General features: G+C 56.9%; 57 protein-coding genes, 4 tRNA genes and 1 pseudogene (1 of these 62 only partly in view). 25 read left to right on the top strand and 37 right to left on the bottom strand.

Annotated elements, in window-relative coordinates; translation table 11 throughout:
- The 3 genes from B2A78_RS08450 to B2A78_RS08440 form a co-directional block, all read right to left on the bottom strand.
- Nucleotides 1–654 carry the beginning of a bifunctional protein-serine/threonine kinase/phosphatase gene (locus B2A78_RS08450; RefSeq protein WP_077729544.1) on the bottom strand. The gene continues 1,068 nt to the left of window position 1, outside the view, so the window shows 654 of its 1,722 coding nt (coding positions 1–654); the start codon lies at nt 652–654; its stop codon lies beyond the left edge, outside the window.
- Nucleotides 655–696: 42 nt separating this feature from the next.
- Complete coding sequence (locus B2A78_RS08445) at nt 697–1,971, bottom strand: MFS transporter (protein ID WP_077729640.1); 1,275 nt, start codon at nt 1,969–1,971, stop codon at nt 697–699.
- Between the two features lie 613 nt (nt 1,972–2,584).
- Nucleotides 2,585–3,535 carry a hypothetical protein gene (locus tag B2A78_RS08440; RefSeq protein ID WP_143735110.1) on the bottom strand — a complete coding sequence of 317 codons (951 nt, stop codon included), beginning with the start codon at nt 3,533–3,535 and terminating at the stop codon, nt 2,585–2,587.
- Between the two features lie 627 nt (nt 3,536–4,162).
- On the opposite strand from B2A78_RS08440, the gene B2A78_RS08425 reads away from it, so the two are divergent.
- Both B2A78_RS08425 and B2A78_RS26005 read left to right on the top strand, forming a co-directional pair.
- Complete coding sequence (locus B2A78_RS08425) at nt 4,163–4,981, top strand: alpha/beta hydrolase (protein ID WP_077729540.1); 819 nt, start codon at nt 4,163–4,165, stop codon at nt 4,979–4,981.
- Nucleotides 4,982–5,294: 313 nt separating this feature from the next.
- On the top strand, nt 5,295–5,465 hold the full coding sequence (locus tag B2A78_RS26005; protein WP_156881205.1) for a hypothetical protein: 171 nt from the start codon (nt 5,295–5,297) through the stop codon (nt 5,463–5,465).
- 89 nt (nt 5,466–5,554) lie between these two features.
- On the opposite strand, the gene cynS is transcribed toward B2A78_RS26005, so the two are convergent.
- The 11 genes from cynS to B2A78_RS08370 all read right to left on the bottom strand — a co-directional run bounded on the left by cynS (nt 5,555) and on the right by B2A78_RS08370 (nt 20,415).
- A complete protein-coding gene (gene cynS / locus B2A78_RS08415; RefSeq protein ID WP_205780710.1) occupies nt 5,555–6,046 on the bottom strand; it encodes a cyanase in 492 nt (163 codons plus the stop codon).
- A gap of 1 nt (nt 6,047) precedes the next feature.
- A complete protein-coding gene (locus tag B2A78_RS08410; RefSeq protein WP_077729538.1) occupies nt 6,048–7,787 on the bottom strand; it encodes a bifunctional protein-serine/threonine kinase/phosphatase in 1,740 nt (579 codons plus the stop codon).
- 590 nt (nt 7,788–8,377) lie between these two features.
- Nucleotides 8,378–9,217 (bottom strand): formate/nitrite transporter family protein, encoded by an 840-nt coding sequence (locus tag B2A78_RS08405; protein ID WP_077729537.1) that lies wholly within the window; start codon nt 9,215–9,217, stop codon nt 8,378–8,380.
- A 647-nt stretch (nt 9,218–9,864) separates the two neighbouring features.
- Nucleotides 9,865–11,595, bottom strand: coding sequence for an ABC transporter ATP-binding protein (locus B2A78_RS08400; RefSeq protein WP_077729536.1), 1,731 nt, complete (start codon nt 11,593–11,595; stop codon nt 9,865–9,867).
- 10 nt (nt 11,596–11,605) lie between these two features.
- Entirely contained in the window at nt 11,606–12,598 is a 993-nt protein-coding gene (locus tag B2A78_RS08395) for an ABC transporter permease (RefSeq protein ID WP_077729535.1), read from the bottom strand.
- A 296-nt stretch (nt 12,599–12,894) separates the two neighbouring features.
- A complete protein-coding gene (locus tag B2A78_RS08390) occupies nt 12,895–14,217 on the bottom strand; it encodes a CmpA/NrtA family ABC transporter substrate-binding protein (protein WP_240502456.1) in 1,323 nt (440 codons plus the stop codon).
- A gap of 473 nt (nt 14,218–14,690) precedes the next feature.
- Nucleotides 14,691–15,035, bottom strand: a complete 345-nt coding sequence (locus B2A78_RS26560; protein WP_240502450.1) for a GMC oxidoreductase — start codon at nt 15,033–15,035, stop codon at nt 14,691–14,693.
- A gap of 14 nt (nt 15,036–15,049) precedes the next feature.
- Nucleotides 15,050–15,385 (bottom strand): hypothetical protein, encoded by a 336-nt coding sequence (locus B2A78_RS26555; protein WP_240502449.1) that lies wholly within the window; start codon nt 15,383–15,385, stop codon nt 15,050–15,052.
- A gap of 419 nt (nt 15,386–15,804) precedes the next feature.
- A complete protein-coding gene (locus B2A78_RS08380; RefSeq protein ID WP_077729533.1) occupies nt 15,805–17,703 on the bottom strand; it encodes an ATP-binding cassette domain-containing protein in 1,899 nt (632 codons plus the stop codon).
- 101 nt (nt 17,704–17,804) lie between these two features.
- Nucleotides 17,805–18,899, bottom strand: coding sequence for a hypothetical protein (locus B2A78_RS08375; protein ID WP_077729532.1), 1,095 nt, complete (start codon nt 18,897–18,899; stop codon nt 17,805–17,807).
- A gap of 226 nt (nt 18,900–19,125) precedes the next feature.
- Nucleotides 19,126–20,415, bottom strand: a complete 1,290-nt coding sequence (locus B2A78_RS08370; RefSeq protein ID WP_077729531.1) for a citrate synthase — start codon at nt 20,413–20,415, stop codon at nt 19,126–19,128.
- A 217-nt stretch (nt 20,416–20,632) separates the two neighbouring features.
- Here B2A78_RS08370 and truA point away from each other — a divergent pair, with 217 nt between their 5' ends.
- From truA to B2A78_RS08315, 11 genes and pseudogenes are all read left to right on the top strand, one after another.
- Nucleotides 20,633–21,448 (top strand): tRNA pseudouridine(38-40) synthase TruA, encoded by an 816-nt coding sequence (gene truA, locus B2A78_RS08365; protein ID WP_077729530.1) that lies wholly within the window; start codon nt 20,633–20,635, stop codon nt 21,446–21,448.
- Complete coding sequence (locus tag B2A78_RS08360; RefSeq protein ID WP_077729529.1) at nt 21,445–22,104, top strand: phosphoribosylanthranilate isomerase; 660 nt, start codon at nt 21,445–21,447, stop codon at nt 22,102–22,104. The genes truA and B2A78_RS08360 overlap by 4 nt, the downstream gene beginning before the upstream one ends.
- A complete protein-coding gene (gene trpB / locus B2A78_RS08355; RefSeq protein WP_077729528.1) occupies nt 22,079–23,299 on the top strand; it encodes a tryptophan synthase subunit beta in 1,221 nt (406 codons plus the stop codon). Before B2A78_RS08360 ends, trpB begins: the two co-directional genes overlap by 26 nt.
- Nucleotides 23,296–24,105: a tryptophan synthase subunit alpha gene (gene trpA / locus B2A78_RS08350; protein ID WP_077729527.1), complete on the top strand. Its 810-nt coding sequence runs from the start codon at nt 23,296–23,298 to the stop codon at nt 24,103–24,105. The genes trpB and trpA overlap by 4 nt, the downstream gene beginning before the upstream one ends.
- 8 nt (nt 24,106–24,113) lie before the next feature.
- Nucleotides 24,114–24,959 (top strand): annotated as a pseudogene (gene accD, locus B2A78_RS08345) (acetyl-CoA carboxylase, carboxyltransferase subunit beta); the annotation flags it as partial.
- 129 nt (nt 24,960–25,088) lie between these two features.
- Nucleotides 25,089–26,351 (top strand): bifunctional tetrahydrofolate synthase/dihydrofolate synthase, encoded by a 1,263-nt coding sequence (gene folC, locus B2A78_RS08340; RefSeq protein WP_077729525.1) that lies wholly within the window; start codon nt 25,089–25,091, stop codon nt 26,349–26,351.
- A 13-nt stretch (nt 26,352–26,364) separates the two neighbouring features.
- The gene (locus B2A78_RS08335; RefSeq protein ID WP_077729524.1) at nt 26,365–27,459 is read left to right on the top strand and encodes an SPOR domain-containing protein; all 1,095 of its coding nucleotides are present in this window, start codon (nt 26,365–26,367) and stop codon (nt 27,457–27,459) included.
- Nucleotides 27,460–27,537: 78 nt separating this feature from the next.
- Nucleotides 27,538–28,038, top strand: coding sequence for a CvpA family protein (locus B2A78_RS08330; RefSeq protein ID WP_077729523.1), 501 nt, complete (start codon nt 27,538–27,540; stop codon nt 28,036–28,038).
- Nucleotides 28,039–28,064: 26 nt separating this feature from the next.
- On the top strand, nt 28,065–29,573 hold the full coding sequence (gene purF / locus B2A78_RS08325) for an amidophosphoribosyltransferase (RefSeq protein ID WP_077729522.1): 1,509 nt from the start codon (nt 28,065–28,067) through the stop codon (nt 29,571–29,573).
- Between the two features lie 31 nt (nt 29,574–29,604).
- The gene (locus B2A78_RS08320; RefSeq protein WP_077729521.1) at nt 29,605–30,789 is read left to right on the top strand and encodes an O-succinylhomoserine sulfhydrylase; all 1,185 of its coding nucleotides are present in this window, start codon (nt 29,605–29,607) and stop codon (nt 30,787–30,789) included.
- 62 nt (nt 30,790–30,851) lie between these two features.
- Complete coding sequence (locus B2A78_RS08315; protein WP_077729520.1) at nt 30,852–32,186, top strand: UDP-glucose/GDP-mannose dehydrogenase family protein; 1,335 nt, start codon at nt 30,852–30,854, stop codon at nt 32,184–32,186.
- 42 nt (nt 32,187–32,228) lie between these two features.
- On the opposite strand, the gene B2A78_RS08310 is transcribed toward B2A78_RS08315, so the two are convergent.
- Complete coding sequence (locus B2A78_RS08310; protein WP_077729637.1) at nt 32,229–33,155, bottom strand: histone deacetylase family protein; 927 nt, start codon at nt 33,153–33,155, stop codon at nt 32,229–32,231.
- Nucleotides 33,156–33,386: 231 nt separating this feature from the next.
- On the opposite strand from B2A78_RS08310, the gene acnB reads away from it, so the two are divergent.
- Nucleotides 33,387–35,963: a bifunctional aconitate hydratase 2/2-methylisocitrate dehydratase gene (gene acnB / locus B2A78_RS08305; RefSeq protein ID WP_077729519.1), complete on the top strand. Its 2,577-nt coding sequence runs from the start codon at nt 33,387–33,389 to the stop codon at nt 35,961–35,963.
- A gap of 92 nt (nt 35,964–36,055) precedes the next feature.
- Nucleotides 36,056–36,880 carry a ferritin-like domain-containing protein gene (locus B2A78_RS08300; protein ID WP_077729518.1) on the top strand — a complete coding sequence of 275 codons (825 nt, stop codon included), beginning with the start codon at nt 36,056–36,058 and terminating at the stop codon, nt 36,878–36,880.
- A 30-nt stretch (nt 36,881–36,910) separates the two neighbouring features.
- Here the strand turns inward: B2A78_RS08300 and ispG are convergent, their stop codons facing one another.
- Entirely contained in the window at nt 36,911–38,149 is a 1,239-nt protein-coding gene (ispG, locus tag B2A78_RS08295) for a flavodoxin-dependent (E)-4-hydroxy-3-methylbut-2-enyl-diphosphate synthase (protein WP_077729517.1), read from the bottom strand.
- 187 nt (nt 38,150–38,336) lie between these two features.
- Between ispG and B2A78_RS08290 the strand changes: the two genes are divergently transcribed.
- Entirely contained in the window at nt 38,337–39,065 is a 729-nt protein-coding gene (locus tag B2A78_RS08290; protein WP_077729516.1) for a metallophosphoesterase, read from the top strand.
- A gap of 62 nt (nt 39,066–39,127) precedes the next feature.
- Here B2A78_RS08290 and B2A78_RS08285 read toward each other — a convergent pair whose 3' ends face one another.
- Complete coding sequence (locus tag B2A78_RS08285; RefSeq protein ID WP_077729515.1) at nt 39,128–39,985, bottom strand: NADP-dependent methylenetetrahydromethanopterin/methylenetetrahydrofolate dehydrogenase; 858 nt, start codon at nt 39,983–39,985, stop codon at nt 39,128–39,130.
- A 175-nt stretch (nt 39,986–40,160) separates the two neighbouring features.
- Here B2A78_RS08285 and fchA point away from each other — a divergent pair, with 175 nt between their 5' ends.
- From fchA to B2A78_RS08255, 6 genes are all read left to right on the top strand, one after another.
- Entirely contained in the window at nt 40,161–40,784 is a 624-nt protein-coding gene (fchA, locus tag B2A78_RS08280) for a methenyltetrahydrofolate cyclohydrolase (protein ID WP_077729636.1), read from the top strand.
- A 124-nt stretch (nt 40,785–40,908) separates the two neighbouring features.
- Nucleotides 40,909–40,985 (top strand) — tRNA-Pro (locus tag B2A78_RS08275).
- A gap of 1 nt (nt 40,986) precedes the next feature.
- Nucleotides 40,987–41,063: transfer RNA gene (locus tag B2A78_RS08270), tRNA-Arg, on the top strand.
- A gap of 21 nt (nt 41,064–41,084) precedes the next feature.
- A tRNA-His gene (locus tag B2A78_RS08265) sits at nt 41,085–41,160 on the top strand.
- Between the two features lie 27 nt (nt 41,161–41,187).
- Nucleotides 41,188–41,263: transfer RNA gene (locus tag B2A78_RS08260), tRNA-Lys, on the top strand.
- Between the two features lie 243 nt (nt 41,264–41,506).
- Entirely contained in the window at nt 41,507–42,316 is an 810-nt protein-coding gene (locus B2A78_RS08255) for a hypothetical protein (protein ID WP_077729514.1), read from the top strand.
- Between the two features lie 102 nt (nt 42,317–42,418).
- Here the strand turns inward: B2A78_RS08255 and B2A78_RS08250 are convergent, their stop codons facing one another.
- The 5 genes from B2A78_RS08250 to B2A78_RS08230 all read right to left on the bottom strand — a co-directional run bounded on the left by B2A78_RS08250 (nt 42,419) and on the right by B2A78_RS08230 (nt 44,219).
- Complete coding sequence (locus tag B2A78_RS08250; protein WP_077729513.1) at nt 42,419–43,021, bottom strand: hypothetical protein; 603 nt, start codon at nt 43,019–43,021, stop codon at nt 42,419–42,421.
- A gap of 61 nt (nt 43,022–43,082) precedes the next feature.
- Nucleotides 43,083–43,520, bottom strand: a complete 438-nt coding sequence (locus B2A78_RS08245) for a hypothetical protein (RefSeq protein ID WP_205780709.1) — start codon at nt 43,518–43,520, stop codon at nt 43,083–43,085.
- A complete protein-coding gene (locus tag B2A78_RS08240) occupies nt 43,490–43,702 on the bottom strand; it encodes a hypothetical protein (RefSeq protein WP_077729512.1) in 213 nt (70 codons plus the stop codon). Before B2A78_RS08240 ends, B2A78_RS08245 begins: the two co-directional genes overlap by 31 nt.
- Nucleotides 43,703–43,712: 10 nt before the next feature.
- On the bottom strand, nt 43,713–43,964 hold the full coding sequence (locus B2A78_RS08235) for a hypothetical protein (protein WP_077729511.1): 252 nt from the start codon (nt 43,962–43,964) through the stop codon (nt 43,713–43,715).
- A 12-nt stretch (nt 43,965–43,976) separates the two neighbouring features.
- Complete coding sequence (locus B2A78_RS08230; protein WP_077729510.1) at nt 43,977–44,219, bottom strand: hypothetical protein; 243 nt, start codon at nt 44,217–44,219, stop codon at nt 43,977–43,979.
- Nucleotides 44,220–44,349: 130 nt separating this feature from the next.
- Between B2A78_RS08230 and B2A78_RS08225 the strand changes: the two genes are divergently transcribed.
- The gene (locus B2A78_RS08225; protein WP_036268985.1) at nt 44,350–44,541 is read left to right on the top strand and encodes a DUF1778 domain-containing protein; all 192 of its coding nucleotides are present in this window, start codon (nt 44,350–44,352) and stop codon (nt 44,539–44,541) included.
- A complete protein-coding gene (locus B2A78_RS08220; RefSeq protein ID WP_077729509.1) occupies nt 44,538–45,242 on the top strand; it encodes a hypothetical protein in 705 nt (234 codons plus the stop codon). The genes B2A78_RS08225 and B2A78_RS08220 overlap by 4 nt, the downstream gene beginning before the upstream one ends.
- Here the strand turns inward: B2A78_RS08220 and B2A78_RS08215 are convergent.
- The 15 genes from B2A78_RS08215 to B2A78_RS26865 all read right to left on the bottom strand — a co-directional run bounded on the left by B2A78_RS08215 (nt 45,225) and on the right by B2A78_RS26865 (nt 55,337).
- Nucleotides 45,225–45,740 (bottom strand): hypothetical protein, encoded by a 516-nt coding sequence (locus tag B2A78_RS08215; RefSeq protein WP_077729508.1) that lies wholly within the window; start codon nt 45,738–45,740, stop codon nt 45,225–45,227. The two genes, B2A78_RS08220 and B2A78_RS08215, sit on opposite strands and share 18 nt — an antisense overlap.
- Nucleotides 45,730–46,005 carry a hypothetical protein gene (locus B2A78_RS08210; protein ID WP_077729507.1) on the bottom strand — a complete coding sequence of 92 codons (276 nt, stop codon included), beginning with the start codon at nt 46,003–46,005 and terminating at the stop codon, nt 45,730–45,732. Before B2A78_RS08210 ends, B2A78_RS08215 begins: the two co-directional genes overlap by 11 nt.
- A 26-nt stretch (nt 46,006–46,031) precedes the next feature.
- Nucleotides 46,032–46,988: a hypothetical protein gene (locus B2A78_RS08205; protein ID WP_077729506.1), complete on the bottom strand. Its 957-nt coding sequence runs from the start codon at nt 46,986–46,988 to the stop codon at nt 46,032–46,034.
- Between the two features lie 40 nt (nt 46,989–47,028).
- A complete protein-coding gene (locus B2A78_RS08200) occupies nt 47,029–48,006 on the bottom strand; it encodes a phage capsid protein (RefSeq protein WP_143735109.1) in 978 nt (325 codons plus the stop codon).
- 22 nt (nt 48,007–48,028) lie between these two features.
- Nucleotides 48,029–48,418, bottom strand: coding sequence for a single-stranded DNA-binding protein (locus tag B2A78_RS08195; protein WP_077729504.1), 390 nt, complete (start codon nt 48,416–48,418; stop codon nt 48,029–48,031).
- A gap of 156 nt (nt 48,419–48,574) precedes the next feature.
- Nucleotides 48,575–49,183, bottom strand: coding sequence for a hypothetical protein (locus B2A78_RS08190; protein ID WP_077729503.1), 609 nt, complete (start codon nt 49,181–49,183; stop codon nt 48,575–48,577).
- The gene (locus B2A78_RS08185; protein ID WP_077729502.1) at nt 49,180–50,388 is read right to left on the bottom strand and encodes an AAA family ATPase; all 1,209 of its coding nucleotides are present in this window, start codon (nt 50,386–50,388) and stop codon (nt 49,180–49,182) included. The genes B2A78_RS08190 and B2A78_RS08185 overlap by 4 nt, the downstream gene beginning before the upstream one ends.
- Complete coding sequence (locus B2A78_RS08180; protein WP_077729501.1) at nt 50,373–50,936, bottom strand: hypothetical protein; 564 nt, start codon at nt 50,934–50,936, stop codon at nt 50,373–50,375. Before B2A78_RS08180 ends, B2A78_RS08185 begins: the two co-directional genes overlap by 16 nt.
- A gap of 14 nt (nt 50,937–50,950) precedes the next feature.
- Nucleotides 50,951–51,259: a helix-turn-helix domain-containing protein gene (locus B2A78_RS26000; protein WP_077729500.1), complete on the bottom strand. Its 309-nt coding sequence runs from the start codon at nt 51,257–51,259 to the stop codon at nt 50,951–50,953.
- An 88-nt stretch (nt 51,260–51,347) separates the two neighbouring features.
- Nucleotides 51,348–52,112 carry a DUF6499 domain-containing protein gene (locus B2A78_RS08170; protein WP_077729499.1) on the bottom strand — a complete coding sequence of 255 codons (765 nt, stop codon included), beginning with the start codon at nt 52,110–52,112 and terminating at the stop codon, nt 51,348–51,350.
- Nucleotides 52,113–52,298: 186 nt separating this feature from the next.
- Nucleotides 52,299–52,700: a PIN domain-containing protein gene (locus B2A78_RS08165; protein WP_077729498.1), complete on the bottom strand. Its 402-nt coding sequence runs from the start codon at nt 52,698–52,700 to the stop codon at nt 52,299–52,301.
- Nucleotides 52,678–52,896 (bottom strand): DUF2281 domain-containing protein, encoded by a 219-nt coding sequence (locus tag B2A78_RS08160; RefSeq protein ID WP_026610782.1) that lies wholly within the window; start codon nt 52,894–52,896, stop codon nt 52,678–52,680. Before B2A78_RS08160 ends, B2A78_RS08165 begins: the two co-directional genes overlap by 23 nt.
- Nucleotides 52,893–54,128 carry a tyrosine-type recombinase/integrase gene (locus B2A78_RS08155; RefSeq protein ID WP_077729497.1) on the bottom strand — a complete coding sequence of 412 codons (1,236 nt, stop codon included), beginning with the start codon at nt 54,126–54,128 and terminating at the stop codon, nt 52,893–52,895. The genes B2A78_RS08160 and B2A78_RS08155 overlap by 4 nt, the downstream gene beginning before the upstream one ends.
- Before the next feature lie 542 nt (nt 54,129–54,670).
- On the bottom strand, nt 54,671–54,868 hold the full coding sequence (locus tag B2A78_RS26550; RefSeq protein WP_240502448.1) for a hypothetical protein: 198 nt from the start codon (nt 54,866–54,868) through the stop codon (nt 54,671–54,673).
- Between the two features lie 289 nt (nt 54,869–55,157).
- Complete coding sequence (locus B2A78_RS26865) at nt 55,158–55,337, bottom strand: four-helix bundle copper-binding protein (protein WP_276205387.1); 180 nt, start codon at nt 55,335–55,337, stop codon at nt 55,158–55,160.
- A gap of 487 nt (nt 55,338–55,824) precedes the next feature.
- Between B2A78_RS26865 and B2A78_RS08145 the strand changes: the two genes are divergently transcribed.
- Nucleotides 55,825–56,241: a DUF4383 domain-containing protein gene (locus tag B2A78_RS08145; RefSeq protein ID WP_077729495.1), complete on the top strand. Its 417-nt coding sequence runs from the start codon at nt 55,825–55,827 to the stop codon at nt 56,239–56,241.
- The last annotated feature ends 87 nt before the right edge of the window (nt 56,242–56,328 follow it).

Below are 56,328 nucleotides of genomic sequence, written 5' to 3'. Positions count from 1 at the left end.
TTCGACCAGAGCGTCCGCACTGCTTTGGGGCGCGGCCCTTTCCAGCAGGATGCGCGCGATCTCGGCTTGTTTAAGTCCGCCGTGTAGGCCGTCGCTGCACAGCAGGAAACGGTCGTGGATTTCGAGCGTGTGCACGGCGTAGTCGGTCCGGAGCAGGGGCTCCAGGCCCACGGCCCGGTACAGGATATGGTCCAGTTCGGGGCCGTTCAAAGTGTGATCCTTCGTCAGCAGCTCCAGCCGCTCGCCGCGCAGGCGGTAGATGCGCGAGTCGCCGACGTGTATTAGATGTGCGCGGCGGCCGCGAAGAATCAAGGCACTGAAGGTGGTAGCCATGTGGGCGAGATTCGGGTCACGCTTGCCCATCGCGTGTATCCAGCGATTGGCGGCATCCAGGCTTCGATCCAGCAACTGCTCCACCGCCAAGGTTTCGGCCAGGCTGTAATAGGCTTCCATGAAGCTGTGCATGCACAACTCCGCGGCTACCCGCCCTCCCTTGGCCCCGCCCATGCCGTCCGCCACCGCCGCGACGACGCCGCGACAGGCCAGTTCCTGCTGCGACGGTTGTGCGATACCGGCGTAGTCCTGGTTGTCTTCGCGCCGCCCTTGGCGGGAAGCGAAGGCGGCGCTCAAGGCGAGTTGTCCGTTCGCAGTCACTGACACACCCCGGTGTGTTCCCTTATCCCCATTCCGCCATGCTCAGACCCGCGCACCGGATACCGCGCCCCAGGTCGTGCGCCAGCGTTTCTTGACCATGATCAGGCCGACGAGCCCCAGGAGCGGCAGCCCCGCGAACACGCTGAAACCCAGCGCGAAGCCGTGTTGCACATTCCAGGACCAGCCCAGGGTCTTGGCCAGGAAGAATCCGCCCACACCTCCGGCGCAGCCGACGAGTCCGGTAATCACGCCGATTTCCCTGCGGAAACGCAGCGGCACCAACTGGAATACCGATCCGTTGCCCATCCCCAGGGCCAGCGTGCCGACGAAAAAAATGCCGACGGCAGACCATGCGAGCGCCGGCAGTTCGAACAGACCCCAGCCGGCCACTTTCGCGTCGCTCGCCGATTGCGGCGCCGGCCCCTCCGGCAAGAACGAAATCGCGAGATAGCTCAGGGAAACGATTACGAACAGAACTTGCAGGGCACGGATGCCGCCTACCCGATCGGCCAAAAGCCCTCCCACCGGCCGGAACATCGAGCCGGCGAATACCACAAGGGCAACCATCATGCCCGCGGCTATTCCGGAGACGTGATACCAGTTGGTGAAATAAAGAGGCAGGGCATTGCCGAGCCCCACGAAGCCCCCAAAGGTAATGGAATAAAAGAACATGAACCACCAGGTGTCGGGGTCCTTCATGACCGCGGCGTAGTTGGCCAGGGTGACCGGCGTGCGTTTGTCGGGGGCATCCTTGACGAGAACGGCGTAGATGACGAGCACCAGCACCAGAGGAATGAGCAGGAAACCGAACACCGCCTGCCAGCCGAAACGTTCCGCCAGCCAAGGGACGATCATGGAATCCAGGACTACCCCCATATTGCCGGCTCCCGCGATACCCATCACCACGCCCTGGTATTGGGGCGGATACCAGCGGCTGGCCTGGGGCAAGGCCACGGCGAAGCTGGCTCCGGCTATACCTAAGAGCAATCCCAGCAACTCCACTTCCAGCTTGGAATGCAGGCCGAACACGAATACATAGGTGAGCCCGAGGATCACCAGCAATTGGGCCAGAACGCCGGTCAGCTTGGGTCCCAGATGGTCGGCCATCGAACCCAGAACGATGCGGAATATTGCGCCGGACAGGATGGGAATCGCGACAATGGTGAACTTCTCCGCCACCGGTAGCCCCAGATCCTTGGTGATGTACAGGGACAAGGGCCCGAGCATCACCCAGACCATGAAGGAGACGTCGAAATAAAGAAAGGCGGACAACAGGGTTGGCCAGTGGCCGGCACGCTTGAATTCTTTGAAGTCCATCGACAAATCTTCTCGAAAAATCCTAGAGCCGCTCTCCGGTGAATCCGGAGCAAAAAAAAAGCGCCCGGCGAACATCGATGCACGATGATCGCAAGACGCCTTTGCCATGTTCCTGAACGCCACCGTTGGCGCAGGTACATTCTATTGATTGATGTAAGCAGCTCGCGTGCCAAACAGCGCGGAAGCACGTCGGCTAGGCATTTCGGCGGTCGGTTGGGCAGTGCAGAAGGCCTTCCCGCAGCTATTTGCACCATTGTTGCGCCTACGGTGCACCGAGTTGAAGCGCAGGTACGGATCGCGGGCGCTTAACGGTGGTAAGACGGCACCCGTATTCCGGTGAGTCTATATAAAGTAATGGATAGAGCAGGTGGAGCCGGTTGGATGCCGAACCGGGACTGGCCGGGCATAAACCGCATCGTTCGCGAGTGATGCGGTTTTTTCGTCAGTTTGAGACGTGGATTAGCTGGGTTTTCGCTATCGCTGCAACCCAGCCTACGGTCCCGTCGGGCGCAACGCTGAAATTGCTGGAAGGCCCGGAACAGCGCGACTTGAAGGTTTCGGTGGTGTTTCCGCGTCCGGCACCACCGAGGTACGGCCGGGGTGAACCGGCCGTTCAATCGACGCCGCGGGACACGGCAAGGGTCTGCCAGCGGTGCCTCGCGAATACGACGACGGCGAGCGTCACTCCCAGTGTTTCGAAGGATTCCTCCGCCAGAAGTACGATCTGCCCCGGCGTGGAGTTAAACCATGCTTCTCCCAGGCGTGCTGCGCCGTTCGCCTCGACGATCTCGAAGCCCAGCGCGCCTGTCGCGAATACGAGCCCGGCCAATACCAGTTGCCACAGGGCGCGGGGGCCGACCGCTCGACGTGCCGCGACAAGAAACCAGGCGCTCATGACCAGCAGCAACGGCAGGAAAACCAGTGGCCAGAAATACGTCCTGACCGGGCCGACGCTCAGGGTGTTCTCGCCGTCGCCGATCAGTGTGCTGCCTTTCAGCAAGACGCCGACCGCCTCGTGGAACGAAAGCAACTCATCGAACCCGAGGTAGGTACATACCAGCGCGGACGCGAACCAGAAAATCGCGCGGTCGAGGCGGTAGCACTGGAACGAAAGCCACGCGGCAAACCAGAGCTGTAAGCTTGCAAAAATGGCCGGAATTCGGAACTCGCCGCCCATCCAGAACGCGGCACGCAGCCATCTGAGCTGGTCCGCTCCCTTGTCTCGGGTAAGCCAAAACCCGAGACCGAGCAGGAGCTGAACCAGGACCAGGGCGGTACCCAATGCACGCGCTCGCTGAGTTGGGGTTGCGCCCTCGTACCAGGCCGGAAGGTTCGGCGAGAAGAGGTTCAAGGCAAGTGCAGTTCCGGCAAGCAACCAGGCCAGCGCTTCGAATGTCCAGAAATAGAAGCGCTGAGGCCATGCCGCCAGCAGCATAATCGTCCCGGCCTCCCGCTGGGGCAACAGGCTCGGCAGTTGCAGCAGGTGAAGAACCACGCCGGCGGTTATCGACAACAGGAACATGAGCTGCAACCTGTGGTGCGGATATTCGATACGAGTACTCATCTTGCGGATGGCGGGCACGATTTCCGGACAACGAATGGGTGTTTCTTATATCCCGGGGAGGAACGAGTTGCAACCTTCCCCGGAGACGGGCAGGTTTGCCTTATTTAACTTGCGGAATGGCAAGATCACTGGAGATGGAAAAACGCGTAGGGCTCGGGACGCAGCCCGCTCGCTTCGGCCTGGTGGTCGGCTCGTCATCCTCGATATCAAGGACCCGTCTCGCTGACGGATCAAGCCGTCTGGAGCATCCTCTATGAACGCCATCAGCAGAAACCGCGGGAAACGATGGAAAAGCACTTTAAGCGCGGGTTGTTAGCCGAATGGAGAAAAGCAATACGGCGTAACCTACTCACTTTGAATACCTAATAAACAGACGGAGCGCTACGGAGAATGGATAGCTTTACGATAAGGAAAAGTATTTTTATCGAAGCAAGGCCGGAGACGATATTCGATGCGCTCACGCGGTATGATGAAATCGTCAAATACTTTCCCCTCAAAAAGGTAACGTCCGATTGCAAAGCGGGTGGCGAGATATTGTTTGACGGCGAGATTAAAGGAAAAGAAATACACCGAGCATCGCCCGTGACGCTTTGTTGCAGGGCGAAGTCGCGGACATAGGAGGTCGGCATGGCAGCCGCAAATGTCAACGGTGTGCGGCTTTTCTATGAACTCCAAGGCAGCGGGGAGGCTCCCCTCGCATTGGTTCACGGCTCATGGGATTCTCATCACGACTGGGACCTGCTCGTTCCCCGTTTGGTCGACTCTTTTCGAGTTCTCACCTACGATCGCCGTGGCCACAGCGAGAGTACGTGTCCACCGGGACAAGGCAGTGTGCGCGAGGACGTGGCCGACCTTGCTGCGTTGATACAGGACCTGGGACTCGCGCCGGCATGGGTAGCGGGAAACTCGTTCGGCGCATCGATTGCGCTCCGGCTGGCCGGTGAGCGGCACGACCTCCTTCGCGGCCTCATCATTCACGAGCGGCCCCTCTTCGCGCTGCTCGCCGACGACTCCGCCGTTGCGCCGATGCTGGAGCAGGTTCGGCAACGAGTTGGGGGCGTGGTCGAACGGATCGCCTCGGGCGATCATGCCGGCGCCGCCGAACAGTTCGTCGAGACTGTTGTGCTCGGCCCGGGGTCCTGGGCTCAACTGCCGCCGGAGTACAAGAAGATCATGATGGATAATGCTCCGACCTTCCTCGACGAGGCGAAAGATCCCGAACAGCTGGTTTTCGAGCTGGAGTGGATCAAGGAGTTTACGCGTCCGGCTCTCCTCACGCTGGGCGACCAGAGCCCACCCATCTTCGGACCAGTAGTCGGCAAGCTTGCAGAGGCGATGCCTCGCGCGGAGGTCCTGAAATTTCCGGGAGCAGGGCACATCCCGCACGCCACCCACCCGGACGTGTACGCTAAGGCTATTATCGAGTTCGTCCGTATGCACTCGTGATCGTCCAACGGCGGAAGTTACCGTTGCACTGCGTCTAAGCAACGTGTTCTTCGCAGACCGGGAGCCGATTTTCCTTCCATGACAGGAATTTTTGAAAATCAAGGGGAAGCGCGAACAGCGGCGTTCATAGCTTCCTCGGACAAAGGCGTCCTTGGCCGGTTTCGTACGGAACCGGCATGGGCGCTTTTTTTTTCGGCTTCGGAAGAGAAATGTCGGCACTACCCGAATACAAATTCGACCGTGAGGATTCGGCTGCACCCACCGCACCGTGGTGCTCGGCGGCTTGCTGCTGGGTATCGAGGCGGCCCGCGCCATGCACCGTTCCAACATCGGGGCGTTCCTGGCCGAGCATCGCGACTGCGTGATGCCACGCCAGCTCCATATCGCCGCCCAGACTGTGTCTGATTGGGGCTCAACCTCCGCCAACGATTTGGAGCGGGGCGAGCCGGCGCCGGAGTTCGAATTCGACCGGGCGGTGAGCTAGTAGCGGCTCTCACTCGAGCCCGCTCTTTCGCCCGATCCGCCGGTTGCCGACTCGTCTCATAGAGCCCGGCAAAGCAATCCTTTACCGATTTACCAGGATTTGTAAGGCAAAAATTTACCGTTCATGGTGATGACGACGCGATCGCCGGCTGGGTTTTCTTCTTTGCCGACCGTCATGCTGAAATCTATCGCGCTCATGATACCGTCTCCGAATTTTTCATGAATGATTTCTTTCAAGGTTTCTCCGTAAACGCCGACGATTTCATAAAGCCGATAAATAAGCGGGTCTTGGGGTATTTCGAAGGGCCATTGTTTGTGAGGAAACATTTCCAAGGCGGCTCGAACTTCAATAGGCAGCTCCAAAATGGCGCAGAGCTTTTCGGCAATGTCGTGTTTCATGCTGTTCATGCCAAGACAAGCCGAGGCCAGCCAAACCTCATTGACGCCAATCTGTTCGGCAATGGCTGTCCAAGTGAGTTGTTTTTTTACTTTTGCAGTAATAATGCGGTCCGTCATTTGTTCTTTGGTCAGCAGAGAATCGGCTTTGCAAGATGACGGTGTCTGTGTCGATTTTGTTTTCATTTTAGATACCCCTATTTGTTAACTTAAACAATAAGGCAACAACAGTAATTGCCAGAATGAAGGAAACGCTTTTCCAGAAAACTACTGGATTACGTTCGATGAGCGGTGGACGGGTCTTATTCAGAAACGCTTGGTTCGGGTGGCGTAGATCATAGATAAACTCGGATAATTCCCCATAACGCTGATACGGGTTCGGATGTACTGCCTTCCTGAGCACATCATCGATCCAGGCAGGGATTTCCCGATCGTCATCGAGTACAGAGTGATAGGCTAATTTCTTTTGTGCGGCTCTGGTTCTGGCCTTGGAGACTTCGGCGCCATAAGGCAGTTTACCCGACAGCATTTGATAAGCTATAACGCCCAGCGAAAACATATCGGAATATGTTGTCCCGCTTTCGCCAAGAAAATATTCCGGCGCGGTATATTGGGCAGTACCTAGCAGATGACTTCGCTCGATTGCCGTTGTGATCTCCATCAGGCCGGCAACTTTCGTCGAACCGAAATCGATGATCTTCACCGTGCCGGTACGGTCGATCATGATATTGTCCGGTCTCAGGTCCTGATGCAGCATTTCCAGCCTGTGAAAAGCGCGTAATCCTTTGGCAATTTGTTCAACGATGCCGCGCACGGTTTCCAGGTCCGGTCTCGGATTGTCGATCATCCACTGCGTTAATGTCTGACCGTCAATGAATTCGGTGACGATATAGAGATAGTTGCGTTTCCGCGTCTGTGCGCAAGGCTTCAGTACATACGCACTATTGATGCGCCGAGCGATCCATTCTTCCATCAAGAATCTTTCCAAATAAGCCGGGTCGCCCCGAAGATCGATCGATGGCGTTTTGATGATGACCGGTGTGCCGGTTTCGTTATCAACCGCCAGATAAACATGGCTGCGACTGCTGGCATGCACCTCCCGGACGATCTTGTAGCCATCAAAAACCATTCTGGCTTCCAAAATCGGGGGGAACGGCAGTTCGGTTAACTGTTGATAGAGTTCATCCGGATTCTGCTTAGGCAAGTTTTCGATTTTAACGACCTGAGCCGTGAGATTATCCGGACTGCCTTGTTGGTATGCCGCGTCCACGATCGCTTTCGCAGCGGTATCGAGATCGTCTTCATGCTCTCTGATGGCATTGATGATGAACCGAGGACTGGCATATTCATAAACGCCGTCTGTCGCGAATAAGAAAATATCGCCTTCTTCCACTGGCAATACTCGATAATCAATTTCGAGCTGAGGATTAACGCCTAAAGCCCGACCAAGATAGCTTTTATCCTGCGATACCCAAAATCGATGATCGTTGGTCAATTGCTCCAAGGCATCATCATGCAATCTATAGATGCGCGTATCGCCCACGTGAAAAATATGTGCGGTGGTTGACTTGATCACCATGCCGCTAAAGGTGCACACATAACCTCTGTCTTTATCGTAACGATACTGGCTTTGCTGTGTCTGTGAATGTAACCAGGAGTTGGTCGCGATCAAAACCCGCTGTGCTGACTTCCTGACAGACCAAGCGTCCGAAGTGCAGAAATAATCCTCGAGAAAACTCCTAACAGCGGCTTCGCTGGCAATCTGGCTCACATCGCTGCTGCTGATCCCGTCGGCCAGCGCAATCGCAATTCCTTTCGAGCTCAACTGGGGCTCTTTCGGTATGCAAACACCGTGAAAATCCTGATTGGTTTCCTTACGGCCTTTGTCGGAGTATTGTCCTACGGAGATTCTTAATTGACTGGACATTTTTGTTTTTATAGATCCGACCTGGTAAAGCTTTTAAGCCGCCCGCCTTGAGCTTGTCGAAAGACTACAAAGCTTCGGCAAGCCCAGCACAAACGGCCTAATACTTCATGGGGACCGGATCAAGAACGAGATTGAGGGAGCTTCAACCGTGTAGACAGCTGAAGCTCTTTCATCTTATTGCATATTATTTGGAGCCGATCCCAGTAGGCTGGTCGCACGTCAGGCGATGATGCTGCAGGCCAAGTAGAGCATGGCAAGATCGTTATCGCCCGTTGTTCCCAATGGATCAAATTACGGCTGAACAGATTATTAATCAGGCCCGTAAATACCCTCCTGGTATTTCGGGCCGCCGCCCAGGCCCGGTACACGCCCGGCCTGGGCTCACGCGGCTTGTCGCCGCGCCGGGGCATCCCTGCCCCGGATTAACCCGGCCAATATTTATAGGCCGGGTTAATAAGCCGGCTATGGGCGCGCCTCCCGACCCACCGTTCCGCTCCCACAACTCATCCGGAATTCCCGCCAGCCATCATCCCTTATTACCAGCCTAACTGATTCCTCTTCACCAACTTTTTGGCATGAGAGGTCACTCGTCAGGCTGCTCTTCCCACCGAGACACGTTCCTTACTGACCCGTTTTGGCGCCGTTCTTACATGTGTGGAATACAAAGTCAGTCCGGTGAACGCGAGCCCGCCAACCAGATTTCCCACAACGGTCGGAATCTCATTCCAGATAAGGTAATCCATGATCGAAAACTTTCCGCCCATGATCAGACCTGACGGAAACAAAAACATATTGACGATCGAATGCTCGAAGGTCATTGCAAAGAAGAGCATGATCGGCATCCACATGGCGATCACCTTACCGCTCACCGACGTGGAAATCATCGCGCCGACAACGCCGGTAGAGACCATCCAGTTGCAAAGCATGCCTCTGATAAAGAGCGTCAGCATGCCTGCCGCTCCATACTTTGCATAACCTAGCGTACGCGCTTCCCCGATACCGGCAATTTTTTGACCTACTTCATTGGGTTCTGTCGAGAAACCGAAGGTGAAAACGATCGACATCATCACCGCCACGGTAAACGCCCCCATGAAATTGCCGATAAAGACCAACGCCCAGTTCCGTAAGATACCGCCAATTGTCACCCCCGGGCGTTTATCGAGCCATGCAAGCGGCGTCAAAACAAATACCCCGGTCAGTAGATCGAAGCCCAACAAATACAGCATGGAAAAACCGACGGGGAACAACATGGCGCCAATGAGCGGAGAGCCCGTCTGTACGGTCATCGCAACCGCAAACACCGCAGCCAATGCCAGGATGGCGCCGGCCATATACGCTCTGATCACCGTATCCCTGGTTGACATGAATACTTTCGATTCACCTGCATCCACCATCTTGGTGACAAATTCTGACGGGACTAAATAAGACATAATTTTCTCCTTTAGCTCGATTATTGGTATCGGTCATGCAATGAAGAACCAGTGAGGCAAAAAAAAAGCGCCATAACCCTAAAGGGGTTAAAGCGCCGTTGCTTAATAAACCTCAGCTCGATATAAGCGTATTTTGTGCCAAGTTTCGTTAATCTTGATAAGTTATTGATAACTAATGGCAATTACGTAGTTTTGTGCGGCTTTGAATGGAATAAAAGATATTGCTTGAACTAACATGGTGCACAGCGGAACAGGGGTGCATACGGGGTCTGCTCTCAGGAATTTTGCCTGACCATCCTCGACAGCCTTGTTTTTTCGAGGCTCACTGCTTGAACGCGGGTGCATATAGGGTCTGTTCCACATGCCAACATGCCCTGGAGCCGAATGGGAGCTTGCGGCTGCTGGCCTCGGTTATATAAGGAGGTGGCCTACGCGGCAGCCGGCGGGGTAGGGAAGGGAAAGGGAAGCGGCTCGCTGATCCGCCGCTTTCCTTTTGCGCGGGTCCTCAACCTCCGGCTTTTCCGTTCCCATCCATCTGGGAACGAGCCAAAAGGCCATTCGGCAACGATATCGCGTTGCGCTCCGTGCGGACTACTCACCGCCCTCGCAGCGTCCGGCGTGGCGGTCCCTCACCGTGGCCCATTTCATCAACTGTGATCGCACTCCGCCAGGAAGGTGAGCAACTGCTCGCGCAATTCGTAGTAGTTCGGGTGTTCGAGCAGCATGGTGCGGGTACGGGGGCGGGGCAGGTCGATCTCGAGGATCTTGCCGACTTTCGCGTTCGGCCCGTTGGTCATCATCACCACGCGGTCGGCGAGCAGAATGGCCTCGTCCACGTCGTGAGTCACCATGATGGCGGTCAGTTTGGTCCGGGTCCACACCTCCATCAGTACTTCCTGCAAGTCCCATCGGGTGAGGGAATCGAGCATCCCGAACGGCTCGTCCAGCAGCAGCAGCTTGGGGGATAGCGCGAATGCCCGGGCGATGCCCACCCGCTGTTTCATGCCGTTGGACAGCTCGCTGGCTTTCTTGTCCCTGGCGTCGGTCAGGCCGACCCGGCTGAGATAGTGCTCGACGATGGCTATGCGCTCTTTCTTACTGGCGTGGGGATAGACCTGTTCCACCCCCAGACAGACGTTCTCGTACGCCGTGAGCCAGGGCACCAGGCTGGGCGCCTGGAATACGATGCCGCGGTCCGGGCCGGCGGTGACCACTTCCCGGCCGTCGAGGACGATGCCGCCCTCGCTGATGTCGTTGAGACCCGCCACCATGGACAGCACCGTCGATTTGCCGCAGCCGGAGTGGCCGATGATGGAAATGAATTCGCCCTTGCGGATTTTGAGATCGAAGCCGTCGACGACCTTGATGGGACCCTTGCGGCTCGGATAGATCTTGGAGACGCGGGAGAATTCCACGTAGCGCTCCAAACCGGCTTTTGCCGGAACCGGCTTGATGTCGGGAGCCTGGTGTTCGCGTGCGGTGTTGGGAAGGACCGTCGGCAAGCTGATGATGTTGTCGGAAGTCGCAACTTCCCGCTCATGGCTGATTTGCATGAGATATTGAGTTACCTCGCGCCGGATGCGCTTGAACTCCGGGGAATGGTTGATGGCCTGGCGGTCGCGCGGACGGGGCAGGGCGACCCTGAATTCCGGTCCCAGGGTTGCGTTCGGGCCGGGCTTCAGCGGAATGATGCGGTCCGCCATGATGATGCCCTCGTCCACGTCGTTGGTGATGAGCACGACGGTCTTCTTTTCCTGGCGCCAGATGCGGATGATTTCGTCCTGGAGCTTGGAACGAGTCAACGCATCCAGAGCGCTCAGGGGTTCGTCGAGCAGCAGGATGTCGGGCGAAGCCGCCAGCGCGCGCGCCACCGAAACCCGCTGTCTCATGCCGCCGGAAAGTTCGGCGGGACGCTTGTCCATGGCGGGGGTGAGATTCACCATGGCAATGTATTTCTCGACCCGCGCTGCTCTCTCCGCCTTGGGCGCATCCTTGAACACCTGGTCGACCGCCAGCGCCACGTTCTGGCGCACGGTCATCCAGGGCATCAGCGAATAGTTCTGGAACACGACGCCCCGGTCGGGTCCCGGACCTTCGATCGGCCTGCCGTTGCACAGCAGTTCGCCGGCGTCGGCCTCGATGAGACCCGCCATGAGGGAGATGAGGGTGGTCTTGCCACTGCCGGAGAAACCGACGATGGCGACGAACTCTCCCTCCTCGATACGGAGGTTGATGTCGTTCAGCACCTCGGTCCGGCGGGCGCCGGTGCCGTAGCCCTTGCCGACGCCTTTGAGTTCCAGCGCTACGTTCCGCGGCGCCTGCTCCTCGGGCGGCTGGTTGTCGAAATCGTCGGTGTAGATGCGTTGTAGGCTTAACATATTGGACTCCTTAGCTTGAACGCTCGCCGAAGCTGACCAGTTGCTGCAAGGTCTGCATGATGCGGTCCAGCAGAAAGCCGACGAAGCCGATGGTGAATACGGCCACCATGATGCGCCCTAGCGACTGCGAACTGCCGTTCTGGAATTCGTCCCACACGAATTTTCCGAGGCCGGGGTTCTGGGCCAGCATCTCCGCCGCGATCAGCACCATCCAGCCCACACCCAGGGACAGGCGGAGCCCCGTGAAGATGAGCTTGAGCGAGGACGGAATGACGATCTTCATCACCTTGGTGCGGGTGGAAAGCCGCAGCACCTTGGACACGTTGATGAGGTCCTTGTCGATGGAGGCAACCCCGACGGCCGTATTGATCAGGGTCGGCCAGAGCGAGCACAGGGTCACGGTGATAGCCGAGATGATGAAGGATTTCTCGAACATGGGCGTGCCGCTCGTCACGTATACCGCACTCACCACCAGGGTGACGATGGGCAGCCAGGCCAGAGGCGACACCGGCCGAAAGATCTGGATCAGCGGATTGATCGCGTTCTGGAAGGATTTGCTCAGGCCGCACAGGATTCCCAGCGGCACGGCGACCAAGGTCGCCATGGTGAATCCGGCGAACACCGTGTAAAGACTGGTAAAGATCTGGTCCAGGTAGGTCGGCTTGCCGGTGTACGGCAGCGGGGTGAATTCCTTGCCCGGATTTTCCGCCAAGAACCGCTCCTTGCGCTTTTCCTGACGTTCGTAGAACGCGGCCTCGCGTTCCCGTTCCGCGATGTGTTCCTGGTACAGGTTCTGGGTTTGTTCCCACACCGCCGCGGGACCCGGCAGTTCCCCGAGCGAGGTTTTGACTCCGGCGGCTCCCACGTGCCAGAGCACCAGAAAGAGGGCGATGCCGAATAGGGGCGGCCAGTTGCTGTGGAAGATGGCCGCCAGTTTCGAATCCCCGTTGGCGTTGGCCTGTGTCAGAGTGCCCAATCGTTGCAATAATGTTTGTGCCGTCATGTTGATCCTCCCTGTCGGAGAGCCCGCGCAGCGCAAGGGCCTTCGACGTGACTGAATGAAGATGGTTTCGCTGGTTACCCAAAGCGTTTTCCGGTTTGGCGTAGCTCCCGAAGTAGGTCGGCAATCCATTCCCAATCGCAAACGGTCGCTTTAGTCGCGACCCTTCCGACACACGCCGTCGGCAAGGGATTGCCGACCTACGCATTTCCGACGCTCGGCAAACCGCGGTGAAAAGGCCCTGGAAACGGCAGCGGGCTTTTCTCGTGCATCGAAGCGGTCAACTGCCGTTTCCAGGGTTACGGCTTTTCGTTGCCCTTGAGGCCGATCTTGAACTGCTTCAGGTAATCGTTGGGTTTACGCCCGTCGTAGACGATGCCGTCGATGAAACCTTTTTGCGGGCCCTTGAATCCGGTCTCCTTGTCGAAATCGGGAAAGTCCTGAGCGCTAAGCTTGCCTTCGGCAATCAACTCTTTGGCCGCGGCGGCGTAAATGTCCGGACGATAGACTTTCTTCGCCGTCTCCATGTACCAGGAATCGGGCTTGGCCTCGGGAATCTGGCCCCAGCGGCGCATCTGGGTGAGGTACCAGATGGCATCGGAGTAGTAGGGGTAGGTGGCGTGATAACGGAAGAACACGTTGAAATCGGGTGCCTCGCGCTTGTCGCCCTTTTCGTATTCGAAGGTGCCGGTCATGCTGTTGGCGATCACCGCTTCGTCCGCACCCACGTAGTTCGGTTTCGAGATGATTTTCACAGCCTCGGCGCGGTTCTTGTTGTTCTCTGCATCCAGCCAGTACCCGGCGCGGATCAGCGCCTTCACCACGCGGATATGGGTGTTGGGATTGGCGTCCGCCCAGGCTTTGGTGACGCCGAACACCTTCTCCGGATTGTTCACCTGGACCTCGTAGTCGGTGGCCACCGGCACGCCGATCCCCTTGAACACGGCCTGCTGGTTCCAGGGCTCGCCCACGCAATAGCCGTCGATGGTGCCCGCTTCCATGGTGGCCGGCATCTGCGGCGGCGGCGTCACCGATATCAGCACATCGGCCTTGAGCGTGCCGCTGATGTCGCCCTTGGTGGGCGCGTAATAGCCCGGATTCATGCCGCCTGCCGCCAGCCAGTAACGCAATTCATAATTGTGGGTGGATACCGGGAACACCACGCCCATGTTGAAGGGCTTGCCCTTTTTCTTGTAACCGTCGACGACCGTCTTGAGGTATTTGGGGTCGATGGGATGCACCGGCTTGCCGTCCTTCATCGGCAGCTTCTTCTTCAATTCCTCCCAAACGGCGTTGGAAACGGTGATGCCGTTGCCGTTGAGGTCCATGCTGAAGGCGGTGATGACGTCGGCCTGGGTGCCGAAGCCGATCGTTGCTCCTATGGGTTGCCCGGCCAGCATGTGGGCGCCGTCCAATTCGCCCGAGATCACCCGATCGAGCAGCACTTTCCAGTTGGCCTGGGCTTCGAGCGTGACGGACAGCCCCTCGTCCTCGAAATAGCCGTTCTCGTAGGCGATCGCCAGCGGCACCATATCGGTCAGCTTGATGAAGCCGAACTTGAGCGAAACTTTTTCCGGTGGCCCCACCTCCGCTTGCGCCTCGTGGGGACCCGCCGCCATCATCGCGCAAAGCGCAACCGCCATGGCCATGCCGGCCGCCTGCTGCATAAACCCGCGTCTACCGACGCCGGCCCTTTGGCCCCCCTCTCCTCGTACAGCCTTTTTGTCTCCCATTTTTGTGCTCCAGTGTTTATCGTCGGGCAAAAAAAAGCGCCTGGCTGCCATCATCGATGGCAGCGAGACGCCGTTGTCGATTTTTCGCGCGCCGCCTTTGGCGCGCAGCTTGTTCAATGAATCATGGAAGCAGAAGGTATGCCAGGCGCCGGAAAGTCACGGAGCTATGGATATTCGAGCCTTTGCGATCAGCTTATTGGCAGAACTCGTCGACCTTCCGTGCACCAATGCAGGGATGCCGCACGAATATGAAACACGCAATGCATCCGGAAGGGCTGCGCGCGTAGGCGAGGACCGGAAATTCGTAGGTCGGCAACGGATTGCCGACCTACTTCGGGCTCTACGCCAAACCGGAAAACGCTCTAGCCGTTCCGAAGCAGATCCGCTGCCTTCTCGGCGATCATGATCGTCGGCGCATTGGTGTTGCCGCTCACGATGGTCGGCATGATCGAAGCATCGACCGCCCGCAGTCCCTCGATTGCGTGCACCTTCAAGCGGGAATCGACGACCGCCATGGCGTCGTGGCCCATCTTGCAGGTGCCGGCCGGGTGCCAGGTGGTGGAGGCCGTACGCCTCACGAAGGATTCGAGATCCGCGTCGCTTCGGAGATGTGCTCCCGGTGCCACCTCCTTGCCCCGAATGTCATCGAAGGCTTTCGCGTAGAGAATCTCGAGGTTCCAGCATATGCCGGCGACGGCGCAGCGCACATCGTCGGAATGGCTCAGGTAGTTGGGGTCGATGACCGGCCGGTCGAGCGGATCGCCGAGGCCAGCGTGACCTCTCCGCGGCTCAGGGGCCGATTGATGTAGGCGGTGAACGTGATGCCGTGCCGGTTGGTGGCTCCCGCTTCGGGATAATCGGGCGGCAGGGTCATCAGGAAGAACAGCTGTAGTCCGGGAATCGTCTCTTCCGGACGGCTTTTGACGAAGGCCCTCGCCTCGAGGAAATTCGAAACCAGCGCGCCGCTTCGGTTCGCTTCGTATTCCCGCAGCGCTGCGGCCTTTTGCTCCTCTGGAAGTGGGGCGAAGGTAAGCGGTTGCCTGATCTCGCAGCGCACCCTCGTGTGGAGATGGTCCTGGAGATTCTTGCCGACACCCGGAAGATCATGGCGAATGCCGATGCCAACCGCTGAAGTTCCCGCGCCGGCAGCGCATGCCCCAATGCGCCTAGAGCACAGGCGGATGGGGTAGGGATGGCGACCCTGAGCCGCAGGTCCTCGCAGACCGCCTGTATACCATGATCCATCGAAGCTCTGTCGGGATCGCCGGTGAACATGGTCTCGGCTTGCAGCATGCGGGTGATGCGGTAGTTGCCGTCGATACGCTCGGGCGCGTCGCCCCAGAAGACGGCGGTATAGCCCAGACCGCAATAGGCGGCGGCCGCCGCCGTCGCGGTCGTCGCGAAGTCCGATCAGCGAGCACGCTCTGTTTCGGGAGCATTGGGACCACTACGGAAAATGAGCCTGTGGGCGCCGGCTCAAGTGCTCAGCTGTTCCCGCAAGGCCTCCAGTTCTTCCCAGCGCATATACGCCGCCTCCACCGTCTGCTGCAATTCCGCCAGCCGGGCCTGGGTTCCGGTAATGGTGTCTTTCGTCTGCTGATAGAACTCGGGGCGGGAGATCGCTTCATTCAATGAGGCTATTTCGGTTTCGAGCGCCTCGATCTGCTGGGGCAAAGCCTCGAGTTCGCGCTGTTCCTTGAAGCTCAACTTTCTCAGCTTTTCCTTGACCGGCTTGGGCGGAATCGGTTTTTCAACGGCCGGCTTTGCCGGGGCGGGCTGAGGTGCCGGGCGTTGCCGCACCCAGTCGTCGTAGCCGCCCACGTAATCGTTGACAATGCCGTCGCCTTCGAACGCCAGCACGCTGGTGACGAGGTTGTTCAGGAACGCCCGGTCGTGGCTCACCAGCAATACGGTGCCGTCGTAATCGGTCAACAGTTCTTCCAGCAGTTCCAGCGTGTCCGCGTCCAGATCGTTGGTGGGTTCGTCGAGCACCAGGAGATTCGCGGGCTGAGTGAACAGCCGCGCGAGCAGGAGGCGGTTGCGCTCGCCCCCCGAAAGCGACTTCACCGGCTGACGTGCCCGTTCGGGAGTGAAGAGGAAATCCTTGAGGTAGCCGATGGCGTGAACGTTGCGCCCGTTGACGCTCACCCGGTCGCTGCCTTGGGCGACATTGTCGATCACCGATTTTTCTTCCTCGAGCTGTGCCCGGTACTGGTCGAAATAGGCGATTTGCAGGTTGGTTCCAAGACGGATGCGGCCCGACGTCGGTTGCAGTTCGCCCAGCATCAGGCGAAGCAGGGTGGTCTTGCCGCAGCCGTTGGGCCCGATGATGCCGACCTTGTCGCCCCGCAGGATCGTGGTGGAAAAATCGCGCACGATCGGTTGACCGCCGTAATCGAAGCGAACGTTCTCGGCTTCCACCACCAGTCGTCCGGACTTTTCCGCCTGCTGCAGCAGCATGCTGACCTGGCCGGTACGGCCCCGCCGTTCCGCGCGTTCCTGGCGCATGTCGAGCAGACGCCGTACCCGGCCCATGTTGCGGGTGCGGCGCGCCTTGATGCCTTCGCGAATCCAGGCTTCTTCCTGCGCGAGCCTTTTATCGAATTCCGATTGAGCCTTGGCTTCGGCGTTCAGTTGTTCTTCCTTGCGCTTCAGATAGGTGGCGTAATCGCCGGGCCAGTCGAACAGCTTGCCCCGGTCGAGCTCGATAATCCGGGTTGCCAGCCTTTGCAGGAACATCCGGTCGTGGGTGATGAAGATCAAAGTTCCCGGCCAACCGAGCAGAAATTCCTCCAGCCAAAGAATCGCCGCGAGATCGAGGTGGTTGGTGGGCTCGTCGAGCAATAATACGTCGGGCTCTGAGACTAGGGCTCGGGCGAGCAGCACCCGGCGTTTCAGGCCGCCCGACAGAGACTCGACATCGGTATCCACCGGCAGGTCGAGCTTAGACAGCAAGGATTCGACTTTCCGGTGGAGATCCCAGCCGCCGATGGCATCGATCGCGTGCTGGCATTGCTCCAATTCCGCCAAGGCCGTCGAGTCGGAATGGCTCGCAACGCGATGGGATACGTCATGAAACCGGCGGATCAACTCGCCCGTATCGCCCAACCCGCCTGCAACGACGTCGAACACGCTGCCGGTGGCGTCCAGCGGGACTTCCTGATCGAGCCGGGCGATGCGCAAGCCCTCTTGATCGATGATTTCCCCTTCATCCGGAATCAAATCGCCTGTCAAAAGTTTGAGCAACGTGGATTTCCCCGCTCCATTGCGCCCGACGAGGCACACCCGCTCGCCTTTTTCCAGGGAAAAGCCGATTCCGTCCAGCAGAGGCTGACCGAAGCTGACGTGTATATTGCGGAAGGTGATTAAAGCCATCGGAGTGTGGGACAGGAAAAAACGGGAATTTTACGCGCAGAAGTAGTTTGTCGCACCGAATCCGGAGCAATCGAGACCGCTGGACGATCGTTGCGGGGCACTCAGGGAGCGCAGCGTTCGGTCGGAGCGACAATGCGCAGATATCGTTGGGGTCGCCGCTCTTCGAACAGCGTCACCCGGTTCACGACATCCTCGGCACTGGTCTTGCCGATGGGGCCGGCTACGCTCCGCCCGGTCGCGGTAGCGAGCAAGTGTACATAGGTTTGATGAGGGCCGGAGGCAAGCTTCGAGTGTACCAAGGCACCGCCGACATCCCAGGGAGATTCTCTCTCCGGTACGCTGCTGCCCGGATTGCACATGCCGAGCACGATCAAGCCGTTCGGCTTGACGAGAGAACGCAAACTTTGGACGAAGTTTCGAAACCGCTCCGGGCTAAGCTCTTCGAATGAGCGCAAAACGAAGAGCGGAACTCTGCATATGGATTCGCAGGCTGCGCGCTTGAGATCCCGATCGGTATCGTTCGGAATGGAGGCCAGCATCGCGGCCGAACATTGGCGCTGCAGGCAAGCGGTATCCAAGGGTTGGAGTCTGCGCTCTTTGCTTATCAGAATATTTCTGATTTCCGTAGAATCTTTTCGGGAAAGTTCTTTCCAACGGCCGTCCATGAAGCTGCTGAATTCCCGATTCTGGCGGATGTCATAGGTAACGGTGAAAATCTCCGCAACTCCGGGCTGCGCCTCGACGATCCGGGTCGCTTTAGCGTGATCTCCCTCGATGGTGAGCGCGTTCTGAATGATATGACCGTTCAGAATCGGTCCGTCATATCCGCCGTGTCCGATAAGAATCACTCGGTCGAAAGGCGCCGAGCGCTGCGCCAACATATCGGCCTTGCGGTAGTAGTCCTCCCATTTGCGGACATCCCGCAACCAAGTGACTTGTGCGGAGAAGCTGGTTCGATAAAAAGCCTCGATTTCCGCCGCCGGGCGTTCTGGCCAGCGTTCGTTTTCCGCGGAATCCGGATCTTTTCTTAAGAGGGGAATAAGCAATACCCGAGTCGGCGAACGAACGGGAGTCGATGCGGCCGCTGGGGCCGATTCAGGTTTGCACAGGCTTTCTTCGGCGGCTGACGCGGAAAGAAAGGACAGGACGAGAAAGTGGGAAGCAAGCCAGGCAATGACGTGCGATTTTCGATTCAAGACGGCGATACGATAACCCTTGTATCAAATTTGACTCAATAAACAGCATCGGGTTGCCCCAAGGCGATCGAAAGAAGCCGGAAGTCCGAAGCGGTAAACGTCAGCGGCCGCTTTGCCGGTGGGCGATGCGTTCGGAAGCGGTCAATGGCGGGCAAGCGCCGATGCTACGCGCCCGGTTCGGATGTCCCCGTCGGACCGGGAGCAAAGCATAATTCGAAGACGGATTCTACCTGTCGTTCATGGGTTTATAGGCCCGTTGCCTTTCGCCGATGTATATCTGGCGGGGCCGCGCGATTCTCATGCCGGGTTCCTCGATCATTTCCTTCCAGTGAGCAATCCAGCCAGGCAGTCTTCCCAAAGCGAACATTACGGTAAACATGTTCGTCGGAATCCGCATGGCACGGTAGAGGATTCCCGAATAGAAATCGACATTGGGGTAAAGCTTGCGCTCGATGAAGTAGGGATCGGTGAGCGCCACTTCCTCTAGACCCTTGGCGATTTCGAGAATCGGGTCGTGAATGCCCAGCTTTCCGAGTACTTCGTCGCAGTGCTTTTTGATGATCTGCGCCCTGGGGTCGTAATTCTTGTAGATTCGGTGTCCGAACCCCATCAGTCGAAATGGATCGTTTTTATCCTTGGCCTTGTCGATGAATTTCTTGTAGTTTCCGCCGTCGGCCGCGATCGCCTCCAGCATTTCGATCACAGCCTGGTTGGCGCCGCCGTGCAGCGGACCCCACAAGGCGCAGATGCCGGCCGAAATGGATGCAAAAAGGTTGGCCTTGGAAGATCCCACCATGCGAACGGTCGAGGTGGAGCAATTCTGCTCGTGGTCGGCATGCAGGATGAACAATACGTCCAGCGCCTTGCGCGTCACCTCGTCCGGCTCGTACAGTTTGACCGGCGTCGTGAACATCATGTGCAGGAAGTTGGAGAGGTAGTCCAGTTCCGGACGGCTGTAGACAAAAGCTTCACCCACCGATCGCTTGTAGGCGAAGGCGGCCAGCACGCGCACTTTGGACAGGAGCCGGGTAATGGTTTGGTCCCGCTCGTGCGGCGACTGATCCGGTTTCAACAGTTCCGGATGATAAACCGAGAGGGAACACACCATTGCCGAAAGAATGGCCATGGGATGGGCATGGCCGGGGTACGAGGTGAAGAAGCTCTTCATGTCCTCGTGAATCAGCGAGTGGAAAAGGACCTTGTCCTTGAATTTCGTAAATTGCTCGGCGTTCGGCAACTCGCCGTAAATGAGCAAATAGCAGACTTCCATGAACGTCGACTTCTCGCAGAGCTCGGCAATGTCGATCCCGCGGTAGCGGAGAATTCCTTTGTCGCCGTCGATGTAGGTGATGGCGGATGTGCAGGAGCCTGTATTGGCGTAACCGGGATCGACGGTGATGTAACCGGTCGATGCCTGGAGCCGGGTAATATCCAGCCCTTTTTCGTTCTCCGTACCGGTGACGACGGGAATATCGAACCGTTTTCCGTCCAGTTCGAGCTTTGCTGTGTCTGCCATAATGCTAAAAAACCCTAAATACGGACTTTGTTCTCGTTTCTGTTTCAGTGTAACGACAACCGGTCATTTAACGCTAGCCTGCCTAAAGAGTGCTCAGTCGTTTTTCGATGCTTTTCAGTAGGCCCGTTTCGGCCGCGATTGTTTCAAGATGGTAACATTGGACTGATAGCGGAACGTTCTTTCCTGTTATCTTGTTAAACAAATAATTTCTAAAACGATGCGTATCGCCTTGGGTATCGAGTATGACGGTCAAGCCTTCTCCGGTTGGCAATGGCAAAAGGGGAAGCTTACCGTCCAGGGCGCGGTCGAAGACGCTCTAAGCCGCGTTGCGGCCGAGTCGATTCGCGTCATCTGTGCTGGCCGGACGGATGCGGGCGTGCATGCCTTGGAGCAAGTCGTCCATTTCGATACCAAGGTGTACCGTAAGCCGTATTCCTGGCTGATGGGGACTAATACGGCGCTTCCCGAAGACGTGCGTATCCTCTGGGTTCAAGAGACTCCGGAGGACTTCCATGCGCGCTACAGCGCCATCGCTCGATTCTATCGGTATGTCATCCTGAATCGCCCGATGAAGTCCGCGCTCTTCAGACGACAACTCACCTGGCATTTTCATCCGCTCAATGAGAAAGCCATGCAGGAGGCGGCAAACAATCTGATTGGGGAACATGATTTTTCCTCGTTCCGAGCCCAGGACTGCCAATCCAAGAGTCCCATGCGCCGGATGCATTTCATCCACGTGCGGCGGGAGAATGACAGGGTTATCATCGAGCTGTGCGCCAATGCTTTCCTGCATCATATGGTTCGGAATATCGTAGGCGTCTTGATGGAGGTTGGATCGGGCAAGCAGCGCCCGGATTGGGCGGCCGAGGTTCTCGGGGCCCGAGACCGAAAGTGCGCCGGTGTTACGGCGCCGGCCGACGGGTTATACTTAGGCGGTGTTTATTACCCTCCCCATTTCGGTTTACCCCGTCATCCGATATTCGATTATCTGCCGGAAGACGCCAGTCGTTATACTCCTTCGGAAAGCGAGTGAAATTTCCGTATCCCTTCCGTAGAACTCGCGTTAAAATCTGCGGCTTCACCCGCCCGGACGACGCCTTGATAGCTGTTCAACTGGGCGCCGACGCCGTCGGTTTGGTTTTTTATCCGCCAAGTCCACGAAATCTCGACGTCGAGACGGCGCAAAGCATCGTGTCTGCTTTGCCGCCATTCGCCACGGTGGTCGGGTTGTTCGTCGATGAAGACGAGGTTGTCGTCCGCGAGATTTTGCAACAGGTACGTATCGATCTGATTCAGTTTCACGGTGATGAAAGCCCGGATTACTGCCGCCGTTTCGGAAAACCCTATATCAAGGCCGTAAGGATGCGGTCGGAAACAGATCTGACGACAATTGTGGACACTTATCCGGATGCTGCAGGTTTTCTGTTGGACGCATGGCATTCGGATGCCAAGGGGGGGACCGGGCATCGCTTCGACTGGGACTTGATTCCGAAGGAACTCCGCCGATCGGTGATCTTGGCCGGAGGGCTTGCTCCTGATAACGTCGTGGAAGCCTTGCGGACGGTGCAGCCTTATGCCGTCGACGTATCCAGCGGTGTAGAAGCAGGCAAGGGCATCAAGGATGCCGATAAAATGGCGGCGTTTCTAGAACAGGTACACGAATATGACCATAGAGTACACATCGACTGAATCGTACAACCTGCCCGACGAGCGGGGCCACTTCGGGCCCTATGGCGGCGTATTCGTTGCCGAAACCTTGATGTATCCGATTCAGGAGTTGAGGGACGCGTATTATCGCTACATGAAAGATCCCGAGTTCCTTGCGGAATTAGATTACGATCTCAAGCATTACGTGGGGCGCCCTTCGCCGATCTATTACGCCGAGCGCCTTAGTTCAATGCTGGGCGGCGCGCAAGTTTTCTTCAAACGCGAGGATCTCAATCACACCGGCGCCCATAAGGTCAACAATACCGTAGGACAAGCTTTGCTCGCCAAACGTATGGGTAAACAGCGCGTCATAGCCGAGACCGGCGCCGGACAGCACGGCGTGGCTACCGCTACAGTCGCCGCCCGCTTGGGAATGGAGTGCGTGGTTTATATGGGGGCTGTCGACGTCGAGCGCCAGGCCCTCAATGTGTTCCGCATGAAGTTGCTCGGCGCGACCGTGGTGCCGGTGGAATCCGGTTCGAAAACCCTAAAGGACGCGCTCAACGAGGCCATGCGCGATTGGGTTACGAATGTGGACAATACCTTTTATATCATCGGCACAGTGGCCGGTCCTCATCCTTATCCGGCCATGGTCCGCGATTTTCAGGCGGTCATAGGCCGCGAAGCCAGACAGCAGATGAAGGAGCTGACCGGAAGCTTGCCGGACGCGCTGGTAGCTTGCGTCGGAGGCGGTTCGAACGCCATAGGCCTGTTCTATCCGTTCATAAACGAACACGGCGTTGCGATGTACGGCGTCGAGGCGGCGGGCGAGGGCATTGCGACCGGTCGCCACTCGGCTCCTTTGAGCGCCGGCAAGCCGGGCGTTCTGCACGGCAATCGCACCTATCTCATGGAGGACGAGGATGGCGAGATCATCGAAACCCATTCGATTTCAGCCGGCCTCGATTACCCCGGCGTGGGTCCGGAGCATTCCTGGTTGAAGGACAGCGGTCGGGCTACCTACGTCAGCATCACCGATGACGAGGCGATGGAGGCCTTTCACACGCTGACCCGGATCGAAGGCATCATTCCGGCGCTGGAATCCAGCCACGCCGTGGCTTACGCCATGAAGCTCGCGCCCACCATGAGCAAGGATCAAAAAATCCTGGTCAACCTATCGGGACGCGGGGACAAAGACATCAACACCATTGCAAGGCGCGAAGGAATTACCCTGTGAGCCGTTTGACCGCCAAGTTCCAGACTTTAAAACAAGCCAACCGGAAAGCTCTCATTCCTTTCATCACGGCGGGCGATCCCCATCCGGATTTCACGGTTCCGGCGATGCACGCGATGGTGGAGGCCGGGGCCGACATCATCGAACTGGGCGTGCCTTTCTCCGATCCGATGGCGGATGGTCCGGTCATCCAAAAGGCCAGCGAGCGAGCTCTTCTGCACAAGATGAGCCTTCGCCGCGTGCTGGACATGGTAGAAAAGTTCCGTTCGAACGATAGCGAGACTCCTGTCGTTCTCATGGGGTATCTCAACCCGGTCGAGTGCATGGGGTACCGCGCGTTCGTCGACAGGGCCAGGAGCGCTGGCGTCGACGGCGTTCTTACCGTGGACATGCCTCCCGAAGAATCGTCCGACCTGTTGTCGCTTTTGGAGCAAGCCGGTATCGATCCGATCTTTTTGCTCGCCCCCAACAGTACCGATGAGCGGATACGCAAGATGGGCCAGTTGGGGCGGGGCTATTTGTATTACGTCTCTCTGAAAGGTGTCACCGGCGCCTCGCATTTGGATTTGAGCGATGTCCGGCGTAAGCTTTCCGAAATTCGCGCGCTGACGGATCTGCCGCTGGGCGTCGGGTTCGGCGTCAAGAACGCCGAGATCGCGGCCACGATCTCCAAATTTGCCGACGCGGTGGTAGTGGGCAGTGCGCTGGTCGAGAAAATCGAGGTTGCACGGGGCGACTCCGGGCGAGCGCTCAACGATATCGTCGATCTGTTGAAATCCATGCGTACCGCGATGGACGCATCTTTTTAGCGAGAGTCATCACCTTGAGCTGGTTTCACAAATTAGTACCTTCGAAAATCCGCACGGAAGCGTCTACGAAAAGCGCGATCCCCGAAGGCTTGTGGAGCAAATGTCCGGCCTGCAACGCAATTCTGTACCGGTCGGAAGTCGAACGGAATCTGGAGGTTTGCCCGAAGTGCGGCCATCACATGCGCATCAGCGGGCGCAAGCGCCTGCATCTGTTTCTCGACCCCGGCAATCGCCTGGAAATCGGCGAAGGACTTACGCCCGTCGATCCGCTTAAGTTCAAAGACAGCAAGAAGTACAAGGATCGCTTGGTTCAGGCGCAAAAAGCCACCGGCGAAAAGGACGCGCTGATCGTCGTCGCCGGTCAGCTCCAAGGCCGGCCATTAGTCGCTGCCGCATTCAATTTCGAATTCATGGGCGGTTCCATGGGGTCGGTCGTGGGAGAGCGCTTCGTGCGGGGCGTCAATCACTGCCTGGAGCAGGGAATTCCATTGGTCGTCTTCAGCGCCAGCGGCGGCGCCCGTATGCAGGAATCCTTGTTGTCCCTGTTTCAAATGGCGAAAACCAGCGCTGCCTTGGCGCGGTTGGCCGATGCGGGCATTCCTTTCATTTCCGTGATGACCGATCCGACGATGGGAGGCGTATCAGCCAGTTTGGCCATGCTGGGCGACATCAACATCGGTGAGCCGGGCGCTCTGATCGGGTTTGCGGGACCGCGCGTGATCGAACAGACGGTCCGCGAAAAACTGCCGGAAGGATTTCAGAGAAGCGAGTTTTTGCTCAATCACGGCGCTCTGGACATGATCGTCGATCGTCGGGAGATGCGCGAAAAAATCGCGTCCCTGTTGTCGATACTGGCCTTTGAAAAGCCGGCTGCCGCCAGTATCGAGGCGGTCGTCGTCGAAAAGCGCGTCGAAAGACCCGAAATGCTTGCCGCGGCTTATACCTCTCTTTCTGCCGAAGAACTTACGGGCAACGAATAGTTCATGCGTTTCAAAACGCTGGCTGATTGGTTGGCCTGGCAGGAGACCCTGCACCCGAAGTCTATCGACCTCGGCTTGTCCCGCGTCAAAATGGTCCATGGACGGCTTGGTCGTCGCGAAAAGCCGCCTTTCACCATCACCGTCGGCGGCACAAACGGAAAAGGCTCATGTGTAGCGATGTTGGACGCGATTTTACGCCAGGAGGGCTACCGGGTCGGCACATATACGTCGCCGCATCTTCTACGCTATAACGAGCGAATCCGTATTGACGGGGAACCCGTCAGCGACGACCGGATTTGCGACGCGTTCGAGCGTATTGAACGGGTGCGCGACGAGACGACTCTCAGTTTCTTCGAGTTCGGCACCTTAGCGGCGCTCGATATCTTCGCTACCGCCGATCTGGACGTACAAGTGCTCGAAGTCGGTTTGGGCGGTCGTCTGGACGCCGTCAATATCATCGACGCGGATGCGGCCCTGATTGCCAGCATCGACCTCGATCACCAGGATTGGTTGGGTGAAACCCGCACGGCCATAGGGCTGGAGAAAGCCGGTATTTTTCGACCCGGCAGACCCGCGGTCATCGGAGACAGCGATGTGCCGGAGGCCGTGGTCCGATATGCCGAGGAGGGTGGCGTGCCGCTTTCGTATGCGGGGCGGCATTTTATGTATGAGGTGTCCGGCGACGGATGGAACTGGCTGGGGCGAAACACCCAGCTGGCCGATTTGCCGTTTCCGGCGCTCCAAGGTAGTCACCAATTGATCAATGCTTCGGCTGTGTTGGAAGTCTTGCAGAGGATCGAAACCCACATGCCCGTATCAGCGGCGGCCGTTCGGAATGGGTTGAGAAATGTCACTTTGGCCGGACGGTTTCAGTACATCCCTGGAAGTGTTCCTGTATTATTGGACGTGGCGCACAATCCTCAGGCGGTGAGGGTATTGGCGGAATATCTGGGCTCCCGGTTTGGCGGGAAAACCATACATGCAGTCTTCGCCGTTATGCGCGACAAGGACGTTCTCGGGATTATCACTAACATAAAAGACCTGGTCGAGCATTGGTATTTGGCTCCCCTCAAAATGCCCCGGGCAGCGACTGCCGATCAACTTTTAGCTATTTTCGACAGTCTTGGCGTTTCAGCAGTCCGGTCTGGGTTCGCCGATGCTGCAGCGGCATTCGGTGCCGCCAAACAGGACGCGGAAAACGATCACCTCGTGCTCGTGTTTGGCTCATTCTTTCTAGTTTCCGAGTATTTGGCTCAAATGAGCTGAGTCCGAGGTATTCATGGATCAGCAACTGAAACAACGTCTCATCGGCGCTATCATCATTGTTTCTCTGGTAGTTATTTTCGTGCCCATGCTGTTCGAGGAACGGCAGGACGATCTAAGCGCTGCCGGCTCCGGCGAGATTCCGGCACTTCCCAAAGAGGTCGAAGCCAAGGCCATCGAGCTGCCGAACTCGGCAGCCGATGTTGCTCCGTCGGAGGAGAGCGAAAGCACTAGTACGGGTTATCGGATAATCCCCTTGACCGATGGCGATTCGACCGCCGCGGAAAGCGAGCAGTCCGCTTCTGCCGAGTCCGGCGAAAAGCCCGAAAATCGGGCGGCTTCTATAGCGGATAGTGAACCGACGGTTGCCGATGAGGATGTTTTGAAAGCCACGGGCGATGCGCAAACTAGTCGCGCAGCCGATCCCGCTGAATCGGACAAAGCGCAAGTGGCTAAAACCGATGAACCGGCAAAAGCCGCCGGAGTTAGCAAATCAAAACAGGCTCTCGCCAGAAAAAGCAAACTCGAGCCGACAACCCTGACGGTCAATTCGGAAGAGGGCGCCGTTGATACGATGCCGCCGGACCAGCCCGCCGCACTGCCTAAGGCGAAACCAAAAGCCCCGCCCGCGAAACCGATCGAAAAAGGATCGAAGAAGTCCGAGACGACAAGAGCTGCCGAATCGGCTAAATCTGCGTCGTCTCCGGTGAGTCCCCAAAAACCGGCGCAGATCAAGCCTTCATTGGATAATTCGAAGGCGGCACCGTCCGAAGCGGTTTCAAAAGCTCCTGAAATCCCATCGAAACCAGCCGTTGGAGGTGGGGGAGCGAAGCTTCCTGAGCCGCCAATTCCCGCACCGGAGGCATCCGATGACTTGGCGGCATGGGTAGTCCAAACCGGTAGTTTTACCACCGAGGGCAATGCGCGGTCACTGGCCGATAAGCTGCGAAAATCGAACTTTCCCGCATTTGTGGAGGTCGTTAACAACGCCGGAACCTCAGTCTACCGCGTTCAGGTAGGTCCCGAGTTGAACCGGACACGGGCAGAGCAGATACAGAAGCAGATTGAGAATACTATCGGTATCAAGGGTATCGTGGTTCCGCATCCGTGATCGCTGGCATTCCCGGATACCGGATTTCTGACCAGACGATTATCAATACGACAGTGCTATCGTCGGCGAGAGTACGACATGTCTAATCTGGTTTGGGTCGATTATTGTATTGCCGGAATCATTGGTTTATCAGCCCTCATCGGGCTGTTGCGCGGTCTTATTCGCGAAGTGTTTTCACTCTGTGCATGGGTTGCGGCAGCGTGGATCGGGTTGCAATTCAGCCGTGATTTTTCGGTTTATCTCGATTCCGTCATTTCCCTTCCCTCCGCCCGGATGGCTGCATCGTTTGGGATACTCTTTTTAGCCAGTTTGATATTGGCCAGCCTGGTTACTTTTTTGCTGCACATGCTGGTGAAAAGTACCGGGTTGACGGGGACCGATCGTCTTGCCGGAATGGTATTCGGTATCGGCCGCGGAGTCGTCATCGTTTCAGTGCTGGTTCTTTTGGCCGGAGCGACACCTCTTCCGGCAGACCCTTGGTGGAAAGAATCTGCCTTGATTCCGCCATTTCAGTCGTTAGCTTTATGGCTTCGCGACCAACTTCCGTCGGACTTCGGCAGTTATGTCAAGTTTCGATGATTTTTTATTGTTAAGTGAGTTGACCTATGTGTGGTATTGCCGGCATCGTTTCCAGTGACGAAGTCAATCAGGAGCTGTATGAAGCCCTGACCGTATTGCAGCATCGGGGACAGGATGCCGCGGGTATCGTCACCTGCGAACACGATCGCTTTAACTTGCGCAAGGACAGCGGTTTGGTACGGGACGTATTTCATACTCGCCACATGGTGAACCTCAGGGGAAAGATGGGCATCGCCCACGTCCGTTATCCCACCGCCGGTTGCACGAGCTCGGCCGAAGCCCAGCCGTTTTACGTCAATTCTCCTTACGGCATCAGTCTGGCGCATAACGGTAATCTGACCAATGCCGAGGTGCTGAAGGAAGATCTGTTCGCCCAAGATCAACGACACATCAACACCGATTCCGACTCCGAGGTTCTCCTTAACGTCTTTGCTCATGAACTCCAGGAACTGGGGAAACTTCGGGTCGGCCCCGAAGATGTGTTCCGTGCCGTGGCGGCCGTACACCAGCGCTGCCGGGGCGCTTACTCGGTGGTGGCGATGATCACCGGTTTCGGTATCATCGGTTTCCGGGACCCTTACGGCATTCGCCCCTTGGTGTTCGGCGAACGCAAGACCGCCAAGGGCACCGACTACATGATCGCATCGGAGAGCGTCGCCCTGGACGTGTTGGGATTCAAGCTGATTAGGGATGTGCAGCCTGGCGAGGCCGTGATCATCGAAAAGAACGGTACGCTACATACGCGTCGATGCGCCGAAAAAGTGCTTTATTCGCCGTGCATATTCGAATTCGTTTACTTCGCGCGTCCCGACTCCATCATCGACAATATCTCGGTCTACAAGGCCCGGCTTCGCATGGGCGATAAACTGGCCGAGAAAATTATGCGGCTGCGCCCGGATCACGACATCGATGTCGTGATCCCCATTCCGGATACGAGCCGGACTGCGGCGTTGCAGCTCGCCAACCGGCTGGGCGTGAAATACCGGGAGGGCTTTATCAAGAATCGCTACATCGGACGTACGTTCATCATGCCCGGACAACAGCTTCGCAAGAAGTCGGTCAGACAGAAACTGAACGCGATCGACCTCGAATTCAAGGACAAGAACGTTTTGCTGGTCGACGATTCAATCGTCCGAGGCACTACGTCCATGCAAATCATTCAAATGGCGCGGGATGCCGGAGCGCGCAAAGTTTACTTCGCGTCCGCGTCTCCGCCGGTACGCTATCCTAATGTATACGGCATCGACATGCCTGCGGCGCATGAATTGATCGCCCATGGGCGCAGCGAACAGGAGGTGCAGGATGAGCTTGGCGCGGATTGGTTGATTTATCAGGACTTGAGCGATTTGATCGAGGCCGTGCAGAGAGGAAATCCTTCCATCGGGCGGTTTGACACATCGTGTTTCAACGATGACTATGTCACCGGGGATATCAATCAGGAATACCTCGATCGGCTCAGCAAGCACCGTAACGATCAGTCCAAGGCCAGACGCTCGGCCGATGGTTCGATCATCGAGTTGCACAACGCGGGCTAGTATCACGGACGCTTTTTGCGAGGTAGACCACATGACCGATTGGGAATGGCAGCAGTATGCCATCGAAACTCAGGCGATACGCGCCGGGCAGCGACGGACGTCCGAACAGGAACATTCCGATCCGATCTTTGCGACGTCCAGTTACGTGTTCGACAGCGCCGAGGATGCCGCCGCGAGGTTTTCCGGTAAGATTCCCGGCAATATCTATTCGCGCTTCACCAATCCCACCGTTCGAGCTTTCGAGGAACGGCTCGCCGCCCTGGAAAGCGGAGAACGCTGCATTGCGGTGGCTTCGGGAATGGCCGCTATCGCTACGACGGCCTTCGGATTGTTAAAGGCCGGAGACCATGTCGTGTGCTCCCGGAGCGTGTTCGGCAACACAGTTCTGCTGTTCCAGAATTACCTGAGCAAATTCGGCGTCACGACCACTTTCGTGGATCTGACCGATTATGCGGCCTGGGAAACAGCCGTCAGGCCCGAAACGCGCTTTCTTTTTCTCGAGACTCCCTCAAATCCGCTGACCGAAATTGCGGATATTCATCGCATTGCAACGATAGCCAGGCAAAATGGGAGCCTTCTGGTGGTCGATAACTGTTTCTGTACGCCCGCTTTGCAGAAGCCTCTGGATTTGGGAGCGGATATCGTCGTTCATTCGGCAACCAAGTACCTGGACGGGCAGGGGAGATGCGTCGGAGGCGCGATCGTTGGCCGGCAGGAGTTATTGGATAAGGAAATCTATCCCTTTCTAAGGACGGGTGGCCCTTCCATGAGTCCGTTCAATGCCTGGGTATTTCTCAAGGGGCTGGAAACCTTGGCGATACGCATGCGCGCGCATAGCGAGAATGCCCTGAATCTTGCGGAGTGGCTGGAAGCCCAGTCTTGGGTCAAGCGCGTGTATTATCCGGGACTGCCGTCCCACCCCCAACATGAGTTAGCCGTGCGGCAACAATTTGCGGGCGGCGGCATCGTGAGTTTCGAGGTCGAAGGGGGCCGGGAAGGGGCCTGGAACCTGATCGACTCGACCCGCCTGCTATCCATCACTGCGAATCTAGGGGATGTCAAAACGACCATCACCCATCCCGCAACCACGACTCATGGCAGGCTGAGCGAGAACGAACGTGCCGCTGCCGGTATCAGCGAGGGTTTGGTCCGTATCGCCGTGGGGCTTGAAAATATCGATGACATCAGGCGCGATTTGCTTCGCGCCTTTGCATAAGATCGGATTGGTCGTATCGACCTCCGCGTGCAGAATCTCATTCGTAACAAAAAGGAACAGTCATGAAAGTCACCGTCTTTGGTTCGGGTTATGTCGGCCTCGTTACCGGAGCCTGTCTGGCCGAGGTAGGCAATGAGGTGGTATGCGTAGATATCGACGAGGGCAAGATTGCCCGGCTCAATCAAGGCGAGGTTCCGATTTACGAGCCTGGTCTGGATAGCATCATCGAACGCAACATGGCCGCGAAACGTCTGCATTTCACCACCGATGTGGACCTGGCGGTTCAGCATGGTTTATTCCAGTTCATCGCAGTCGGCACGCCTCCCGACGAGGATGGGTCGGCCGACCTGCAATATGTGTTGGCCGTCGCGCGCAGCATTGGCGAACGCATGGAGGATTATCGCGTTGTAGTCAACAAGTCGACCGTGCCCGTCGGCACGGCGGATAAAGTCCGCCAGGCGATAAATACGGTGCTCAACGACCGGCAGAAGCCATGTGAATTCGATGTGGTTTCAAATCCGGAATTCCTGAAAGAGGGGGCAGCCATCGAGGATTTCATGAAGCCGGATCGTATCGTGGTGGGCACCGACAATCCCCGCACTACCGAACTTCTACGGGCCTTGTACGCGCCATTCAATCGCAATCACGACCGCCTGGTCTGCATGGATATTCGCTCGGCCGAGCTGACCAAGTACGCGGCCAATGCCATGCTGGCGACGAAAATCAGCTTCATGAACGAATTGGCGAATCTCGCCGAATGTCTGGGCGCGGATATCGAGAAGGTGAGGGTGGGCATCGGGTCCGATCCGCGGATCGGTTACCACTTCATTTATCCCGGCTGCGGATACGGCGGTTCGTGCTTCCCGAAAGACGTTAAAGCACTCGAGCGCACCGCGCGGGACGTCGGATATCAGGCCCAGTTGCTGCGGGCGGTCGAGGATGTCAATGACCGGCAGAAACTGAGACTTTACGAAAAAGTTAAGGATTATTTTAAGGACGATCTAAAAGGAAAGACACTCGCTCTCTGGGGGTTGGCATTCAAGCCGAATACGGACGACATGCGCGAAGCTTCCAGCCGGGTGATCATCGAAGCCCTTTGGGAGGCGGGCGCCAAGGTACAAGCGTTCGATCCGGTCGCGACGCACGAAGCCGGGCGATTATATGGGCATAGGTCCGATCTCGCGCTTTGCGACAGCCCCGAAGCTACCTTGAAAGGTGCTGACGGCTTGATTATCGTCACTGAATGGAATGTATTCCGCAGCCCCGACTTTGATACGATCAAGGCCGAACTGTCGCATCCCGTCATCTTCGACGGTCGGAATCTTTATGATCCGGCCCGGATGAAAATGATGGGATTTGATTATTTCGGCATTGGGCGGGGCGCGTCCTTAGCCTGATTCGAATAGCGGGGGCGCTCGGCGCCCCCTCTTTTCCAGCCATCAGCTCTTCATCAGCGCACGTACATGCGCGGCCACACTCTTTCCTAAAGCCTCCAGGTTGTATCCACCTTCCAAAACGGATACCAGTCGGCCTCGTCCGTGTTCTTTCGCCAATTTCACCAGTTCCGAAGTTACCCAAGCATAATCGTCCTCGACCAAATTCAGATCGGCCAGGGGATCGTCCCGATGAGCATCGAAGCCGGCGGAAATCAAGACAAGCTCCGGCGTAAAACGATTGATAGCGGGCAGAATCTTGTCCGCCACGGCCAAGCGAAATTCATGGGACCCGCTGCCGGCTGCCAGAGGCACATTGATCATATTGCCCGCACCGGTTTCGCCGGACCTCCCGGTCCCGGGATACCAAGGGAACTGGTGAGTCGATGCATATAAGACGTCCTTATTCGTTTCGAATGCTCGTTGGGTACCGTTTCCATGGTGCACGTCGAAATCCATGATGGCGACCCGTTCGATTCCATGGTGTTTGCGGGCATATTCGGCGGCAATGGCGATATTGTTGAACAAGCAGAACCCCATGGCCGCGTCGGGTTCGGCATGATGTCCCGGCGGCCGGACAGCGCAGAAAGCGTTCGTGGACTCCTTGGCAAAAACGGCATCCACCGCGGCACATGCGGCACCTACGGCATGCAAAGCCGCTTCGCCCGAACCGGGCGACACGACCGTATCGCCGTCGAGGTAAGCAAAACCCAGTTTGGGCACGGCTCCCAAGACGTAATCGATGTGCCGATCGGTGTGGATTAAACGAATCTGTTCGCGGGTACCGCGCGGCGCTTCCCGTCGATCGAGACCGGAAAAATCGGGTCGACTAAGTGCGCGCTCGATCGAACGCAAGCGCTCCGCGTTTTCCGGATGCCCAAGGCCGGTGTCGTGTTCCAAGAAACTCCGATGACTGAAGCAAATCGTAGTCATGACGAGCATCCGGCGTGATAAACGTATGAGTGATCCATATAATACCCGAGTATTGCCGTTGGAATAGAACCGATACCGTTTGATGATTGATCGTTCCCCGTTATTTGGACCAATGATCGATGACTCGTTCTCGGGAATGGAAAACGGCGGTCGTTTTATACGACAAATGAAACCGTTTCGAATCGTGCGTGGGGCTCGAGTCGAACAGAATTGCAAACTTTAGGGGAAACCATGCTGGAAGAATATCGCAGACACGTTGCCGAGCGAGCGGCACAAGGGCTTGTGCCGAAACCTCTGAGCGCGGAAATGACCACGGCTCTGGTATCGCTCATCAAAAATCCGCCTCAAGGCGAGGAAAAATTCTTGCTTGACCTGTTGACCAACCGCGTGCCGGCAGGCGTGGATGAAGCGGCCTACGTCAAGGCAGGTTTTCTGGCAGCTGTCGCGAAAGGTGAAACCGTCTCGCCGATACTGGATCCGCGCCTTGCGATCGAACTTCTCGGCACCATGCTGGGCGGCTACAACGTAGCCCCACTGATCGAACTGCTCGACCATCCGGCGTTGGGACCGCTGGCCGCAAAGGGCTTGTCGCATACCTTGCTGATGTTCGATGCGTTCCACGATGTTTGCGAGAAGGCCCAAGCCGGCAATGCGAACGCACAGGCGGTCATGCGGGCTTGGGCCGAAGCCGAATGGTTTACGAGCCGGCCGAAGGTGCCTGACGTCATTACGGTGACCGTATTCAAGGTGCCGGGTGAGATCAACACCGACGATTTGTCGCCCGCCCAGGATGCTTGGTCGCGGCCCGATATTCCGCTGCACGCCAAAGCCATGCTGAAAGTGCCGCGCGAAGGCGTCACCGATGCCGAGGCGCAGATAGCGGAACTCAAGACAAAAGGCTGGCCGGTTGCATTCGTGGGCGACGTCGTAGGTACGGGTTCTTCTCGGAAATCCGCGACCAACTCGGTGCTGTGGTATATCGGCGAGAATATTCCATGTGTTCCGAACAAACGGGCGGGAGGCATGTGCATCGGAGGAAAGATCGCTCCCATCTTCTTCAACACCATGGAAGATTCCGGTGCCCTGCCTATCGAGTGCGATGTCTCGAACTTGCATACCGGCGACGTTATCGACGTCTACCCTTACAAAGGCGAGATCAAGCGCCACGATACCGGCGAGCTGCTTTGCACTTTCGCCTTGAAGAACGATATTCTGCTGGACGAGGTGCAGGCCGGGGGGAGGATCTCGCTCATCATCGGACGCGGCCTTACCGATCGTGCCCGCAAGGCACTGGGTCTCGACATCTCGCCGGTATTCCGACGTCCGGAATCTAAACTGGACAGCGGCAAGGGATATACCCTCGCCCAAAAGATGGTCGGAAAAGCCTGCGGGGTAAAGGGTGTACGTCCCGGCACCTACTGCGAGCCTCATATGACGACGGTAGGATCTCAAGACACTACGGGCCCGATGACGCGCGACGAGCTCAAGGATTTAGCTTGCTTGGGGTTTTCTGCAGATTTGGTGATGCAGTCCTTCTGTCACACGGCGGCCTATCCCAAGCCCGTAGACATCGATGTCCACCACACTTTGCCCGATTTCATCATGAATCGCGGCGGCGTTTCGCTTCGTCCCGGCGACGGCATCATCCATTCATGGCTCAACCGCATGCTGATTCCGGATACCGTCGGAACCGGCGGCGATTCGCATACCCGCTTCCCTATCGGGATATCGTTTCCCGCGGGTTCCGGCCTGGTCGCTTTCGCTGCCGCCACCGGTGTGATGCCTTTGGACATGCCGGAATCGGTACTGGTCAGGTTCAAGGGCGAAATGCAGCCGGGCATCACGCTCAGGGACCTGGTGCATGCCATTCCTTATGCGGCGATGCAGCGCGGGCTTTTGACTCTCGAGAAAAAGGGCAAGAAGAACGTTTTTTCAGGACGCATCTTGGAAATCGAAGGACTGCCGACTCTAAAGGTAGAGCAGGCATTCGAGCTGGCGGATGCTTCCGCCGAGCGGTCCGCCGCCGCCTGTACCGTACGCCTGAACAAAGAGCCGATCGAGGAATATTTGCGGTCCAATATCGTTTTGCTCAAATGGATGATCGAGCAAGGTTATGGCGACGTACGAACCTTAATCCGGCGAATCGCGGCCATGGAGGATTGGCTGGCTGATCCCATGCTCCTGGAGCCCGATGCCGATGCCGAATATCACGAAGTGATCGAGATCGACCTGAGCGAGATTAAAGAGCCGCTCTTGTGTTGCCCGAACGATCCTGACGACGTAAAACCCTTGTCTGCCCTTGCCGGCACTCAGATCGACGAGGTCTTTCTCGGTTCCTGCATGACGAACATCGGCCATTTCCGTGCGGCCGGAAAAATCCTGGAGCACTTCGGGACGCAAGTTCCAGGGCGTTTATGGATCGCTCCGCCGACCCGTATGGATCAGTTGGAATTGACCGAGGAAGGGTATTACGGCATCTACGGCAAAGTGGGCGCTCGGACCGAAATGCCCGGATGTTCATTGTGCATGGGCAATCAGGCACGGGTGGCGGACCATGCCACCGTGGTATCGACCTCGACGCGAAACTTTCCCAATCGGATGGGAGCGGGTGCCAATGTGTTTCTGGCCTCGGCAGAACTCGCGGCCGTATGTTCGAGTTTAGGGCGCATCCCGTCGTACGAAGAATACATGGCTTTCGTTCAGTCTCTGGAAAAGGACGCAACGGATACCTATCGATATCTGAATTTCGATCAGATTCCCGACTACGTCAGAAAGGCGGAACAAGTCGCTTTAGACGCCACGGCTTGACATGCCAAGTGCGACAGCGCCGCTTGCCGCACCCGACGAGGCATCGGCAAGTGGCGGCCTGTTGTTCTTATTCCGAAACGATTACGAAACTCATGTCGTCCAATTTATTCGAGATTGCGGAATCGTGCCTATACACGCCATCCGTGGAAGCCAAACTGGAAGCGACCGAGCGGGCTGCGCTGGCCTTCCGGGGAGAAGGCTTTTCCCTGGATGATCGCTTGCCGCCCAAGCCGGCATCGGAAGTCCGCTTCCCGGAGCGTCCGGAGCTGGTGGACCCGAGGCATTTGCCGCGGCGGAAACTCACGACCCCTGCCGGGAAGATCGCGTTTCTGCATGCGGTTGCCCACATCGAATTCACCGCGATTCAGCTCGCATGGGATATGGTTTATCGGTTTCGCGAAATGCCATCGGCGTTTTATGACGATTGGCTGGAAGTAGCCATCGAGGAGGCTTATCACTTTTCTCTGGTTCGAGGAAGGCTAAAAGACTTTAATGCCGACTACGGCCAGTTTCCCGCACATAGAGGATTATGGGAATTAGCCGAGGACACGGCGCACGACGTGAAAGCCCGCCTGGCGTTGGTTCCGCGCGTGATGGAAGCGAGGGGATTGGACGTCACCCCGGCAATGATTGACAAGCTCGATGCCTTAGGCGATGACGCAACCGCGAATATCCTCAGGATTATCCTGAGGGACGAGGTTGGCCATGTGGCGCGAGGTACTCGTTGGTTTCAATACGTGTGCAACGAACAGGGAATCGATCCCGTAACGGAATATTTCGATCTTGTCGAACGCTATCTTCGGGGGGCTGTCCGCGGTCCGTTCAATATCGAATTGCGCCGAGCGGCGGGATTTAGCGATCTGGAGTTGCAGCGTTTGAAGGGGATGGCTAGCGAAAGTCCGGCCCGCCCGGACTGAGGAGCCGCGGGCCGGGGAGCTTTCGATTCCTTACTCGGCGATGGTTTGATGTTCCTGATTCGGGCCGTAGTGGGACACGATATAACGCTCGACCAATTCCTGAAAGTCTTCGGCGATACGATCACCCTTCAGCGTTACGGTCTTTACGCCATCCTCGAAGACCGGGGCGACCGGTTGCTCACCCGTGCCGGGCAAGCTGATTCCGATATTGGCGTTCTTGCTCTCGCCGGGGCCGTTGACCACACAGCCCATTACGGCCACGTGCATGTCCTCGACACCCGAATATTTCTTGCGCCATTCCGGCATCTTGTGACGGAGATGGCTCTGAATCTGCTGAGCCAGCTTCTGAAAATAGTCGCTGGTCGTACGGCCGCAACCGGGGCAGGAGATCACCATCGGCGTGAACGAGCGGATGCCCATGGTTTGGAGAATCTCCTGGGCGACGATGACTTCGTGAGTGCGATCGGCGCCCGGCTCGGGGGTCAAGGAAATACGGATGGTATCGCCGATGCCTTGCTGCAGCAGTACCGCCAATGCGGCCGTAGACGCCACGATGCCCTTGGATCCCATGCCGGCTTCGGTAAGCCCCAAGTGCAGAGCGTAATCACAGCGTTCGGCGAGCGCTTGATAAACGGCGATCAGCTCCTGAACGCCGCTCATCTTGCACGACAGTACGATACGGTTTTTGGGCAATCCTAATGACACGGCACGCTCGGCGCTTTCCAAAGCCGAGGTGATGACCGCCTCGCGCATCACTTCGGCGAGTGGTCTTGGGTCACTAAGCTGCGCGTTCTCATCAAGCAGGCGTGCCAGCACGGATTGATCGAGGCTCCCCCAATTGACGCCGATCCGCACGGGTTTTTCGTAGCGGCAGGCAAATTCGATCATCTGGGCGAATTGGGGATCGCGCTTGGATCCTCGGCCCACGTTGCCGGGGTTGATACGGTATTTCGCCAGTGCTTCGGCACAACCGGGAAACTTGTCCAGCAGCTTATGACCGTTGAAATGGAAGTCGCCGATCAGAGGAACGAAGCAGCCATTCCTGTCCAATTCTTCGCGTATCTGAGATACGGCCTGTGCTGATTCTTCATTGTTTACGGTAATGCGGACCAATTCGGAACCGGCCTTGGCCAGATCCATCACCTGTCTGACGGTGCTTTTTACATCCGCGGTATCGGTGTTGGTCATGGATTGGACGACCACCGGCGCATTGCCGCCGATCTGGATCTCACCGACTTTTACACCGACCGAATCTCTTCTATTCATCATGCTTAAAAACCTACTGGGATACTTCGCGAGTCCGCTATTTTATCAATGACACAGCTCAAGCCTATCGTAGGCTTGCGGTAATTTCCGAGTTCTTTACTTGGGTGTCAAGTTATAATTATGGAAGTTACAGCGTGTGCCGGAATAATAAGCCCTCGAAGGACGCTCCGGCCAAGGATCACATTACACCGTGCGTATTCAGTATTTTTCGGACATACATCTCGAATTCGGATCTTTGGAGACGACGGCGGCCGATGCGGACGTTGTCGTCGCAGCCGGAGATATCGGTGTTGGCCTGCAAGCTTTGGACTGGCTTAAATCATTTGGAAAGCCTGTCATATATGTAGCGGGTAACCACGAGTTTTACGGCCAAGAATATCTCTCGACCCTGGCAAACCTAACTAGTGCCGCTAGCGGAACCAATGTGCAGTTCCTGGAACAACGCGCGTGGGTGTATGACGGAGTGAGATTTTTGGGTTGTTCCCTGTGGAGCGATCTCGGGGGCGACGATAACGATCAGCTGGAGGAACTGGTTTCTATCGTCAATGATTTCCGAAAGATTCGATACCGCACAGATGCTTTGAATGCGAAAAGCTATCGCCAATTGCATTGGGAATCCCGCGAATGGCTCTTTGCCGAGCTCGCAAAACCGTTTCCCGGGAAAACCGTGGTGGTCACCCATCACGCTCCGACGCCTTGGAGCTGGCGGGACAGCCCCAGTCAGATCAAACGCCATGCCTACTGCAATGACCTGAGAGAAGTCCTGCACAGTTTCGAAATCGCAGCCTGGTTCCATGGCCATACCCATGCCGTCTCCGACTATCGGTGCTCTGGCACGCGAATTCTCTGCAATCCCCGAGGCTATTTCCCAAATCAGCTCGTAAGCGAATTCGACCCAAGAAAAATCTTGGAAATTTAGGCGCTCTCCGAGGTCAAGCGAAAATGTCAGCGGCCGCCCTGTTCGAATCGCGCCTGCGTCCTTCAGGCCATTGTCTTCGCGATTTCGAAAATTTCTTCGGCATCCAGAATTTGATCGTTACTCTCGAAAAGCTTAGCGATACAGGCACGGTGCAGTGCCAGTTTCAGCGTACCGAAGCCAATGGCTCCCCAAACGATTTTTCCGTTTCGGTCTGTTCCACGGTCCATCATATCGGTCCCGCCGATACCGATTGGAGGAGTCGCGTTGGCATCCGCCACCAGCTCGATCGACGGATTATCCTGCCAATGACGTTCTTCCAACAGTTCTACACCGGCTGCGCCGGCCGCAAACACTATATGCGCTTGCTCTATGGATTTCCCGCGCGCGTCGTTATCATGAGCCTCAATAGGGGTCAGTTCGACGCCGAACCGCTGTTTCATGTCTTGGCAAGCTTTCTCGGCGCGAGCCATCTGGCGTGATGTGATCGAGACCCGAGCGCCTTCTTTGGCCAGCATTACCGCCGCCCGCTGGCCCACAGGCCCGGTACCTGCAAGAACGACAGCCCGTTTTCCGGCAATTGCTCCGCTCGCTGCGAGTTTGGCGACGCCCGCTGCGGCCGTGGTATTGCTGCCGTTGCTATCCAGCATTACGGAGACTCGGAAACCTCCGAAAAACTTTTTCTTCACCGCCTTCAATAGCTCTTGTCCGGCCATCAAATCGCTGCCCCCGATGAAGATTGCCGTATTTTTTTTATCCTTGGGCGCTCTTGTAAAAATTGTGCCGTCCACCAATGCCCCAACGTTCTCCGGCGTCAGGCCACCGTGGCCGATTACATGATCCGCGCCGCCATCATAGGCGACAACGGTGTCGAACACAGATGGGTAAAAATCGGTATCGAATTGGAACAAAAGCTTCTTCATTCTTTTTCCTTGGAATGGCACTTAACCTTGAGCGGGTTTGGCGGATTTTTCCGATTCGTCATCGAACCGGCGAGATATCGCCAATCCGAAAAAACGGAAAATTTTAACCCGTAACGCCTTGTGTTTTATACTTTCCGGCCATTTTTCATACTATGAACCTGATGGAGCGAATGGCATGATCAAAGACAAAACAATCCATCAATTTTTGGACGACTTGGCCAGCAAGTCGGCAACTCCCGGTGGCGGCAGCGCAGCGGCCATTATGGGAGCTATGGGCGCCGCTTTGGTGAGCATGGTTTGTAATCTCACCATAGGAAAAAAAAATTATGAGGCCGTCGAACCAGAGATGAAAGAGCTGCTGACGAAAGCGGAAAGCTTGCGTGCGCAGCTGATGGACATGGTTAGAGCCGATGTCGAAGTATTTGATAAGGTCATGGGCGCCTACGGTTTACCAAAAGAAACGCAAGAACAGAAGACCGCCAGAAGCCAGCAGATACAATCGGCTTTGCAGGAGGCGACCGATGTACCGATCGCGTGCGCGAAAGCCTGTGCCGAAGTGATCAGGTTGAGCAAAATCGTAGCGGAAAAAGGGAATCGAAACGTAGTCAGTGATGCCGGCGTTGCCGTCGTGGCAGGTTACGCTGCGCTGAAAAGCGCCGCGCTAAATGTTTATGTGAACGCCGGTGCTATAAAGGATGAAAAATTCGTATCTTCCCGCTTAGCCGAATTGAACGGGATTTTGAGCGGAATGGATCTCCTGAATGAGGAAATTTTCCAGACCGTCAAGAGCAAGCTGTAAAGCAAGCGCTTGTTATCATTGACGCCAGAGGTATGCAGCATACCGATTGACGATCTGTAACGACATGGGTATTATTGTGAGTCTTGATGGTTAGCCGAACGGCTTCTCGTTAAAGAAGGTCGTCCGGGGTATAGCGCAGTCTGGTAGCGCGTCTGCTTTGGGAGCAGAATGTCGGGGGTTCGAATCCCTCTACCCCGACCAAGCGCTTGTAGCTCAGCCGGATAGAGCATCGGCCTTCTAAGCCGAGGGTCGCAGGTTCGAGTCCTGCCAAGCGCGCCATCTATTTGTAATTTTCCGACGGTGGCCGTAGCTCAGTTGGTAGAGCCCCGGATTGTGATTCCGGTTGTCGTGGGTTCGAGCCCCATCGGTCACCCCACTTCTAGCTCGTCAAGCACTCCATATCGGGCCATTAGCTCAGCTGGTAGAGCAGCGGACTCTTAATCCGTTTGTCGTAGGTTCGATCCCTACATGGCCCACCAATAAAATCAAAGGCTTACGCGGTTTTATCCGGTAAGCCTTTTTTCATGGTAGACGCATGGTAGACGGTAGACGAAAAATCGAGCCCCCGGCCAAAGCCGTTTGATTCCGTCGTGGAAATAAAAAAACCGGCCTCGCTGACTGGAGTCGTGTTATCGCGCCGCCATAGGTCAAGCGCATAGAAGGACAACAGCTCGTCGAATTTCAGCTTGGACCAGATTTGTCACGATCAACGTTATAGAAACATGAACGCGAACATTCTGCCGGTTGGCTCGAACAGGAGTACACCATACCTGGCTTTTGGGGACGATAGTCGCTTCTACAACACACTTGTGTTCGCGGTCGTCATTATTCCGCGAACTCGACTTAAGCAGGTAGAAACCAGTATCGCCCGCTTAAAGGATAAATTTGATATTCCCGCACATGTTCAGTTGCATTGCAGGACTCTTTTTAGCCTGGACAAGATTAATCCAGCTAAGACGGAAGGACTATCTCACCTCTCCCTAAGAGACGTGCACGCCATCATCGGCCGTGTCGTGACAATCATGAATCAATCCGGTGTAATTCTTCGATATGCAGTAACGAATCTGCCCTCTTCTCAAGCGGCAATTGGCAAAGAACTAAGGCTCGAGAATCCGGTAGACGGATCGTACGTTACTCTTTCGGTAACGGAACAAACTGAACACTTTGCAAAAGGGATGCTGGTAGAACTTGCAAAAACCTGTTTTAGCGTTCCACCCGGTAGCTCTTACGGTCCAACAGCCTGGGAATGTGAAATTTTTTTGGCCGAAGATCCCAGCAGAATAAAGTTTATCGGCCCAAGCAAAGCCCAAGTTAGTAGTCGCTACGGCGACTTCTATTTAGATTTCGGCACCGCGAATGCGATGCCCTTCAAATTTCAGCCACTGCTACGTAAAGTTCAAGAAGCTCCGATGCTTCAGCTCGCAGATATCGCAGCCTACATGTGTAGCCACATGACTGGCGAGTCCGATACGGGGAAATTCCTTCAAAGCCAGTTAGCGCGCGTACGGTACCGTTTTCCCATGGTCAGATAGTTCCCAGCAACTCCAACCCCTAAAAAGCCGAAACCGCAAGGGCTTTCTTCTGACTATCAATCACCCAAAAAAACCGGCCAGGTTTCCCCGGCCGGGTTGCAATCAATGACCAGCCAAGCGAATCTTATCGGCGGCCCTGATCTCTATGAACGAATCGAAAAGCAGCCCACCGGCTGCCATGATGAAAGTAAAATCGTCGGGGTAGCCTACATGGTTGCTCACGCACTCCCCGAATCGCCAAAAAAACGAATCGCTCCGCGAAACGCCGTCACCAGGAACCATTGCCTTGCAGCCCGAAAATAAGATCACGGCCGCGTTGTATGACTCTATTGCGCCGCCAAGCGTGTCAAGTTTTTCGGGCATTGTGACATCAGGTTTCAAAACCGTATCTATCAAGTGTCCATGCGCCAGAATGATCAGGTTGTCTATTATTTCCGCGCGCGTCTCGGGGCCATGGTGCGCGAACGCGACGCGATCGGCTATCGCGAGCAATCCGTTCAGGTATTGAATAACGATCCCGACTCGCTCATCCTCGGTGATTTCCCAATTCTCGCCCAATTTGCGCGCTATGCTGCCATCGATCAGTACGTCAGCGCACGCCACCGCCGCGCCAAACAGATCGTTAGCAAGCGCTTCAATTTGTGCCATCAGCAAAGCCTTGTTGATGCGTTTTTTGTTGAAGAATTGACCTAGCTTTTTAAACATTTCAGTGTCCAAAATTAAACCCGGCTAGGTTCCCCCAGCCGGATTCCGCTGCTATTGGCCATTAATCAAGCCGCTCACGGCGACTTGCTGGCATACGCGTTCCTGCTGTTCGTAGCCGTGACTTAAATCCGCGATTTCCACGAACGATTTCAGCGCCGTCCTTTGTCCGAGCAACAAAGGTTTCCACAATGATGTTTCTGTATCCTTCCTTTGTGATCTCGTATTCAAACGAGACCGTGTCCGATTTGTAAGCCCATTGCTGACCTCCAAGTGCAAGGAAACTGTATTTCTCGCCGTCAATGATCAGAACGTGCGAGTGTAATGCGCTTGTGTTTCCACCTTTACTTGGCGGACGATACGGCTCTTTTTGGTATTTCTTGTAATGCTCAACGCGTTTGTTCTCAATCCTTCCTCGCAACATAGCGTCGTCATGAGAATTGTCTAAATCCACGATTTCCCCTTTGTACTTCACTTCGATAGTTTCGCCACGAATCGGCATTGGTCGATCAGAAGCCCGGCCCGTTCAACTCTCAGCCGCACGTCATTCAGGATCAGGTAAGCGCCGGTCGATCCGGGCTCCTTGGCGATCGATTCGCAGCCTAGCGCGACTTGAATAGTTTCCAGGATATGCCCGGCTTGCTCCAGGAGCTCGCGGGCGTCGGTCAGGTTCTGCCGTTCCATACGTGCACCCTTATCCGCCGACGACCGGAGAGACCGGCCCACGTTCCAGCGTTTCCCGAACGCACGCAAGGTCGTTCCCGATCGACTCGGACCAATACAGAACCTGATCGGCCAGTCCCTGAACCGTCGGATCGTCCGACAAACGGCGAATGCTGCGGGCCAGCGCCATCAGGTGACCGCATTCGATTTCGCTGATCCCGATCACCTCAATCATCTGCTCGCGGTCCATGAATGCCGCGCGGTTTTGTCCGTGAATAGCCATGACTGTGCCTCCTCACCTGTATTGCCGCGAAACCTGCACGACCGTCGCTAGACGGTCCATTCCAGGCGCCCACGTTGCCAGCTTAAAGCCGGCCGGGTTTTCGGCGCGAACGGCGACGATGTCGACCTCGTCGGGCGGAACGTCGTCGAGTAACACATAATCGCCCCGCCTGATACGGGGGGCGAACTCGTCGGTCTCGACACGCCAGAATCGGGCGGTCAGGTCGGTCGAGGTGTTATGATGCTGATTAGCCATGATTGCAACCTCCTGTGTAGGTTTGCGGTTGTGGTTAGGGTCGGCGTGGTGTGGCTGCACCATGTCGGCCCGCTCTTGTAATGCAATGTGTTACCATTGGCGTTAATTACCGTATCAGAGAGTAACGCTAATGGCAATACAAGAAAAACGACTGAAAACCGAATCCATCAACGTCCGGGTGAAACCGGAAATCAAAAGACTCGCCGAGGAATTGGCGGAACGTGAAAATCGGACTCTATCCAACTGGGTCGAGTCGCTGATTCTGCGCGAAGCGGAAAAGGCGGGGATCCGGCCCAAGCGCGGCCCCGGAAGCACACGATGACGTTTTTTTATCCTGCCGATGGCTTCCAGTCGTGCCCACTCTGCGGCGGAAAGGTTCCGGCCAGTTCCCGCTATCCTCGCGCCCTATGCGTCCAATGCGCCAGCGAAGCCACGGACGAGAACGGCCGCCGGCTAACCTTCGGTAATGTTGACGCGACTGGCGGGCTCCAGGTGCGCTACGCAGACACCGGCGAGACTCGGAATCGACCGTTTTGCTATGTCAGGGGCGTTAAATGCCTCGCGGAAGAGGGGCGTTTTGGAGGGTATGTGATTCAGCCGATTGAAACCCATTTCAAACTCTCGCCGGGTTGCTGGTACGGATGGGAAATGTCGCCCGGCTACCTCGACGACGGAAAGCCCTACTGCTCGCCGATTCTCATGCGGTCGGTACGCCGGGTCGGGCGTCGATCGGATCGGTTGGTCGTGCGGTTCTGGAACGTGCTCTATGCCGAAGGGGTTCAGGATTTCGAAAAACGGCTGCACGTGCTCGAACGGGCTGCCGACCATCTAACCGCCGCGATTGATCCCGGATGCGGCCCGGATCGCCGCGCCACCATCAGGGAAATATCGTTTGAATGGATAGAACGGCAATGCCCGAACATCCTGCGGTCGTTCCCGGTGTCCCGCTGCTCGCCGGCCGCTCAAGGGTCGGTCTCGGCCTATCTCGCCGAAGTGTTTCTCTGCTCAGGATCGCCCGGATAACCGGGCAATCATCCGATCGATCTCCCGAACCATCGCCGTGCTGGTCCGCTCGACCTCGCTCCCGGCTGGATTGCGCCGCCAGGGTTTCGGGTCGGCCGGTTCTTGCGCTTGCGGGGCGGCCACGGGCTCGTTTTCGACCGGGGTCGGTAGGATAGTACCGGGTTCCGGCGTTTCGTGCTCCAGCGCCGCCCGGTGCTCGCCTGTCGCGGGCTCCGAGTCGCTGGGCAGCAGCGGGTTTTCGGCGAACGGCGAGACATAGCCGCCGGGGTCACGCTCGAACCGCCGCAACTCCCGCGCCGCCCGTTGCATGAACGCCTGTTCCGTCTCGCCGGCCTTCCGGTGCAACTCCAGCGCCGTCGGCGATCCGAGCAGCCGGCCGTGTATCCGGTAGCATTCCGGCCGATCCTCGAACCGGCCCACGATGCGCCGAACGATCAGCCGCGCGGGGTGCCGGCCGGCTTCGCTCTCTAGTCGTGCAATGCGCTTCTCAAGGGTCATTTCGGTTCCTCTCCAGTTCCAGCGCCTCGACACGCCGCTCCAGGTCGCCGACCTCGATCAGCTTGCCGAGGGTAGCCAGGGTATAAGTCATTTTCGCTCCGTCGCTCGGATCGAGCCGCCCGTTGCGCATATCCCGGTACAGCCGCGCCATTTCCCGTTGAACGTCCCGCAGCGTCGCCAATTTGATCCGGCGTTGCCGGAGACGGGGAGGGTTCGCCGGCAAATACTCCTGTCGCGGGTCGTCGGGCGGCGTTGATTGGCTCATAACGCGCGGTTTAGGCGGCCTTTACGTCAGACTTTGAGCCCCTTTTTGCGCCATTGGGCAAGCATCGGTTCGGGGTCGATCGGCAGCTTCAGCAGCGTCGCCTTATCGATCAGCGGCCGGCCGTTGAATCCTGGGAGGCTGAGGAATCCGTAAATCGGGGTCGTCTGGTGCCGGTTCTGCGACTGAATTCGGCTGATTTGCATGAATCGTGCGTAGGCGTCGATCAGGTCGTTCGCGGCCTTGACGTAATCGAGTTGGGCGCGCTGTTCCTGTAGGGTAACGAAGCAGCGGAAGGTTTCCCGGAATTCGGCCTCGGCTGCCGCAAGCTTGTCGTCGGCCGCCGCAAGCTTGCGGGCGAGCCCTTCGTTCCGGATTCGGTCCCGCTCGGCCGTTTTTCGAGCCTCCGAGATTTCGGACTCAAGCCGGTCGATGTTTTCGACCAAAGCGGTCAGATACTCGGCGCCCACCGGCGTTCCTGCGGCCTCGTCGGCCAGGATGTCACCGTACTGCCGTTTGAGCGCGGCGAGTTCCGATTCGCGGGCGGACAGGTCGATTCCGGCTTGCTGCCCGATCAGGGCGGCCAATCGATCCCGCTCGGCCTGCGCCTCGTCGCGCGCCTGTTGAGCCCGCAAAATATCGTCAAGGGTCGTGTCCGGAACCGTTTTCATATCGCCCTCGATGGCGAGAATTTCCGAATTCAGGCGGGAAACCGCAGCCTCGGCTTCGGCTGCGCCCTCGGTCGCTTTCCGGAACGCAGCTTTAATGCGCTCGTGTTCGGCGGTGAGCTCGTCGTCCGGGTATTCGCAGGCATTCTCAAGGTTCTGGATTTTCCGCTCCAGGGCGTCCAGCCGGCGGCCGAGTTCCATTTCCTCCCGGCGTAGCTGTTCGGCCCGGTCCGTGGCCTCAACGTAGGCGCGACGGGTCTCGTCGAGCCTGGTTCTGATTTCGTGACGGATTGATACGCGATTGGTGACGGCGTTCATGGGTCGTGTTTCTCCGTGGGTCTGGTGAATGAATCGTGGATCAGCCGGCGACGGCGTTGCGGATCAGACAGCCGAGTTCGGGGGAAACGAGGAATTCCTCGACGTACTCGCCGACGCGAATCACATGCGAGCCGCGGACGCCTCGGTTCGGGTCCTCGTAGCTGAACGCGAAGCGCTCGCCCCATGCGGCCGTTGCACCCCAGCGGTTCGGGTTTCCGGGCTGGCCCATGTAGAGAAACGCCGCATGCGGTCCCCATAACCGGGTCAAGCTCGCCGCTTTGCCCTTCTTCGCCGAGTTGTGCCAAGCATCGCCGACGAAAATTTTGTCGATTTCCAGAACCTGCGCCACGTCGTCGGGGCCTACAACTCCCGCATTGGCGTCCACCCAATAAACGCCTTCGACGATCTTCGGGTGCAATTTGAGCTTGGTCCAGGTTCGCCGGCCGAGGACGGCGATATTCGGCCGCATGATGCAAGTGTCCAGGGCGTCCATGATGGCTTTAATCGGGTCGCTTGCCGGGTCGTTCCATTGGGCTGAACCGGCGAGCGTCTGAACGTTGCCGGCCGGGTAGCTGATACTGCTGAACACCAGATTCGCAACGCGCCGCTCCCGGTCCAGCAAAATCAAATCCGTCGTGTCCCTGGTCGCTTTCCGCTTCATTTCGTCCGGGTCCGGTGCGTTCGCCAAGTCATGCCAGGGAAGGACGTGCTCCAGCCCGGCGCCGTGCACCGCGTCCAGGATTTCGCCGGCCGTGAACGAAACTTCGTTCGGCTTACTCTTACGCCCGACGCGGGTCTCCAGCCGCGCCAGCAACTCGGCCGCGTTCGCCGTCAAATATTTGAACTCCATGCTGGCGACGGGAATCCGCGGTAGAACCTCGTCGGCGATGAACCGATCATTGCGGTATTCCCGCGCGACTTTCGTCAACTCGGGGCTGATCGGATACGGGGCATCGGCGAAGTCGAGGGTGCCGGCGCCGGTTTCCTCGTAATTGGACGTGAATTCAAAGGTCTGCATGGTGGTTACCTCGCGGGTCAAATCAGAAGGGAATGGCGTCGTCGAATTCGGGCACGGCCTGCCGCGTTGAGCCGTTTTGATGCTCTTTCGGCTTGTTCGTGTCGCCCCGCCGTTTGCGTGCGTCGTAGGCGGTCAGAATGCCCGTTGCGGTGACGTTCAGCCCCTGGCGCGTCTCGCCGTCGCGGTCCCACGTCGTGAGCTTCGCCGGCCCAGCAACGAAAACGGAATCCCCCGCTTTCAGCCGGCCCAACCGCTCGGCCTGGTCGCCGAACGCGATGACGGAAACAAGTTGCCGATCGTCCGCGCCCTCGACGGCTGCGGAAATCATCGCGGTGGTAAATGCTTTACCGGATTGCCCGGTTCGGCGTTGCGGGTCGCGTAGCAGTCGGCCCGCGATTAGAACATCGATCATTGGGGTAGCCTCTCATCTGTCGAACAAAGTCGTCCGGTATCAGGCTCACCTCGTCGTTCTCCGATCCGTCGGTTCGTGTTATCGTTTTGCTCGGCAGGTAGTAGCCGAAAATCATCTGTCGCCCCCGCTCCGTCGGGGGTTTTTCGTGTCCAAAGTCTACCATCCGTCTACCGTCTGCCGCCGTCCGTGGCAAAGCCCCCGTTGCTCGGGCGTTTCAGGGTAGCCGACAATGGATTCGGAATCCCTTTTCGCTCCGGCCCGGCCCACTGCGCCGGTACTGCCCTGGCGCAGTTCATTGCGCGATTGCGCGGGCGGTGCGCCGGCCCGCTCAAACTCTCCGCACGCGTGCCTGTCCATACTCCACCAAAGCCCGCCCGCGCCGGGTGCTTGAATGCCCGCCGCGCAGTCGGTCAAAACCGGGTGCTCGGTCGTGACCTTGTGCCGGCAATCGGCGCAATGGATCGCCCCGGCGTCGCCTTCATCGGCCGGTTCGTTCGGCCGCCACGTTCCGGGTTCCAGCCACACATAGCCGCCGTCCTCCGTCCGCGACAATCGCCAGCCCGAACGAATCCGTTCGTAATACTCGCCGCCGGGTGCCCAAGGGTTCGCCAAAAGCGCCACCAGTTCGGTCTTGTGCGCTTTGAGTTCGCCCAGCAGGTCGGCCGGTATCTGGTCGGGCTCGACGCCAACGTGTAGGCGGTCGCCATTCGCGGATAGCGGAATACCCGACTCCCGGCAGCGTGAAAGGATCGTTGCCGGCGTCATAGGTCGAATCCTCCCGCGACTTCGTTGTCGGTGTCCTTCTCCGTTTCATACCAGCTTCCCGAAATTCCCGCTTTCGGGAAGTTTCGGGAATCCCATTTTCCCGTTTTCCCGTTTCCCCCTTTAGGGGGAACGGGAACGGGAATGGGAACGGGAAACGAAAGGGTATCGTCATAACAGGTCACCAAACCGGCGTTAATCATCGCGGTGAGCGCTTGCCTGATTCGTTCGGGTTTGCGTTTTTCGTCGCAAACCAAACGACCGCGTACACCCTCGATGAGCTCGCTTGTCGGAATAGACGGACGGTCTTTGAGTACGTCGTGCAGGTAATCCCAAACGATCTTTTGGTTTCCGCCAGTCGGAGCCTTTGGTTTTTTGTCCCGGTCGGGAATGTCGTCCAAGAGTTCGACGGTGCAGGATGTTATGGGGTCGCCGTCCTCATCAAATCCAAGCTCGTGGACCTTGAGCCTAAACGCATGGCTAAGCCCGTCCTGCCCGTCCTTTGATTTCGTAAGCGTCCATTTCCTAGTCTCGCCGTCGCTCGATACTTCGATGGCCGCATCCAGCGCCGCGAGCAGGCTGGAATGGCCTCTCAGCCCCCTGGTGCCGTCTTTTCCTGTGTGGTGGACGATAACGACAAGCCCATCAGTTTCGGCCTGTAGGCGCTTACAGGATTCGATAATGAGCCCCATGTCCACGGAGCTATTCTCGTCCGCGCCGGGTGCCGCTCGATTCAACGTGTCGACAAAAATTGTCGGGCGATCCATGCCCGCGTCCCTGAGCGCCGCGATTAGGCCGACGATATCGGTCGACAGTAAATTTACGGACTGAAAAATCAATCGCATGTTCGCCAATGACGTCCCGCCGTATTCTGTCCGATAAGCCGCGATCCGATTGCGCGCGCCCGCTTCGCCCTCAAGGAATAGATAGACGACCGGACCACGCCGGACGCGATACCCGAACCAGTCATCTCGCCCGGCGATTGCGCCCGCCATGTCGAACGCCAGAAACGACTTACCAGAGCCGGGAGGCCCGAAAAAAGCGACAAACCCGTTTTCGGGAAAAGTGGATTTGACGCGGTAGTGTTGTGCCGGCAGCGCCGCCAAATCATCCACGCTCAGTAGCGTGTAGGTCTTGATGTCCGTCGCCAGCCTGGACAGGTCGGCTAGCTCGATCCGCTCGCCCGGGGGAGTCAGTGCATCCGCCATACTGCCCCCCCGTCATCGCGCCGTAATATCTCGATCCGCGCCGCCAGTCGGACGACTACATGCGCCGCGCCCGCTGCCAGCACCAAGCCGGCCAAGTGCAACAGGCTGATATCGCTTTCCGACGTTCCAGCCGATACGATGGCCACGTCCAAACCCCGGCAAAAAGTCCAATCGTAGCCGCTCGGGTTGCGCTCGAATGGCAGGCAAACGAACAGGGTCGGCGGATCGCCGTACTTGGCTTCTAGCTCGAAGCGCCGCGCCGCTTCGTCCATCGCGGCCGATCCGGTCAAAATCGACAGCGTTTCTCGAGTTCGCCGGAGCGCAACCACGCGCCGGCCATACGGCGGAAGCTTCGGACCAGCGGGGAAGGGAATAACTATGCGTTCGGCGTTATAATGGCTCTGCTCCGAAAAGCATCGCCCCCGGCCGTTCCCTTTTAGCGTGGCCTGTTCGTGATGACCCCGAGCGCTCGGGGGCGCCCCATCCGAGCCGCCTTGAAACGCAGGGCGCAACTCTCCTGGCCGCCCGTCGCGGTTGTCGAAATCCATACCATGCCACCCCCTTACGCCCGGTCGGACGTAGAAGCGCGGATGCTCCGCTGCACGTGCTCCACAACAACACGCTTCACGTACCGGACGTGTCGGCCGTGCTTGATGTACGGCAAGCCCGAGCCGGCCCATCGGTCGCGCTCAAGCTTCGCTTCGGAACAGTTGAGGAACGCCGCAACCTGGTCTGTGGTGACCAATGCGTCGTCGTGCGATTCCGCGAATTCGCGGGCGAGTTCGATCCGAGATTTTTTGGGGGGAGTAACTCGCTTGCTGGTTACTCGATCATGAACGGTTGAAGATTCTGCGGTGCTAGAAGTCGCCATGTCTTTAAACAACCTCGTTCGGCTTTGTTCAAAACACGGCTAGCTTTATCGATCAGGCGGGGCGAGTCACGGAAAGTAAAAAAGAATTTTATTTTCCGAGTTCAAGCTTGTGCATTGCGGCCAGCTTCCAGTAGTCCCGATGGATTAGATTGTTAGCGGCTTTCAAATACTTATTGATCGTTTGCGGATCATTGATCCTCAGCCCGTCGGCAATCTCAGCCGCCCCTTTGTTTTCCTGCCGCGCATCGAAAGCACGTAGGTACAGTGGATATTTAGAGCGGTGATTCTTTCTGTGCTTGAAGCCGCGTATCAGCCCTTTTGTCTCGATGATTGTCTTGATGTTCTCGAACTGTGTTTCAAGCGGAAGGTCAAGGTCGATCGTGATGACAATCTCGCGGTCCGTTTCCGGCGTCAGTCCGGTTTTTATTCCGCAGTGCTCGTACACCTTGGAAATGTCGTACGTGAGCATCTTAGTCAAGTCAGTGTCAAACACCGGGGTGTTTGGCGGAAGACTTCGATATGGGTTGGGGACAGCAAGCAAAAGCTTTGAAAGGCGATAGCGTTCGGAAAAATATTCTCGTGGCGTTCCAATTCGCTTGCCACCTCGTAATGCAAACTGAGTGACTGATTCGCCCGGCATAGCGGCCGGTTCACACTTGCAGAACCGGGAGATAATCCCGTCAGGCAGTAAACCATCCCCTAGAGACTCCCTTGGCAGGCGGGCGTACTCGTCGTAATCCCGCCGATAGGATGGGTTTCGCCTGAAAAACTCCCACGCCCATTGATATAAGGACGTGGTGTCGGCGTCAGGGTAATCGGCCGGATTTTTCCAGTCTGGATTGTCGTTCTTCATCCACCACCTCACGGCAGTGTTTCAAGATGGTTGCCGCTCCAGCCGGCCAGGGTGATAGGATGAACAGTAACCATGATTCACCTCCGTGGTAGGTGGTTGTGGTCAGGGGCGCCCGAGTGTGCCCGCACTCTGGTGCCCCGCTAAATCGTCCGCGACCTCCCGGCGATCCTCTCGCCGGTTAGGGATTCACAAGAAAGGGTTAACGACCGTCAAACGGCCGTCGAATACCTGCCCATGCTGCAAGTCCTCTGAATACAGGGTATCGCAGTTCGCCAATAGCGCCGCCGCCACGATCAGACTGTCCCAATGGGAAAGCGGATAACGCCTCACCAATCGGAACGCCTCCCGTAAAGTCGCCGTTTCGACCGGAACCACTTCACATAGATCGAGCAGGCTTTCGGCGATGTCATGAGCTTCCGCTAGGGTGAAACCATATTTTCGAGTCAAGACGCTGACGGTCTCGTTGATCACCTGGACACTGATTACCGGACGGTCCTCGATAATCGAGATCGCCCGCGTGGTCTTCTCGCCGTTCTCCGATTCCGCATAAATGAACAGATTGGTATCAGCGAAGACTCGGGCGGTCATAGCACGCTTCCCGGTCAAATTTCTCCGCTTTGAATCGCCCGCGGTATTTCGCCAGGGTAGACAGCGCTTTTTCCCGGCGCGCCTTGTCTTCGATCTCTTGCTTGGTTTTCAAGCTTTCCGCAAAGCTCAAGACCTCGGCCGCTTGCTGCTCGGGCAGGGCCTTGACGGTTTCGTAAATCTTTTCAGCGATGCTCATACGGTCACCTCCCGTTTCAGTTCGACAATCTCAGCCGTGGGTTTCAGTCCAGCCGCCTTTAAAACAAAGTCCTCGATCTTCTGCATCGGCGCCCGCAGCCGCTCGGCCGTGACGATCACATAGCCGGCCGTCACGTCCGCCCCCGACTTATGGTTCATCAGGGCTTTCAAGGCATAGGCGGGAATGTCCAGCGAATCGGCAATGGTTGCGAACGTCCGCCGTAGATCGTGCGGGGTAAAGCGAACGCCGGATGCTTTCTCAATCGCGGCCAGGGCGTAGCGGAAATTCGAGATACGCCGGCCAGCGGAATCGGAAAAGACAAACGGGGATTCGGCTTCTTCCTTCCTCGCATCAGCCGCAGCCTTGCGCCGGGTCATGATCGCGGACAGGTAGTCACCCATAGGCAGGGTATGATCCCGCCGGTTCTTGGGGTCCAACACGGTAAGCGTGCGGGCTTTCAGGTCGATTTCGGACCATTTGAGGCTCAAGGCTTCTTCCCGCCGCAGTCCGGTCAGAATCAGAACCTGGAAATAGTCGCCGATATCCTTGCTCGGCAGGTTCAGAACGGCCTCAAACCAAGGTTTGATCTCGTGCGGCTTGATGACCGTCGAGCGCCGGTCAACGCGGAACCATGCGCGAGTTTCAGACAAGGCTTTCACCGGATTCTCGCCGATCAGCGGGCGGCCTTCGTCGTCTTTGTACTTGGCCCGAGCAAAATTAAGAATCGCTCGCAGATAGCGGCACCCGAGATTAGCGCGCGCCTCAGAGCGCTGCTCTCCGAATTCTTTATGTCGCTTGGCGACCATCGCCGGGGTGATTCTGGTTATTGGCTTATCCAGCCAATCGGAAAACATTTCGTCCATGGACGCACGCATGTCGCGCCGCGTTCGCTCCTTTAAATCCTTCCGGGTCTCCAAGTAATCGGCGAACGCCTCGTTCAGCGTCTTTTCTTCCAGCTTGGCGCGCCGCTTCTTGGCTACGGGATCGCCGCCGGTTGCGATATCCCCGGCCAGCTTGAGCGCCTGCTTGCGGGCTTGCTCCGGCGTGATCTCTCCGTATCGGCCTATCGTGATCCGCTTGACTCGCCGATTGATCCGCTTTTCGAGAAAGAAGGATTTCACGCCAGACGGGAAAACCTTCATGCCGAAACCCCTGATCTCGTCGTCACGGTAGAACGTGGGGTCGGTCTCGGGAATGGGTAGCCGGTCGATTACGGATTTCGTCAGTTTCATATCCCCCCCTGGAATCGTGGTAGACGCATGGTAGACAGTACGATTCAAACAGCTTCAAAGACAGTCGGATTTATTATGTCATGTAAGCGACTGATTGCAAGCATGTTTTATGTCTCTTTCAAACTTGGTAGAGCTCGGTAAAACAGCCAAAAACAGGACTCTTAATCCGTTTGTCGTAGGTTCGATCCCTACATGGCCCACCAATTAAAACAAAGGCTTGCAGTAATGCAGGCCTTTTTGTTTTCGGGTTTTCAAAAATTCCCAAAACTCATCTCTTGTCGGAATTTAACCGGGCCTCATTTTTGAAACCTCTCCGCCGTGTCCTACCGGTAATTTGGAGCATCTCCAGCTTTAGGAGCAAGGTTTTCCTGATCTATCCCAATCCAGGCATTGTTCGAAATTGCCGAGAGTCACATTCGAATTTCGATAGTACGAACTGTTGTAGGCATGCTGAATCTCCGCTAATCTCACGCTGTTAAGGTAACGGAGTTTATAGCTATGGCCCCCATGAAATGTCCCGCGTGCGACTCGGAGATTCCCGATCAAGCCAATGCTTGTCCACATTGCGGGCGGGCTTTAAAAGCAGCTCCAATACGCAGCTTGAGCGGAAAATTGCAGGCGATCGGCACCATTCTGGTTGCAGTCAGCATTCTTGCGATGATGGCCGGTACCTGGTGGGGAGCCGCGTTGCTGTTTCCTGGCGCGGCTTTTTTCATAATCGGTCGGGTGTTGTAGTCCATTCCTTTTCGACGCTCCCTTGACACACGATCGCTACGCGTCAGCCTCCATGAATAGGCGTCCAGGAACCGGTGAGTGGTCGTGAATTTTCTCAGTGGTCGGTCGAGAGCGGCATGAGAGTAATCGCTCCGAGCCATAAGCTGAGGAGCCTAAGCTCTCCAATTTACGCACACGCTTAGCTACCGCTCTCGTACGGTGATGATGACAAATTGCGCTTGACGAGCGGCATGCTCCGGAAATGCGGGCTCCGATGGTGTAATTTCAGTCGGACTATCTAAAACCCAAAACCCATCATTCAACACCTGCTTCTTCGGCCATAGCCTGACAGGCGTCAGCACAGCTTCGGCAAGTTTGCGCGCATGCCTGCATTTGGGGGTCATTCTCGAATTGCTCACAACTGTCCCCGCACTGTTCGCATGTTTCTGCGCAGACTTCGCAGGTTAACGTGTGAAGCTCTGAACCGCGGAGCATGAAGTTCGCACTGGTTTGGCAAATTTCGGCGCAATCCAGGAGGAGTCGAATATGATCGGCTTCCGCATGCGGCCCTCCTTTTTCCAGACAGTGGGTTACCGTTTCCAGGCATATAGAATGGCAATCCAGACACTGCTCGATACATGCTTGCATGGAGCCAGTTGAAGATGCTTCTTGAGTCAGCATATCGGCACCTCTCAAACTTCGAGTTAACGGTGTAGTTCAAAATAGGATGCTGCCATGAGATTCACTTTTGAATAGGTAAGAGTACGCAAGCTGCCGTCTCGGTCTTCAAATGGTCAAAAGACACGCCTTAAAGCCTGAACTAGCGATTTTTCGAAGGCTCTAATTGACAACATAAGCTTTTCTCGGACTGGCAGTACGAAATGAAAAATACCGCGCTGCCGCCTTTCAGAGAGGCAATATTTTATGTCCGAGGATAAGTAAGGTAGCGAGTGTTTTATCCTGATATTGAAGGAGATGTGTCATGGTTCAGACTTTCGCGAAAGTGTTTGGCATTGTGTACCTGATAATCGGTATTCTTGGCTTTATCCCGGGCCTTGTACAGCCGATAGTAGGAGGTCCTCCATTGGCCATAGAAGCTGGCTACGGCAGATTGTTTGGCCTCTTTCCGGTTAATCTGATTCACAACTTGGTACATATCGGCGTTGGAGTCTGGGGTATTCTTGCCGCCCGGAGTATTCCTAGGGCCGTGACCTTCGCGCGAGCCAATGCGATCCTCTTCGGTGTGTTATTCCTGTTGGGGATTATTCCGGCAACGAACACACTGTTCGGGTTGGCTCCAATATACGGTATCGACGCCTGGTTGCACCTATTGAGCGCAGCGGTAGCCGCGTATTTTGGATTTGCCGGTGCAGCACGGGTACATGCTTGGCATACGTGAAGCTTGGATAGTGAATCGTAACGGGCAATCACTGAACGAGCGGTCGCGAAATGGAATCGCGACCGCTCGTAATTTGCATCTTTATAC

The sequence above is a fragment of the Methylocaldum sp. 14B genome (genome assembly GCF_002005105.1).
Lineage (GTDB): Bacteria > Pseudomonadota > Gammaproteobacteria > Methylococcales > Methylococcaceae > Methylocaldum.
The sequence above is the reverse complement of the archived record's forward strand: the minus strand, read 5'-3'. Positions and strand labels throughout refer to the sequence as shown.

Bases quoted from the DNA above. Each gene is read 5' to 3' on its own strand.
- B2A78_RS08205 (WP_077729506.1), bottom strand. From the start codon at position 46,988: ATGAACGCCGTCACCAATCGCGTATCAATCCGTCACGAAATCAGAACC.
- B2A78_RS08395 (WP_077729535.1), bottom strand. From the start codon at position 12,598: ATGACGGCACAAACATTATTGCAACGATTGGGCACTCTGACACAGGCC.
- trpB (WP_077729528.1), top strand. From the start codon at position 22,079: ATGACCATAGAGTACACATCGACTGAATCGTACAACCTGCCCGACGAG.
- B2A78_RS08220 (WP_077729509.1), top strand. From the start codon at position 44,538: ATGACGTTTTTTTATCCTGCCGATGGCTTCCAGTCGTGCCCACTCTGC.
- B2A78_RS08300 (WP_077729518.1), top strand. From the start codon at position 36,056: ATGTCGTCCAATTTATTCGAGATTGCGGAATCGTGCCTATACACGCCA.
- B2A78_RS08320 (WP_077729521.1), top strand. From the start codon at position 29,605: ATGACCGATTGGGAATGGCAGCAGTATGCCATCGAAACTCAGGCGATA.
- B2A78_RS08445 (WP_077729640.1), bottom strand. From the start codon at position 1,971: ATGGACTTCAAAGAATTCAAGCGTGCCGGCCACTGGCCAACCCTGTTG.
- fchA (WP_077729636.1), top strand. From the start codon at position 40,161: ATGATCAAAGACAAAACAATCCATCAATTTTTGGACGACTTGGCCAGC.
- B2A78_RS08190 (WP_077729503.1), bottom strand. From the start codon at position 49,183: ATGACGCCGGCAACGATCCTTTCACGCTGCCGGGAGTCGGGTATTCCG.
- B2A78_RS08400 (WP_077729536.1), bottom strand. From the start codon at position 11,595: ATGTTAAGCCTACAACGCATCTACACCGACGATTTCGACAACCAGCCG.
- B2A78_RS08335 (WP_077729524.1), top strand. From the start codon at position 26,365: ATGGATCAGCAACTGAAACAACGTCTCATCGGCGCTATCATCATTGTT.
- B2A78_RS08405 (WP_077729537.1), bottom strand. From the start codon at position 9,217: ATGTCTTATTTAGTCCCGTCAGAATTTGTCACCAAGATGGTGGATGCA.
- B2A78_RS08425 (WP_077729540.1), top strand. From the start codon at position 4,163: ATGGCAGCCGCAAATGTCAACGGTGTGCGGCTTTTCTATGAACTCCAA.
- cynS (WP_205780710.1), bottom strand. From the start codon at position 6,046: ATGAAAACAAAATCGACACAGACACCGTCATCTTGCAAAGCCGATTCT.
- B2A78_RS26005 (WP_156881205.1), top strand. From the start codon at position 5,295: ATGCACCGTTCCAACATCGGGGCGTTCCTGGCCGAGCATCGCGACTGC.
- B2A78_RS08410 (WP_077729538.1), bottom strand. From the start codon at position 7,787: ATGTCCAGTCAATTAAGAATCTCCGTAGGACAATACTCCGACAAAGGC.
- B2A78_RS08145 (WP_077729495.1), top strand. From the start codon at position 55,825: ATGGTTCAGACTTTCGCGAAAGTGTTTGGCATTGTGTACCTGATAATC.
- B2A78_RS08170 (WP_077729499.1), bottom strand. From the start codon at position 52,112: ATGAAGAACGACAATCCAGACTGGAAAAATCCGGCCGATTACCCTGAC.
- folC (WP_077729525.1), top strand. From the start codon at position 25,089: ATGCGTTTCAAAACGCTGGCTGATTGGTTGGCCTGGCAGGAGACCCTG.
- B2A78_RS08330 (WP_077729523.1), top strand. From the start codon at position 27,538: ATGTCTAATCTGGTTTGGGTCGATTATTGTATTGCCGGAATCATTGGT.
- B2A78_RS08245 (WP_205780709.1), bottom strand. From the start codon at position 43,520: ATGCCGATTCGTGGCGAAACTATCGAAGTGAAGTACAAAGGGGAAATC.
- B2A78_RS08285 (WP_077729515.1), bottom strand. From the start codon at position 39,985: ATGAAGAAGCTTTTGTTCCAATTCGATACCGATTTTTACCCATCTGTG.
- B2A78_RS26865 (WP_276205387.1), bottom strand. From the start codon at position 55,337: ATGCTCCGCGGTTCAGAGCTTCACACGTTAACCTGCGAAGTCTGCGCA.
- B2A78_RS08240 (WP_077729512.1), bottom strand. From the start codon at position 43,702: ATGGAACGGCAGAACCTGACCGACGCCCGCGAGCTCCTGGAGCAAGCC.
- B2A78_RS08315 (WP_077729520.1), top strand. From the start codon at position 30,852: ATGAAAGTCACCGTCTTTGGTTCGGGTTATGTCGGCCTCGTTACCGGA.
- B2A78_RS08235 (WP_077729511.1), bottom strand. From the start codon at position 43,964: ATGGCTATTCACGGACAAAACCGCGCGGCATTCATGGACCGCGAGCAG.
- B2A78_RS08230 (WP_077729510.1), bottom strand. From the start codon at position 44,219: ATGGCTAATCAGCATCATAACACCTCGACCGACCTGACCGCCCGATTC.
- B2A78_RS08255 (WP_077729514.1), top strand. From the start codon at position 41,507: ATGAACGCGAACATTCTGCCGGTTGGCTCGAACAGGAGTACACCATAC.
- B2A78_RS26000 (WP_077729500.1), bottom strand. From the start codon at position 51,259: ATGGCGACTTCTAGCACCGCAGAATCTTCAACCGTTCATGATCGAGTA.
- B2A78_RS08155 (WP_077729497.1), bottom strand. From the start codon at position 54,128: ATGAAACTGACGAAATCCGTAATCGACCGGCTACCCATTCCCGAGACC.
- acnB (WP_077729519.1), top strand. From the start codon at position 33,387: ATGCTGGAAGAATATCGCAGACACGTTGCCGAGCGAGCGGCACAAGGG.
- truA (WP_077729530.1), top strand. From the start codon at position 20,633: ATGCGTATCGCCTTGGGTATCGAGTATGACGGTCAAGCCTTCTCCGGT.
- B2A78_RS08195 (WP_077729504.1), bottom strand. From the start codon at position 48,418: ATGATCGATGTTCTAATCGCGGGCCGACTGCTACGCGACCCGCAACGC.
- ispG (WP_077729517.1), bottom strand. From the start codon at position 38,149: ATGATGAATAGAAGAGATTCGGTCGGTGTAAAAGTCGGTGAGATCCAG.
- B2A78_RS08370 (WP_077729531.1), bottom strand. From the start codon at position 20,415: ATGGCAGACACAGCAAAGCTCGAACTGGACGGAAAACGGTTCGATATT.
- B2A78_RS08210 (WP_077729507.1), bottom strand. From the start codon at position 46,005: ATGAGCCAATCAACGCCGCCCGACGACCCGCGACAGGAGTATTTGCCG.
- B2A78_RS08180 (WP_077729501.1), bottom strand. From the start codon at position 50,936: ATGGATTTCGACAACCGCGACGGGCGGCCAGGAGAGTTGCGCCCTGCG.
- B2A78_RS08165 (WP_077729498.1), bottom strand. From the start codon at position 52,700: ATGACCGCCCGAGTCTTCGCTGATACCAATCTGTTCATTTATGCGGAA.
- B2A78_RS08380 (WP_077729533.1), bottom strand. From the start codon at position 17,703: ATGGCTTTAATCACCTTCCGCAATATACACGTCAGCTTCGGTCAGCCT.
- B2A78_RS08185 (WP_077729502.1), bottom strand. From the start codon at position 50,388: ATGGCGGATGCACTGACTCCCCCGGGCGAGCGGATCGAGCTAGCCGAC.
- B2A78_RS08440 (WP_143735110.1), bottom strand. From the start codon at position 3,535: ATGAGTACTCGTATCGAATATCCGCACCACAGGTTGCAGCTCATGTTC.
- B2A78_RS08225 (WP_036268985.1), top strand. From the start codon at position 44,350: ATGGCAATACAAGAAAAACGACTGAAAACCGAATCCATCAACGTCCGG.
- B2A78_RS08215 (WP_077729508.1), bottom strand. From the start codon at position 45,740: ATGACCCTTGAGAAGCGCATTGCACGACTAGAGAGCGAAGCCGGCCGG.
- B2A78_RS08250 (WP_077729513.1), bottom strand. From the start codon at position 43,021: ATGTTTAAAAAGCTAGGTCAATTCTTCAACAAAAAACGCATCAACAAG.
- purF (WP_077729522.1), top strand. From the start codon at position 28,065: ATGTGTGGTATTGCCGGCATCGTTTCCAGTGACGAAGTCAATCAGGAG.
- B2A78_RS08310 (WP_077729637.1), bottom strand. From the start codon at position 33,155: ATGACTACGATTTGCTTCAGTCATCGGAGTTTCTTGGAACACGACACC.
- B2A78_RS08200 (WP_143735109.1), bottom strand. From the start codon at position 48,006: ATGCAGACCTTTGAATTCACGTCCAATTACGAGGAAACCGGCGCCGGC.
- B2A78_RS08160 (WP_026610782.1), bottom strand. From the start codon at position 52,896: ATGAGCATCGCTGAAAAGATTTACGAAACCGTCAAGGCCCTGCCCGAG.
- B2A78_RS08390 (WP_240502456.1), bottom strand. From the start codon at position 14,217: ATGATGGCGGCGGGTCCCCACGAGGCGCAAGCGGAGGTGGGGCCACCG.
- B2A78_RS26550 (WP_240502448.1), bottom strand. From the start codon at position 54,868: ATGGACTACAACACCCGACCGATTATGAAAAAAGCCGCGCCAGGAAAC.